Here is a 57,671-nt window from a genome sequence, read left to right as displayed (position 1 = left end):
AATAGGAATAAGTGCCAGACTTCAAGCTGACCCAGAGCGAATAAAAGTGCTGTAAGTCCAACCATTACTCCGCGTCCGGTATTCGTCATGACGATGACTTTTTTGGGGGATAACCGATCCACGAGTGCACCGGCGAACAGCCCAAACAGAATATTCGGTAAAAAGTTAACGGCTAGCAGTGTGCCCATCAGTACCTTCGAGCCGGTTAAAATGTACACCATCCAGCTATACGCAATCGAATCAATGGAATCTCCAAAGCGGGACACCATTTTACTCAATATGAATTGCATATATGGCCTGATTCGAATTAATTCTCCCAAGCCTTGTTTCCCCGCCACAGCACCCTCGTTCATCATTGTTCCACTCCTCAACGTTAAAATATTTTTCATGTTAATATTATTTTAACGAAGTTTATGCAAAAATCAATACAAACGTGAAAATATTTTTAACGTTGTTTCTTAATGATTTTTTTAACGGCAAATATTTATAAAAATATCAGGCCTGACTATCCATCCTGATTGCTCTAGCTTAACCACACAAAAAAGACTCTCATCGTCATCGATGGAGTCCTAATTCATCTCTAATTTTAAATTTTCAACCTAAGAGGTTGAGGTCTGGAGATCATTGCACTACAGCTTCAGCAGTTGTTTAAATCGGACTTCGATCCACAAGCACCCGCTGACGTTTGCGCGCAGACTCCAGACAGGCATCAATCACACGCATGTTCAAAATGGTGTTGTCCGGACCGAATGGCAACGCTTCTCCTTCAAGAGCTGCCATCGCAAACGTTTCCACCTGAAGCACATAGGAGTTGGATACCGAAACTCGTTCCTCCCTACTGACGGAATCCGTATGAATGATGATCTGAGGCGGAATATCACTATTCTCCCAGCCGAACACTTTAGGCAGCTCAATACGTCCTTCCGTTCCGAGAATCTCCATCTCAGCCCGTCCTGACGCCCACATACCGCAATCAAAGGTCAGTGCCACTGAGTTCGGAAACTCAATCAGCCCTGAAGCCATCATATCCACACCATCATGTTCCTCTGAAAATAAGGCATGAACCGTAACGGCTTCTGGCTCTTGTCCCAGATACATCCGTGCCGCAGAAATCGGATATACGCCGAGGTCAAAAATAGAACCGCCACCCATATGTTTTTTGAATCTCACATTGTCTTTGTCATCTGCGGTATTACATGTAAAATTACCATGAATCGCTCTGACCGTTCCAATCTCGCCACTCTCGATAATCTCCTGCACCCGTCTGTGCTTCGGATGATATCGATACATGATGGCTTCCGAGAATAACACCCTATGACGTTCACATGCCTCTATCATCTCTATGGATTCCTTTGCATTCAGAGCCGCTGGTTTTTCACAAAGCACATGTTTTCCCGCCTCGGCAGCTTTAATCGTCCACTCTCGATGTAAATGGTTTGGCAACGGGATATAAACGGCCTGGATATCCGGATCAGCAATAAGTTCCTCATAACTGCCATACGATCTGACAATGTCCATCTCTTCAGCCAGAGCTGCTGCCTTTTCCTTCGAGCGGCTGGCAATTGCCAGTACTTCACCGCGTTCAGACTGCTGAATTGCAGGAATAATTGCATTTTTGGCAATCGTTGAAGTACCCAGTACACCCCACTGCAGAGGTCTGTTCATGCTCATCTTCCTTTCATACCGTAATTATCCGCTTCTGCCTTGTGCAAAATGCCAAGACAACGATCCAGATCAGCTTTCACCTGTTTCTTGTATAACTCTGCTTTGGCCGCACCATCATCTGTGAAGTGATAAAGAACGATCTCCTGAAAATCAACTTTGGGATCGTTTCCCTTTAATTTTTTGGTTCGATAAAAGATACCCTGCTGCACCAGCTCATGTAATGCCCGATATACCTCACTTTGGGGAGGTACATATCCGTAATCTTTGAATTCCTGCTTCATCGCTTCCAACATCTCGTAACCATAACCCCTATGTTGCTCCACCATCGTGATAAGATAAACTTTGATAAATGCCCGCTGTGCAATCATAAAAGCCATGAGCTTTCCCTCCTGTCAGAACCTGTCTATCTCTCATTATAAAACATATGTTCTGATCCTGCCATCTTGATCCTGATTTCACTCTTGTAACGTGTTCTTATGGAGAGTAAGCAGGATAAAGAGATTAAATGTAGGAGGGCTGATGTAAGAAAGCACAGCTCTTATTATTATGAATTTTTCACATGATGAAACAATCACCTTTGGATCGAAGCAATCGTTTTATTGGCTTGAGTGTGCTTCGGTACAACGCCTACGATCCATTTTCCCCATTTAAAACGCGAGATCAGCCAGGTCAGCACACAAGATACGGTCAGTGCCACAATCCACGTTACAATCATGCGTATCGCGGGATTCCATCCCCACGCCACATACAACCATTCGTCTGGAATGTAACTGTAACGAAGCACCAGCATGTGCATCAAATATCCACCATAGGACATGCCGCCGATCCATCCCAGCCAGTAGAGAACGCGATGGTGATGAAGCTTACTAGCTAATTGATACATCACCATGATGGAGGCAATCAGGAACAGAATCATATCGGGCCTGATCAGGCTGACGGTATAAAATCGGATTTGAATTCCTTCGGGTGTCTGAAACTCCAGCATTAATAGATACATAAACCGTAGACCTAAGATCATAAACACCAGCCAGTAGACCCAGCGCAAACGTTCAATCCATTCTTTCCAGCGCTGTACCGAAAGTCCCGCCGCAGCGCCCAGTACAAAATAAAAAAAGAAATAGATGAAATTACGGTCTGCATAGGTTGTAAACGCATCTGTGAGAACGGGGATTTGCAGCCGCTCCATCCAGCCGGCAATGTTCCTTAATTGATCCGCCAAGATGAGAAATACGACACCCGAGATCAGTAAAGCGATCATTCTCCCCTTGGCTTGGTAACGGTGAACCACGTACCGGATTCCGCGCAAAAATAATGGGAAAAACACATAAAACTGAATGAGCATAATAATGTACCAGAAATGCGAAGCCGTTTTACCCGTCACCAGCTTCAGAGCGAGGTCAGGAATGTCCTGCCAGCCAAATGCTGCCCAGTTACGCGGGGCAAGTACAAAATAAATGAGTGACCAGACCACATAGGGCAAGATGACATCCATGACTCTTTTCCGCATAAACCGGCCGTAATGGAGCTTATCACCTGTGTTGTAGAACAGCACCATCCCGGTAATAAATATAAAAAGTGGCACAGCGAACTTCGCTAACATCAGTAACAAGGCCAGCACAACGCCATCCTGAAGTCCAACCTGAGGAACCAGCGAATAATGAGCAATCGAATGTTGCAGTACAACCGCTGCAAAGGCCAAGCCTCGTAGTGTTTCTATTTCAGTAATTCGTTCTTTGCGAGGCAAATCACTCAACCTACCTTTCTTGTTTATCCTTGCAAAATCAAAATAAAAAACGATGACCATCCATTGGAGGTATGTAAAACGAATGTCAGACAAATCATCCAGTATACCTGAATCCAAAACGGTTCAACAACATCTGGCGATTGCTTACCACCGTAAACGCACACAGATTAATGAGCAGACCTTCCAAGCTACTACCGGACTTATCACTTTTCTCAGTCTCCTGTTGCTTGTGATTGGCCTCGCGCTGGCGGTGCTTCTGTATGTATTGTTATTCCCTGTCTGACCATGTGAAAAACAATATTCGGATCTTATCATTACAAACCCAATGCAAACCTGAAACAGCCAACCCCCGTATGAGTACAAAAACCGGTCTCCTCAGCGGAGACCGGCTGCAGTCCTTGTTATCGTTCATAGGCATCATTCCTATTTCAAAGACTCGATTCAAATGAGCTAGCATGTGTTCTAGGGTGTTAATTTATCGTTTTTTTTACAAAAAGGTGTTGTTGCCGAAACGAGCGGCTTTGGTCTGCGCTTCCAGCCGACGTTCTTCCATATCGAGATCCGGACGGGCATCAGCAGTATTCACATCTTCACCATGCACAGGATCGATGTTGGAATGAGTCTGACGGTTAAGGTTAAACACATCGTATACCGCGCCGTCCCGATCCGATGAGTCAACGAGCAACAGAATTTTACCATGCTGCACATACTCCTCATATTGTCTCGCATCCTCTTCTGGAATTCCCAGTCCTACAAGTCCACCAACCAATCCGCCGGCTCCTGCACCTACAGCCGCACCTGTAAATGCTGCGGCAATAGGTCCTGCAGCCAGAATCGGGCCAATCCCGGGAATAGCCAATGCCCCAATGCCAGCAAGCAAACCTGCTACGCCTCCAAGTACACCACCTGTAGCCGCACCTGCTGCTACACCCTCCGGTGCTTTTGTACCTGTCTCTTCCCGAATAGCCTTCAGCTCATCTCTGTCCTGCGTCACGACAGATATTTCATCCGATGTAAATCCTTCGGCTTTCAAACTTTCAATCGCCTCAGATGCCTCACGCTCTGTATTAAACACACCTACGATTTTCTTCTTCATAGTGAATACCTCCTCATAAATTTGAGTGGTTCGCTATGTTATTACCCGTCATTCTTTCTTTCAAACGTTTCTGGGCCAATGATTATATGCATAAATACTAATTTAGGACAAAAGAACGAATGCCCGTGGGCAAAGAAAATGACGAGATCATCCAGAGAAAAAATTGGAAACAGCGATGCTGCGGAATGATCCTTCTCAGAATGAAATTTTGCGTCTGATGCATATGCTCCGTCTTGATTATCGGATCTCCGCCGACGAGAGAGGGCATACAAGACAAGGCGAGAATACAGCGTTCAGCAGGGTTATTCTGTCATCAGACTTAGGATAGACATTTTCAGTTTGACTAGTATTGATTATCAACAACCCGCTTATCAGGTTGTTCGCGGTTTCGCCCGGTTGGTTGCGATCGCTTCAAGCGGATTGTCAGGCCAGTAATGTTTCGGATATCGCCCTTTTAAATCTTTCTTAACCTCGAAATAGGTCTCACGCCAGAAATTGGCCAAATCTCTTGTGACCTGCACAGGACGTTGCGCTGGAGATAACAGATGCAACGTGACCGGCACGCGACCACCCCCGATGTGAGGGGTCTCTTGCTGTCCAAACATCTCTTGTAATCGAACAGCCAGGATTGGATCCTCCGGATTACTGTAATCCACGGGAATACGAGAACCACTTGGAACCTGGATATGAGTTGGAGCCTCTTCATCCAGCTGCTGCCGCTGCGTCCAGCTAAGTCCGCCCAAAAGTACATCATGCATGGACAATTTCTTCAGATCAGCGGCCGAGCGCATTCCTGCCAGATACGGTGCAAGCTGTTCCTCCAGCTCATCCGTTACATGATCTTCAATCAGATCAGGCCAGTCTGGCATGTGCAGATGCAGAAAACGCATGCGCTCCGCAAGTTGGCGCGATGTTTTACTCCAGGGCAGGATGTCCAATCCTTCCAGTCGTATCCCCGACAATAGTGCTTCCAGCACCTGATCTTCCGGTGGCTGTGCAATCGTGCTTTCTTTGATGATTATTGCTCCGATGCGCTGCCGCTTATGTGCCCGCACACTTCTGGTCGTGCGATCCCAAGCCACCAGCACCTCCTCGTGCAACAGATGCTGTGCTGCACGCAGCATCGCCTGCTCCTGCACCGGCGCAGCCAGCAGGATACGCGCATCTGCCCCCTGGTCGTCGGCCTCGGCTGCGACCAGATAGGCGGAACGGCTCAGCGACTCTGCCCCCGCGAGCCGCACCCCGCGGCCGCTGCTCAGCAGATAGCGGCCATCCTCGCGGCGCTGCCCGATCCGGTCCGGATACGCAAAGGACAGCAGCAGCCCGCAGCTGTCCTCATCCGGCCGCACCGGATCGGCCGCCGCGTTGCCGAGCGCCGAGCATAGCTGGCGGCTCTCCTGCAACATGCGCCGCACGGCAGCGCCGTCTGCGCCAGCCGCTGCCGTCGGCGCCCTCCCGCTGCTGCCTGCGGCCAGCAGCGCTTCTACGCGCGGGCGCAAATCCGTGCCCGCGCCGCCAGCACTTGCGCTGCTGCTGCGGAGGCCTGCCGGCTCCTGCAGCAGCGCCGCCAGCGTGCTGGCGTAGCTGGCCAGCCCAAGCTCCGCCGCGCGGAGCAACATGCTGGCCAGCCGCGGATGAACGCCAAGTGTGTTCATCCGCCGCCCAAAGGGCGTGAGGCGGCCTGCGTTGTCCAGGCCGCCCAGCTGGCGCAGCAGCGCCTGTGCCTGAGCGTAAGCCGCATCAGGCGGGATGTCCAGCCAGCTCAGCTCAGCTGGGGACTGGACACCCCACGCGGCAAGCTCCAGCGCCAGCGGCGCAAGATCCGCGGAGGTGATCTCCGGGCGTGCTGCTTCAGGCAGCGCGCCATGAGCCTCCTCGCTCCATAGCCGGTAACACACCCCCGGGGCAATACGCCCCGCACGTCCGCGCCTCTGATCAGCGGACGCCTTGGAGACCGGCTGTGTGACAAGCCGGCTCATGCCCGTCCTTGGCGAGAAAGCCGACGCCCGGCTGAGTCCGGCATCCACGACCACTTTTACTCCCGGAAGAGTCAGACTCGACTCCGCAATGGAAGTTGACAGCACAACCTTGCGCCAGCCACCCGCCGCAGGCCGGATGGCTTCATCCTGCTTCTCGGCTGACATACTGCCATACAGGGTATGCACAAGAACCTGCGGAGGAAGAGATGCTTGCAACAGTTCCCTTTCCGTACGATGAATCTCTCTTGCCCCGGGAAGAAAAACCAAAACATCCCCCTGTTCTTCACTCAATGCCCGAATAATGGTACGAGCCGTCCAGCTCTCCAGTTCAACAGCGGCAGGCTTCGCGACATATTTCGTTTCCACTGGAAACGTGCGTCCTTTACAATGCACAACCTGTGTATTTTCGCCTAGCATACGACAAACCGGTTCCGGGTCAAGCGTTGCCGACATGACCAGCAGCTTCAGATCAGGCCGCAACATGGCCCGCGATTCCAGCGCCAAAGCCAGCCCCAAATCCGCGTGCAGGTGTCGTTCATGAAACTCGTCAAAAATGATCATCGCCGTATCTTCGAGTTCCTGATCCTGCTGCAGCATACGCGTTAATACGCCCTCAGTGACCACTTCGATTCGAGTAGCCGGGCTTACCCGGGTATCCATTCGTACGCGGTATCCGACCGTTTCTCCTGCTTTTTCACCCAGCGTTGCTGCCATTCTCGATGCGGCTGAACGAGCAGCGAGTCTCCGCGGCTCCAGCATAATGATTTTTTTGCCATCCAGCCAAGGCTGCTCAAGCATCGCTAGTGGCACAACCGTTGTCTTCCCGGCTCCCGGTTCAGCAATCAAAACACCTGTGTCCTGGTCACGGAACAACTGCTGTACCTCCGGAATAATCGCTTGTATTGGTAAATCAGTGTACATATCATCGCTCCTAATGCATATCTTACCGTTTCAATATCATTCTATAAGTTCAGTATTCGAATGTTAGCATTATAACAAAAAAAGCCGTCCCGAAGGAACGACTATCCGACATCCATGACTTTTGACGATATCACTTAAACTCATCCAGTCACCTAAGTACTCAGCTACGAGCTAGGGCGTGTCTTGAAACCTACTGAAGTGCATCTTTTCCCCCTTTTCGCCCCCTGCTACGTCACTTTTCCTTGCTTGGAACGAAAATCAGCAAAATCTGCTTTCTCCGCGTTTTCAGACACGCCCTAATCATTTGGGTATAACCCGTTACGGTCTAATTTGATTAAGCCCCTATCTCTTACCAGATCAACTTAGCAGAGACTCCGCACCATCGATCACAATCTCTGCTCCAGTAATATGTTTGGATGCCCCGGAAGCGAGGAAGCTAACCAGATCCGCAACGTGCTCGGGCTGTCCGGGTCCATCCGCGAGCGGCTGCTGTCCTTCCGGGAATTCCATCGGGATGATAATATCCTGAAGGTCATCTGTCTTGATTGTACTTTGATCAATATTGGTAGCAATCGCGCCTGGACAGATCACGTTGACTCTGATCTTGAACTTCGCCAGCTCCAAAGCCGCCATTTTGGCAAAAGCCACCTGTCCTGCTTTTGACGTACTATACGCCGACATGCCGAAGCTGGAGAAACGCTGATTCCCATTGATCGAGCTCGTAATAATAATGCTGCCGCCGCCGCGTTTTTTCAGATGTGGGAGTGCATATTTAACGGTGAAAAATGTGCCGTCCAGGTTCGTCGTAATAATCTGCTTCCAGTCCTGCACCTGAATTTCCTCGATTGGAGCCGATACCCCGTTAATGCCCGCATTGGCAAAAACGATATCCAGCCCTCCAAACAATTCCACCGTTTCCAGTACAGCTTTTTCAACCCGCGCCGGATCGGAAATATCCACATCGAATGCTCGTGCAGCCCCTTCATGGTTCGCATTAATCTCGGCTTCTGTCTTCGAAATGCGATCATTCACCAAATCGAACAACGCCACATGCGCCCCTTCATTCGCCAGCTTGAGTGCCGTGGCCTTGCCGATTCCCGAGCCAGCTCCTGTAATGATAGCCACCTTACCTTGAAAAGGTAATCTGTTACTGTGTTGTGTCATCGCCCACCCACTCCTTCGTTTTGGAAATTATGTAAGAAGATTCAATCCGATTTTTAATTCAATCAATTCTTCACAAGATTACCCAAAACGAGCAGCTTTTAAATCAACACCCGTAAACTTTTTCATTTTTCAGGCAACTACATGCACTGACGATCTGTACCAGCAACTCCCCGGCTCATCTCAAAAAACGATCCTCGTTACAGGTCGCGTTCACCACTCCAGTTCGATAAAAGCGGCATCATCCTCAAGTCCACCCGTATGGGCGGCATCCAGCAACACTTGAATATGCTCATCTGGGATATATGTACCAATGGCATCGAGATCATTCAGTCCGTCTGTATACAGTTGAAGGCGAAATGATTCACTTCCTGAACCTTTCATTTCGAAAACATGGGGTCTTCCCCCTATGGAGCCTTCTCGTGTAGACCAACGTTCACTCGTCTTGCAGTGCTTCTGGAATGGTTCCGACTGCTCCTGTCCATTACGCCAGAGCCGGATTCTGGAATCTCCTTGCCATGCCAGCCAAACTCGGCTCTTCCGTCTTCCAGACGTGAGTTCAATGCGTCCGCATACATACATGGCCTGACTTCCTTGGCTTCGTTTTTCCATCAACACCTCCCGCAACAGAAGCGGCGAGGTATCCAAAGGCTGTAATTGTTCAAGCTGTTCGGATGCAGAACCCGTTAGACGTTGGAGAAACTGTTCGACCCCTTCAGTGGTTAATGATGACGTCGTTTCCAGCCATTCCAGCAGTGCACTACCGAGAAAACGCGCAGCAAAATCACCCAGATAACTCATGCCAACTCCATCACACAATACAAAATGACAGACATTACCTTGCATGCGAATCGCAACAAAGTCTTGCCCTGCGTCACCCTGGTTCACGGTTTCTGCTGCACGTCCATATCCGTATCTGCATTTCAGCTTGCCCTGGTAGCGAGTTAACGGCTGTTCTCCAGTCTGAATGCTTACATAGCGAAAATTGTCATGTTGTTGCTTCACATGACCTCCTCGATCACTGGCAGACAATGTTGCCATACGCATTACTCGCATGATTCCCCTCCTATCTTACAGGTGTTGCAGCAGACATCTGGAATCCGATGGATACCAGTTCTGCACAAGTACCAGGCAACATCATGAGTGCGCCTGGTGCCAGCAAATAATCTGCCTCCACCAACATTTCGCGATAGCTTTCAGGCAGCACGGATGACATATTACGCAACTTCTCCCCATGTTCGTCCTGCAGGTTCGTCTCTGGAGAGATTCCTTTCCAGCGTCTAGGCTCTGCAATCGGAGCTTCGAGCAGGCGATCACTTATAAATATATTCTCAACCAAAACATTACCATCCGGCACACTCATACCCATAATGCGCTTGGCAATAGGCTCCGGGTCTTCTCCAGTCGCAACTCCATCGGTCATATGACATACGAGTGGAGCCGGACAGTCCTGCATGTTGGGTATTTCTGCTTGCAAAATTTTCTCTGCTTGCAAAAATGCTTTTGCGGAGTCTGAGAAACGTCTAGGTGTCAAATCAGGCAACGAACCTACCGCCGCAATCTCATCGATTCCTTTAATTCCGTTTAATACGTCATATACATCATCACTGTAGGCCAAAATAGCAATTCGGTAACGTGGCGTCAGCCGATTTCCTTTGGTTGAACGAAATACCATTTGGCGAATCGCCAAAGATAAAGCATCATAAACGATGTCAATCCGGCGACGATTGTCCAGAACCATATTCATGGAGGCGCTAATATCAATTAAATAAATAATAAGGGCAGGTGTACGCTGTGATGCTTGAATTGTGTAGTTCATCTAGAGTGTGTCACCTCTATTATTCAATATAAATTTATAAATCTGGCAGTGAGTACTTGGAATTACTCAAAAGTTTGTTGATTGCACTCATCCGTGCGGCCACTTTTCCTACACCCTTAAAATACGAAGCGTCCGTATTATATAGGTTTTTGAAATCGCGAGCATACGAGAGAGCGCTCTCCGTTTTTCTTCCTATTTGTGCATTGTATGCTTTGTTATAGCTTGCAATCAGTGTCACGACGTTTTGAGCCCGTCTTTTCTTAAGAGCTTCTTTCTGCGCCAACTCTTGCTTACGCTTGGCTTCAGCAGCAGCCTTCTCTTTTGCAATTCTGGCGTCATTTTCTTTTTTCCACGCGATATAAGCTTCATACTTCGCTTGCTGGTCATATTTTGCTTGCAGTGCTTTACGTGCAGCTTCCTTTTTCTGTTGCTCCTGCTTCGCCAGATAAGCTTCATATTTAGCTTGTTTTTCGTATTTAGCCTGTAAGGCTTTGCGTTCTTCCTCTTGTTTCTTCTTTTCCTTTTCCTTTTGCTTAGCCTCAGCAAGCTTTTTCTTCGCATCAGCTTCCTGCTTTGCCGCTTCTACAGCTTTTTGCTTTTCTGCTTCTGCCTGTTTGAGCTTGGCGGCTTCGGCGGCTTCTGCCGCTTTTGCTTCGGCTAGACGAGCAGCTTCCTGCTGTTTAACCTCGGCCTGATCGGCAAGAATTTTAACTGTGGGTACGCCCCCAGCAAGCAGTACAATGAGCACTGCAGAGGAGATCATGAATTTTCTGGATCTGTAAAATGGAATCGCTACGGGCTCCGTGCTCTCCGCTTTCGAGTTGATTTTGGCATCCAGTTCCTTGATCGCAGCCTCTACTTCCAACTGCATCGCACTGTTATCCGGAATAAAGTGATACAGTGAACGATAAACCTCAAGCGCCGCCGCAGGTTTGTCTTCATCCTCCAGCGCTCTTGCTTGCAAAAACAGCCGGTTTACAACAGCCTCTTGGTCCGGAGATTGTTTTGAATTCGATGTGTTATCAGCTCCACCATCTTGCTTCACACTCGTTGATGTTTCAGCATCTTTTGGCGAAGCAACCACGTCCGTTTCTGAAGATCCTGTTACATCCTCTTGCGGCGCTTCCAGAGCAGCCAGAACGGCCTCAGCCTGCTGGGTGTCGACAGACGCAAGGGCAATGTACCATTCTCCAAACGTTGGACAACTGCTCAGATCATGACTTTCCCATGCGCGGATAAAGAGATCTGATAATTTGGAACCCCAGCGATTCTCAAGGGAACCACGCATCGCGAAATAACGCTCGCTCGTGGTCTGCATCTCGTGTTGATCAAAATAACTCTCTCCCCAAGCTTTCTCTACGATGGCGGGGTCAGACCAACATAACATCTCGGCGATAATCACAGCTCCGGCAAATCGATCTGCATAAGAACTCCACAAGCCGCTGTGTACCGTTCGGTGGGCCGCATAACCAGGCGAACCAGCAAGCAATGCATCTGGTCGATCCATCTTGGAGCCGTACATCTGCTCCACATCAACCAATTCAACTGCAGAAGTCAGGGCCGAGTTCTGCACTTCGGAAAAAAACGGAATCATTACATTGGGAGCCGACATATCACAATGTGCAAGTCCACGTTGCTCCATTGCAGAACCTGTGCCTGCAAGTGCTCTAGCCAGCTGCAGACTTTCCTCCGCTGTCAGTTGCTTTTGATCACTGATCACATCGAACCAGGTCAGACCCTGTACCCATGGCATCAGTACTGCATATAACAGATCGGGATGTTCTCCAATAAGCGCTCCGTTTCTTTCCGGAGTGAGCACTTCACGCTTGCATACCCGCAAGCCTGGCAGTTCACTATATGGCTCCATATGCTCGGACTGATAGACCATCGCCGGAATACGGAATTTTGGAAAAAACACTTTTAGTGCTTTGGCCCCATGAATGGTACCCGTGCGGGGAATCAATTGATAAACTATACCTTGCCTTCCCGCTTGGGCATAAGCAAGCCCCGGCGCAGCCGGATGCTGACCAATCGTATAGGCAATATCATTAATCACCACTTCATCGCCGGGATTCGGTTGAAAAGACATGCTCATCCCTCTCTCTGTTTTTTGTGTCATAGTTGCGGCAAAAACCGGGTGTAATCCACCCGGTTTTTGCCGTAATTGTGCAATCTTTAACTTGCTGCCCGCATATGGTCAGGACGATGCGAATTACCAAATCGTCTTGACCTATGTAAAAGCAGATTAACGAGATTGGTCTGCTGTGCGGAATTTAGTCGCGATTGCTGAAAGTTCAGCACTAATGCTATTCAACGTTTGAACGAAGGATTGCATTTGTTTGCTAGCTTCCTGGAACTCTTGGAAGAAACGTTGCTTCGTCATACCTTCCCATTGCCCTTCCATGCTTGTGATGGATTGAGTCAATGTTGATACGATTTGTTGACTTTGTTCTCCACTTTGTTTGAATTGGTTCGAAACCTGATCCAGTTGTTCTGGGGTAACTAAAATACGTCCTGCCATTGTTAAATTCCTCCTTGATGTGTGCAATTAAATTTGTTTGTTCAAATTGTACTATACAAGGATCATTCGGACAAAAGCCGAAGGACCTAATCCTATTTACCCCATTTTTAGCCTATGAAACTTCAACTAACAGACTATTTACAAATTATTTCACGTGCAGTTGTACTACATTTGTTAGACCGCTATGAAACTACAGGTTCAGTTCCTCTTCTTTCTCGAAAAGAGGGGTCTCTGAATCTCCATGCAACAGGCTCAGGCTGTGTAGCCTGAACAAGCGTGGCCGGAGAACCATCAGGTGGAGCACTATCCTGTATCCGATACACAGCCGCCATAGCGGAAAGCGGATCAGATACAACAGCTACATCAGCAGCATGCGCAGGCAAGATATCGCCACTGCGGCTACTCTGAAGAACATTCAGCATATTGACCGCATTGCCATAGGCCACATTGACATGACTCAGCACGGAACGATACTCCATGTCTGCTTGTTGGAATAACACTGCCTTGCGTCCAAGCTGTACACTTAAGTCCATCAAACGACGAAGGGCTTCCTCACCCAGCCGTTTACTACGATTCCATTCGCTCATCACCGCTGCACGGGACTCGATATCCCAATCCAGCGAATGTATCGCCTGATCCAACACTGTCATTTTTTGCTGTATTTGCTCCGCTGCATACTGAATCTGCCTGCTCAGTGCCCGAAGCACATCCGGTTCCACACGAATGCGCATTTACCATCACCTTTCCTCTTCCCCTGCAGGCTGTTTAAGCCAGTCCAGCAGCATTTCGTGAAACTGTTCTTTTGTTGTGAGCGCTGCAACGAGCCAGTCATCCGAAGCCGCCGTGCTCATTCGGAATAACCAGTTGGAGGCTGCACTCGCGGTAAATGCCGCCGATTGTGACTGCCAGCCCTCCTGTCCCCATACAAGTAATCTGAGCTCTCCGTCAGATTGCTTGCCTACCAGACAACGTGCTAATGCCAGGGAACCTTCAGGATCATTCGTTTCCTGTGAGAGCTCATCAGCCACGGTTTGTACCTCATAACCCTTCAACCCGTTCATGACATCATAAAACTTTTTCTTGGAACACATCAGTGCCGGTTTATCCACTGGAGAATGGCCGCTCCACTTCATCCGTTCAATCAGAACATCAATGGCTTCACGAACATTTCCCAGGTCGCTTAGACGGAACGAATCGGGGACATCCGTAGCGCGGGCTACTTCAACGACCCGTTCATCCGTGCAGTGTATATAACTTTCCTGCGACTTCCCGTCAATCGTATAGCGGAGCCAGCATGCTCTGTCGGATAATCCGGCAATGGCTACTCTGGAAAAAACGGTTGGTGTCATGATCAGCTCATTGCTATCTTGATCCTGAATCAAGTAGCCTTTGTCCAGCAAAGAGGTTTTGACACGCTCCCATTCCTTGGCAATATCTTCTGCCATATAACCTCGGAAAGGATCTTCCACGCCGAGCAATCGATCTGAACCGAGAATACCAGCTAGGAAAAATAGTTCCTTAATCTGCAACGTGACCACCTTTTGCTTAGAATCATGAACCGTCAACATTATGAGCCACCTCCCCTCAAACTACAACATGCCATCGGTCACGAATTTCTGAAATCCAATTATTCATTTTCCAGTTGTTATCGCATGGAACTGCACCTTTAACCCTGGAATATTTGCGTTTTATATAATAACCTTGACCTGGTGGCAGTACCTTCAGCCCACCTGCGGTACCCCCGGATTCCGAATAAGGTATACGGAAGAACGAGAGATCATTAGGGTCCAAAGTCCCGAACAGCAATCCACTTTGGGATGCTTTTACATCACTTACCCAATCTGAACCGAACGTTGGAAAGTCCGCCGGGACGCCTGAGAGAATAACATGAATGCCTCTGTCTCTACCCTGACGAACAATAACGCCGAGTTGATCTTTGATATTAAAATCGGTGAGCTGTTTGGATAAGGTGTCCGCGTCATCCACGACAAGCACGATTTCGGGTCCTCCGGTAATCTCACCACGTTTTAGAACTTCATCGTACAACTCCTGAATGACAGGCGCAAGCAATTCTTCCCTCGATACGTGTCCACGGACATGAGGCAAACTGCTGATTTCACCTAATCCACCTGACCCATACCTCATATCTACTGTGTATATTTGCACATCCTCAGGTGAAGCATGGTAGGCAAGTGATAACATCCACGTTTGCAAGAAAGTCGTTTTACCGCCTTCCATCGGACTGGTCACCATAAAGTGAGGCCCTTCACGCAAGTTAAGTTCAAACGGCTCCAAATCATCCGTGAGCAGACCCACAGGTACATTCACCGTTGAAGTTTCCCCTACTTTTCCGAAGGAACCTGTACGAACCAGCAGATCTTTAAGCTTGATTTCATCCGGTAATGGCGCAATTTGTGGCGTTTCCTCACCCGTCCAGCCTTGACGAATCTCCGTAATTGCCCTGCGCAAAGCGGCAGATCGTTCACCCTCGTCCGCTCCTGAAGATGGCAGCGCAGCCTGGAACATCAGCGGAGGGACTTGCCCCTTCACGAGACCTCGGCCAGGAGGAAGCTGGCTTGGCGCCTTGGAAGGCCGCCCCACAGCATAATAGTAATCACTTGGATCAGATAGCTCAAATGAAACAGCATTTTGTATGTTACTTCTGAATTTCTCAAAAATATCAGTGACCCGATTGGCGGTCAGCACAAAGGTAATACCTAAACTTCCTCCTTCTCGCAAAATGGTCTCCAGCGATTCATTTTCATCTGGGTAAGCATTACGGAAAGACATATATCCGTCAATAATGACAACAATCTGTGGAACTGTAGCATGAGCAGTACGACGATATGCCGAAATCGTTTTAACCCCTGCTTCCGAGATCATATCTTTGCGCTGCGCCGAGATTTTCAGAATATAACGGAACAAGCGCTTGATACGGTCTTCCTCTTCGGCCATCATCACTCCACCGATCTGCGGAAGTCCCGCAAAGTCTTTCATCATTCGGCCCATATCAATAATGTATCCGTTCCACGGCTCTGTACGTTCCGTACATGCAAGAGACATCAATAACGTCTGAACAAAAGTCGTTTTGCCGAGACCAGGCATGCCGTATACGACAAGATGACCCTGATCCATAGGCAAGGCCAGCGGCAGCTGACGCTGATTCGGAAGATCATCCAGCATACCAACCAAAGGTTTGAGACCATTAGCCCCATCAGCAAGCAGAGGCTCTCTTTTCTCCTTTTGCTTCCAGTCATGAAGACTATCCAGTTCTAGTATTTCTGGCAACGGAGGCAACCAAGGTCCAGGCAAACGCTCTATGCCGGCTTCTATAGCAGCTTTTGCCACATAATCAATAAACACTTGCAGCTGTTTCGGCACATCCTCTCCCTTGAGAACAGCTCTTCGCTCTCCGGTCAGCAGTGGTTCACGTTTGCCGTTGAGGCGAACTTCCATTACAGGCAGTACCGTTGTTGAATCCTCCTGCTGATTATAAGGTGCGCCGCTCCAGGCAAATTGCATTTCTTCAAAAACTTCGTCACTGCCGACCTGAAAATAACCTCGGCCAGGCTTCGTAATCCACGCAGCATTGGGGATTTTTATCATATCTCGACTATCTCCTTCGCTCTGAACACGAAGACAGATACGGAAACGAGAGTTACTCCAAATTTTATCATCCACAACTCCCGCAGGTTTTTGGGTTGCGAGAATTAAGTGAACACCAAGTGTCCGACCGATCGCCGCAATACTGATCAACTCATCCATAAATTCCGGCTGGTCACGTTTTAGTTGAGCAAACTCATCAATGATAATCACAAGATGCGGCAGTGGTTGTTCATGTCTGGAACGCAAAATTTTGTAGTACTCATCAATATGTTGCAGGTTGCCCGCATCATTTAAAATCTTCTGTCTTCTCACCAGTTCAGCGCGAAGAGAAACATTGGCACGTTCAATGAGATTGCCATCCAGATTCGTAATCGTACCTACAACATGTGGTAGATCGACAAAGGTGTTAGACATGCCTCCACCCTTATAGTCGATCAACATGAAAGCCAGATCATGCGGATGGAACTCGGCAGCCAGTGAAGCAACAATAGACTGAATAACCTCACTCTTACCCGAACCGGTTGTACCTGCAATCAAACCATGGGGACCATGCCCTTGCCGTTCAATTTTATCGTGCAGATTGATAGAAATTCTTTTACCACCAGCTCTTACCCCCATAGGTACAGGTAATGTATCTGGATATCTGGTTTGTCCCCAGCGGGAGACAACATCCAGATCCTCCACCCGTGAAGTGCTGAGCATATCGAATAGTGGCAACACTTGCGGTATCTCCGAAGCGGAGGAACGCTTCAGACGAATCGGTGACATATAACGGGATAACGCCTCTGCCGTCTCCTTGGAGATCACATCCGGTTTATATGTTTGCGAGATGACATCCGCATCTTCCGTCTTTTTGATATAAACTCCTTTGCCTTTGGAAGCCTCCATAATTAACTGACAGTGCATAGGAAGGGATTGTTTGCGGTTCGCCAGCACAATCGTGCATACATCGATCTCTTGCGCAGCCTCCAGCAACAATGGAAGTAAAGGTTCTTCTTCAATCAGTTGCGTATCCGACAGAACGACAACATAACAAGGAGTTTGCACGGCTTTTTTGTAACGGTCCTCCTTATTATTTCGGCGGCGGTTCAAAACGGAAAACAAGCTGTCCGCCAATTGATGCGCACTGCTGTGCCTGTCGGCCATATATCGCTGTCCCTGATCCTCATCCCAGATATGGGGCAACCAGCGGAGCCATTCCCACTCTCTGGTATCCTTTTCTTCATAAAAAGCAGCCAGTTTCAATTCATCTGGTGAGTGCCTTACCGTAAGCTGTGAGACGATAACCCGCAGCGAAGCCATGACTTCTTCCCTTTCACCCACAAGCCCCATCACCTTGGACTCAAAAAGAGGCAGCGTTATCGTGGCATCAGGCACGGTCTGGAATTCCGCAGCGAGTCCATGAGCGGCCTCAATTAACTCATCCTTCTCATATCCATCGATGCGCGGTACCTGAAGTTTGATACGAAACGGAATTTCACCTGTACCGATACGTACCTGTAAAAAATCGTCATCCTCTGGGGAACGTTCCCAGAGCGAGCTGTTTCGATTTTTTACAATTTGCAGACAGGTGGATGGGTCACCGTGTATTTCATGCAGGCTCTTCACTTGCTCCGCCTGTGCTTCCTTCAGTTCTTCACGATGTTTATCCAGCTGTGCAAGATACATCACTTTACGTTCCTCAATCTTTTTGCGATATGATTTTTTATTGCTGAGATATACAAAGAACGGGATGGTGTACGATGTAAGCATCATCATAACTGTCATCATTTGAAACATCATATAATTGCTGTTATTCATTTTGCCAGTCATATTAATGTAGACATAGAAACCGATGCTGACCATCGTCATCATCACGGGAACCACGATTGAAATCATGGAAAATGTAGGTTTGTTCGGCTCCGCAGGCGGCCTGAGAATTTCAAGGCTCTCTTCCTTCAAAACCGGTGTCATTCTCGGAGAACGCTGATATAACACATTCACGAAGAAAAGACCTCCTTTTAGTCGTTCAATTAATGAATGATACGCCGCAGAGCGTCATTCGTTGCTCTCCTGCTGAAATAACGAGCGTCTCCCGTAGATCGGGGCCTCTTCAGAAGTCGTTGAAAAAGCCCGCTGTACACGCACACAGCTTCCCTGACGCAGACCCGTCTCCATTAGTTGCTGGGCGTTCTGGGGGGTAAACCATAGTCCCTCAGGAAATTTAGCTTCCAAAATATACTGAATGCCATCTCCCGGTGCCTGTCCGAATATTCGTACACCGAGCAACGTCTTCAGGTGTTCAATGGTGCATTCATCCGGAACCTCAATGTCGAACCATTCGCCTTCCTCCCGGCCGGAATACACGGTTAGAATCATGTGAATCCCTCCCAAGGTCTCATATGTAAATTGTCCTAATGTCAGATTAAATCAAAAAATTGCGAGTGAAACGGTATTCCATCCTATTTTCTTATATAAAATCCTTGTTTGCAACGTATCCGCTGTAATTTTGTTACATATGACCCACGTTTATATTAAAATATCGTTCATTTGACTCAGAACTTTCGTGTCATAGTTACATAAAAAAATTGCAACGATGCGAAAACCTCGCCTGAATTACCATTTAATAGAAAAATAAAAGAATGAATTCGGGACTTTTATTCCTTCGTCCACAATTGAATTGTGAACACTTTTCAAACTTTATCCACCTTTATGTTTTCATAAGCTGATTTTAAGGTAATTTTAAGTATTGGTATTTAATATTACCTGTATGAAATAACTCTCGTGAGGTGATTTCAAGTGAGAACTCTAATAACATTTCAAAACAAATCAATCCCTGTATATTTTAATCAAGAAAACAAACAACCTGTGCAAAAAACATTAAGATTGCTTAGCAGTGCTCTTGAGCATAAGATCAGTAATGGTAAACGCGCTTTGCAAAAATGTCTGCACTCTTTGATTAGTATTGAAATTGTGGGCGGCGAAGCTATCCTTCACAGCCGCAGTGAAAACGACTCTCTTGCTCTATCCTTATATTGAAGAAGAGTCAGTGCACTATCATTGAAGAAGAATCTATTCTCCTTCGTTTATACGTTACCATGAAAAAGGAAGCTTCCCTATGAAGGACAAGCTTCCTTTTTGACATGGTTTTCGGCACATCCCCGCAAGGATGTTGAGACAAAACTCCAATTTCGGTCATCTTCTAATGCATTATTAGCGTCACTTCACTACTAGTAACACTTCTAGTATCATTACTAGAAACATTCCTTCCGCACCCTTTATTCCTTTTATTTCAGCTTTTCCAACACATAAGCCGCATCATGTTCTTCTGCACACTCAGCTTTTCGTATTCGAATGACAAACAATCTAACCAAATTTGCTCGTGTATGTTCTTCCTGACAGGTACTTATTTTCCTTAAAATAAAGCGGTCAATGGACATAAGCTCCAAGCCCCTTTGCCATGATATTTACGGAGCACTTTGGTCCGTGTATCCATAAATAACCAGATCAGAAGTTGCCCAAACAGCTTTTCCATTCAATTGAGAGCGGTATTTGCATCCGTTGTAAAATGATGCAAAAGCCCTTCCCAATACTGCTCAGACGGGCTTCATGCATCTCCTGTCGCTTCATCGCGAACCGACTCGTATACACCACGGACTGCCAATCTCTATTCATGCATATTCGACTTAGTTCACGCCCGGATACTCCCGAAATTGATGCTGTAGACTGATCCAGCGTGTACGTGTGAATTTATCAATCGCCCAGTCTCCGCCAAAACGACCTATGCCGGACGATTTCTCTCCGCCAAACATGACATGCGCTTCATCATTCACCGTTTGATCGTTCACATGTACCATACCCGATTCAATCTGCTCTGCCACTTGGTAGCCCCGCTCCAAGTTGCCCGTAAATACAGAGCCACTCAGACCATAAGGGGTATCATTAGCCAGCCTGATAGCATTCTGCTCATCTTTAGCTTTCATAATGATGGCTACTGGTCCGAACAGTTCCTGCTGTACAATTTCTTGTTCGGGTTTGACGTCTGCAAGCACCGTGGGCATAAGCACACTTTCCTGCTGTGTTCCTCCAAGCACTAATTGTGCACCTTCCTCTTTAGCCTGCTTTACGAGCTCTAGAAGCCGTTCCACTTCTTTCTTTCGGATCAGGGGGCCAACTAGTGTTTTCTCGTCAGCCGGGTCACCGGCATGTATGTTTTTCGTTTTATTAACAAAGGATTGAACAAACCGGTCGTAAATATCTTCGTGTACGATAATACGGTTTAGCGCCATGCAAATCTGACCCTGATGCAGGAACTTTCCGAACACTGCAGCCTGTGCCGCATGCTCAACATCCGCATCATCCAGAACGATCATGGCATTGTTGCCACCGAGTTCCAGTGCAGTTTCTTTGAGATGTTCACCGGCGAGTTTACCAATGCCCTTGCCCACTTCTGTAGAACCCGTAAATGAAATGACCTTGGGAATAGGATGTGTGACAAAATAATCCCCAATCTCGCTTCCGCTTCCGGCAACTACATTTAATACCCCCTCTGGCAGACCCGCTTGTTCAAACAGATCCGCAATCAGCCATCCTGCTGTAATCGGGGTATCCGAAGCGGGTTTAATCACCACACCGTTACCGAGTGCGATCGCGGGTGCGACGGAACGCAAACATAGATGTAGCGGAAAATTCCATGGTCCAATAACGCCGATAACCCCTTTGGGCTCACGGACTACCCGATTTTCTTTGCCCGGCGTATTGGACGGAAGCAGTTCGCCTTTCATTCGAAAAGAAAATGAAGCCGATTCATCCGCGATACGTCTCGCTGCGGCAAATTCTGCTTCAGCTTTGATGCGTGTGCTACCGGATTCCGTAATGAGTAGCTGTATAATCTCATCTTTTCGTTCTTCCATTAAAGAGGAGACTTTACGGAGTACCCCTTCCTTCATGGAAGGCAACGTTGCTTTCCATTCCACCGAACTTTTTTGCGCAGACTCATAAGCCTGATCTATATCTTCTTGACTGGAAGAACGCCAGGTTGCGATCACTTCACCCGTATACGGATTAATGTTCTCTATCGTTTTCTCGCCTGAGCCTTCCACCCATTTACCTGAAATGAACTGTTTAGTCCACGTTGCCGTTTTATGTTGGTTATCCACTAAAGTCATGATACATGCCTCCGATCTTCAGATTAGAATGTACATAAAAAACGATGTCCCATTCATTAACCTTGTTCGAAGTTAGGCAAACGGATAATGCAACCTGAAAGCGGATCGGGCTTTGTCACAACATGTTCAAAGCCACGTGGGCACTATGCCTCAAAAGAAGCTAGATCAGACCAGCCATACGCGATTTCCACCAAATCTTTGTCCCCGATACGAATCGACTGTGTATGAACAGGTATGCCGCCCATTTTTTCATAAAAGCTACACGCCGGGTTTCGCTCCAAAGCCCAAATAATCATATTACCAATCTGGCATGTCTGGAGATGCTGAACCACCCGCTCCACAAGTTGTCTGCCTATTCCAGACTGCTGATGAGACTGGAGCAGATAAATGGCGTACAGTTCGCCATCATAGGTTAATTGACCTTCGCGTTCCTTACCTCCACAGGCAAAACCGACAATTTTCCCCTCTTCATCCTCAGCGACGATCAAAATCTGATCATTTTCGTCAGAGCGTAACTGCTGTTCCCACTGAGCTAATCGGGATTCTGCAGTCAAAAAATCCAAAACATGATCTGGCACAATTCCTCGGTATGTCGTTTTCCAGCTCTCTGTATGTACGTATGCGATCCCCCACGCATCCCCTTCACGTGCTAGTCTAATTCGCATAGATTTCTCCCCCCTTCTCTCTTAAAATGAATTCTTCCACACTCAATGGACTATGAACATTCACCACGTTTACTATATCTATCACGTTTATCATATCCATCACGTTTACTAAAATAGAAGTAGAATCCGGCCTATGGCCGGATCGTAACTCGGGTTCCCACGGATACCTTCGAGGACAAATCCAGCACGTCTGAATTGTACATCCGAATGCAACCATGTGATACGGACTTGCCAATCGACGAAGGTTCATTCGTTCCATGAATACCATAATGTGGCTTAGAAAGACCCATCCAGAGCACACCAAAGGGCCCTCCAGGATTCTCTTGTTTGTTGACAATGGTGAACTCTCCGTTTGGAGTACTGGTAAGCATTTTACCTGTGGCTACCGGATAACCTTTCACGACTTGATCTCCATCCAGCAGATATAACATATGGTCGGACAAGTCCACGATGATTCTGTAACTCGGCATCACGACATCCCTCCTGCCTTATCCTATGCAAGACAACTACGGATGCCCCGCCTCATATCAGTCCTGTTCCCAATCTTTGGCCCGATGGGCATGCTTGGCCTTGCGCGTTTTTACCGGTTTGCTTGAAGCTGTCCGTTTGCGTGAAGCCATCTCCTCCTTGCGCCGCTGATACTGCATTTCTTTCTGCATCTTGAGAAAGTTATACAGCCTCTTCTCATCCAGTTCACCGTTTTCAACGGCCTCTTTAACTGCACAGCCCTCTTCCTTCGTATGACTGCAATCCATAAATCTGCACGCACCAGACAACTCATCAATCTCTCCAAATGCCTGTGAAAGGCCTTCTTCTCCTTCGTCCCAGAGATGGAGTTCACGCATGCCTGGCGTATCGATCAAGACAGCTCCCTGTGGTAATACAAACATCTCCCGGTGTGTCGTTGTATGTCTGCCTCGGCTGTCCCCTTCACGCACCGATTGCGTAATCTGAACATCTTTGCCCATCATCCAGTTAACGAGTGTGGACTTGCCACTTCCGGAGGAGCCTGTGAGCGCTACAGTTGCTCCTGGTTTCAGATAGGTTTCCAGCATTTCCTTCCCTTGTCCTTCTATTGCCGAGATCGCCAGTACCTCCACGCCTGGTGCAATACCCTCCACCTCACGGATTCGTTCCTGCACTTCATCACACAGATCACTTTTACTCAGGACGATAACCGGTCTAACTCCCCCGTTCCAAGCCATTAACACATATCTTTCAAGTCTTCTGAGGTTAAAATCATGATTAAGGGCCGCAACGATCAGAAGGGTGTCTACGTTTGCTGCAATCAGTTGTTCTTTCGTTACCGGGCCAGCGGCTTGCCTGGATACACGACTCTGACGTGGCAAAACATGATGAATAATCGCTTCCTCACCCTGTTCTCCTGCCACAGCTACCCAATCGCCAACAGCTGGTGCAAGTCCTGTCTCCAAGTTATCATGACGAAGTTTTCCTGACATTTTGCCCCAACATTCTCCGCCCGCTGTGATCAGACGCTGCATTTGTCCATGATCCGCAATAATTCGGGCAGGTCGTCTGCATTCCAAGACCAGCTGTTCCTCAGACCATCGTTTCTCCCATGCCGCAGACCAGCCATAATTTTCAATACCATTCTTTTCAATACGTTGATTTAAAATAAAAATTCCTCCCAGATTGTTTATGTTTCAGTTTAAGTGTGTTTAAATTCAATTTTTTTCACGACACCATCCTGCATCTCCGATTACAGATCCAAACAAAAAAACCACGAGGTTGTTCACACCCGCGGCAAATCATAGTTATCTGAATAAGGTTGTCCCCACAGCATATGGAATAACGGTTAGCCTATACCCACTCCGTTATTCTAGCCCTGGAACTCCCCCCTATCAGCACACAAAAAAGCCACGGGTACGTGCCCCGTGACTTTGTCTGAAGGTCTTATCATCGCTCGCCAAAGTTGGATATTTCTATCCAGCTATAGCAAAATCGATGTACCTTGATCCGTTCCGGAGACGCTGTTCCTATTCAACTCCACGTATACTGCCGTTAGATTTGTCATGAACATCGCCTCCCTTGTAGAATATGCCATCATGTTACACAGTCTGTTGTGCGTTTGTCAAGCCCTTTATTTTTTATTGCTATTCTCTCTTTATTTCACCTGATCCCATCTCGTCCACATTTCTCGCGGATTTAATTCATACACTCCGTCTTCGCGGTACATGAACTGATGCATGATAAATTCCCGGCGAAGGGTAGCAAAATCCTCATGATATTCCTGAATAAACGTGTTGATTTCTTTTTCGCTGTACTTGCGTCCAAACTCTAATTGCTCCACCAGATATTCAAGCACGACCAGCTTTTTCTTGTACTGTGCAGGAATTTGACGAAGCCGGCCATCCTTGGAAAAAAAGTTCCTCATGATGGACGCTTTCAGGGTTTCGTTCACATCTGTCATATCAGACTGCTCCTTTCTTTTGAAAATAAAATCAACTGAAGCCTGAGCATGTTCGCGAATAAACGCAGGGTTCAGTGTAAAATAAACCGTATTTTTCTCCCGCCGCTCTTGAATAAGCGCAGCTTCTCTCAGCTTGGCAGCATGATGAGTCACCGTCGGCTGAGACAAGTTAAGGCGCTCCGCGAGCGCTTGTCCATGCAGTTCTCCTTCGGAAAGAAGCAGGAGCATCCGCAGCCGTGTAGGATCAGCCAAGGCTTTGTGATAGGCCACAATTTTCTCAAGCTGCATCAATGTACACCTCACATTTAATTAGATAAGTATCTAATTTGATACTAATCTTTATTCATCTGGAAGTCAATTCAATTTATTATTTGATTTTTTATCACATTGTGACGCCTGGCAGAACTGGCATTGAAGTGTTATTTACGGTAGGATTATATTGCTTGTAATGAAGGAGGATTAAGAACATGGAAGATGTCATTATTATTGGCGGAGGCCCATGCGGTCTGTCCGCTGCCATTGAATGTGAGCGGGTAGGATTGTCCGCTGTCATTATTGAGAAACACAATATCGTACAATCCATCTATCTCTACCCGACTCACATGCAATTTTTTAGTACAGCCGAGTTGCTGGAGATCGGGAACGTGCCATTCAGTTCGGCCAATGACAAGCCGTTTCGTTATGAAGCACTTGCCTATTATCGCAAAGTAGCCGAACATTTCGGCCTGCGTATTCATAATTATGAGGAAGCCCGTAAGATCCAGCGTAAAGAAGACGGCACCTTCGAGGTACATACGGTTAATCGGCGTGGAGAAACCATCGTACATCAAGGGCGACATGTCGTCGTAGCTACCGGCTATTTCGATCACCCGAATTACCTCGGCATCCCTGGTGAAGACAAGGATAAAGTCACCCATTACTTCCGTGAAGCGCACCCATATACCAATACACGCGTGGCCATCGTTGGTGGAAGTAACTCAGCGGTTGACGCCGCCATGGAGCTTGTCCGGGTTGGCGCTCATATTGATATGGTATACCGCGGTACAGGTCTGTCCGAGCATATCAAGCCTTGGGTTCGCCCGTTATTCGAAAGTATGGTGCAGAAAAACCGCATTACGCTTCATCTCGGTTCACGTGTTAATGAAATCCTGGATGATTCCATTCGAATTGTGCACACAGATGGTTCGGAGAGCGAACTTGAGAATGACTTCGTGCTCGCCATGACCGGGTTCAGGCCTGATCGCCAATTGCTTGCCTCCATTGGAGCAGAGATGTCTGAGGATATGGATAAGCCATTATACGATCCCCAAACGATGGAAAGCAGTGTACCAGGCGTTTATGTGGGGGGTGTTATCGCTTCAGGGCGCAATGCCAATGAAGTATTCATCGAATCAGGCCGCTGGCATGGACGCTACATTGCTGAACATATTATTAGCAAAACAGAACATCGTGGCGGCAGTAATCATGCTCAATCTGAGGAGCAATGAAATCCATGGATATGACCTCCCTTCTGTTGCTTGTGTTCGCAGCGCTTGGCATCATTAGCAGTAACACACCTGTAACTGTAGCGATGGTATTCCTGTTACTGCTTCGTGTATTGAACGTCAATCAAGCCTTTCCCTGGCTTGAAAAATACGGACTCACACTGGGTATTATCATTCTGACGATTGGTGTCATGGCTCCTCTTGCCAGTGGTAAAATGAGCCTGCAGACCATCGGTGAATCATTTCTGCATTGGAAGTCACTGCTCGCCATCGGCGTTGGTTTGCTTGTGGCTTATCTGGGTGGTCGCGGCGCATCGCTGATGAGCACACAGCCAACAGTTGTGGCAGGCCTCTTGATCGGTACAGTTCTAGGCGTTGCCTTGTTCAAAGGTGTACCCGTCGGGCCATTGATTGCAGCAGGCATCCTGTCCCTGCTTTTAGGCAAATCCTGAAGCGTACGGAATGATACAGTTCGGTAAGCATGTATGCTTTTGCAAACTGGCTGTATTTCCCACCGCTCTGTGCTATACTTCTATTCATGCAAACAGATACTTCATCTGCAACAGGGAATGGGCAGCCTTCTCGCCTTGTCAGATGAACTCATTTAGCACTTCACGACGTTTATCGTCCTCAGGAGGATTCAGGAACCATGTCACGTCCCTTTGTTACCGAAGCCGTGATGGTGGCTATTTACGGTCAATTGCTTGCGCCGCCGGCGCCTGTGGAATATATCGTTCCTTACACCACCATCCTTGAACTATATGAATTTCAGAGCAGTGCTGACCCCATGATGGATAATCCCACAGATGACCAGCACGTCAAATCCAAAATCAACGAATTGATCTCCTATTTCGAGGAGCCCTTAAATAAGAAAAAGATTGAGCGCGCCCTAGCGGTTCCCTGGGCAAAAAGCCCTGCCATTCTGTTTGGTAATCAAGCTTCCATTACCATCGTTAACTCGATGGACACCGCCCAATATGGCGAATATTTTGATCCGATTGAGACAGAACTGATTCTCACATCTCAGCGTCTGGGCGTTCCAATCCTGACCGATCAAGTGGAGTTAATTGCCCGCATCATTGAGTCCGAGTCACCTGTGCAGGTGTTTGATATCGATGATTTCGATTTTGCAATGGATGATGCGCCACTGGATCAGGTATAATCCAAAGAACACAAAAAAATGCAAAAGACCTCAACTTCCACTGTATAGTGGCAGTCGAGGTCTTTTTTTGAGTTCATACACTACAGTTTCATCTTCAAATTCACTCTGCACATACTAAAGATCCACAATGTACACACTGAAGTTTATCCTGTTACCTTAAACGTTCGTGCTGCCTGCACATATTACTTTAAGCCAGACTGTTCCAGTAGCGTTTGGCTGATGCTGTTCATCGAAGGCAGTGCATTCGGATCAAAAAACTTCAATCCCGCATCGCTGTTTACCCGCGCTTCCACAAGATGATCATGAATAATTAGGGCCTTAAACAAAGCAATGACATAGTATTCCTCATCGCCGTTCGCATGCACTTGCCTCAACTCGGGGCCGGAGTATAACGCTTCAAAAATTACAGATTCCGTAGTCCACCCTGTCTCTTCCCAAAGTTCACGATGCGCCGCCTCTTCAATAGACTCACCAGGGCGCATCTCTCCGACAGGCAATCGCCAATGCCCCTGTTCCGCATGCTGGATGAGCAGCAGCTCACCTTGTTCATTCGCAGCCATAATGGCCGCTTTGACTACAATATTTGCACGTTTGGCAATATATTGCCCAATATCCCGCGCCGGCAGATCCACTCCTCATCCCTCCTTTTCAAAAAGACGGTGCTCCCCTTTCAGTTATTAGCTAGTGTTTACTGCACTTCAGTATACCGATATTCAATATCCCGGCCATCCTCTACAACATCTACATGCAACTGATGCCCTTTCAGATACCAGTAATCGTGATCTTCCATAAAAAATTGAATGCCGGAAACTTCCGTTTGATCCGCAGGATGTCTCGGTTTTTCAACGGCAATTCCCAAAGAAAATCCCGGATGAAGACCACCGCCAGAGCTGTAACGGGCAAAAAAGCGGATGCTGTCTCCTTCGTTCAAATTCAATTCTTCTTTGTACCAGCGAGCAGCTTGGTCGGATACGTGTATGGTACTCATGTGATGTCAGCTCCTTTTGTATATATATGTTACATCATATCGCTAGAGCGGCTTGAACACAAACCCTGTAAATCATATATAGGCATACGAGCTTGTGAAAAATGTTTGACAGATTGTAAAAACGGGTGGTAAGATGCAAACATACGAGGTCTACATTGCATTTATTTCCATTAACAAGAAAGGGTGATTACGGTGTTTAACACACATAAGTTGGTTCACATTCACACACAATTAAATACCGGAGTATCCCCGAAATCACTTTTCCGTTCATAAGACAGCACTTCAGGTGTCTCTTTTTATCAGATCCCTGTCAAGCTCGCTCACAATACCTTATGTACGGCGGCGGCTCTGCTCTCGGAGTCATGCTGCCGTATGAAGATAAAAGACATACCGCCTGCGTGCGGTGTGTCTTTTTTTGTGGGTTTTTTATTGAATCGAACTGCGCTTGAATGGACCTTAAGAAGCTTTAATGTCATTTTGAACGAAACTTTGCACTTCTTGGACAACGAAAGGAAGGGATAACACTTGTTCTCCGTACTTAAAAACCTGGCCTGGTTCTTCAGGCTGGAACGCAAAAGATACCTGATTGGTGTCATTTTGCTCATCCTTGTGGGCATTGCTGAGTTGCTGCCTCCGCGCCTTCTGGGGAACGCCATCGACGAGATCGTACGCGGCTCCATCACAAGCGCCTCATTAACGTTTTACATTGCACTTATTCTTGGGACGGTCATTATTATCTATCTGATTACGTACATATGGATGCACAAATTATTCGGCGGAGCCAATCTCGTAGAACGATTACTACGCTCTCGCTTCATGGATCATTTGTTGCGCATGACACCACCCTTTTTCGAAAAAAACAGGACCGGGGATCTGATGGCTCGCGCCACCAACGATCTTCGTTCGATTGCCACAACCGCAGGTTTCGGTATGCTCACGTTAACAGACTCCACAGCATTTCTCTTAACTGTACTGTTCGCCATGGGTTTCCTCGTTAGCTGGAAGCTGACCTTGGCTGCAATTCTGCCCCTGCCTTTTATCGCCATCGCGATGATGATCTATGGTAAAGCAGTGCATCAACGTTATACGTTGGCACAGGACGCCTTTGGTGATATGAACGATCAGGTGTTAGAGTCCATTGCAGGTATCCGTGTTGTACGCGCGTACGTTCAGGAACGTCTGGACGAGAAACGATTTGCTGATGTCACGGAAGATGTATACCGCAAAAATCTGGCTGTTGCCCGGATGGATGCTTTATTTGAACCAACCATTCGACTATTCGTAGGTCTAAGTTATGTCATTGCACTGGCCTACGGTATTTATCTTGTATTCCACAATGAAATCACCCTGGGAGACCTCGTATCGTTCAACATGTACCTAGGGATGATGATCTGGCCGATGTTTGCCATCGGTGAATTAATTAACCTCATGCAACGGGGGAGCGCTTCTCTGGATCGGGTGAACGAAACGTTATCCGTTCAGCCTGCTGTTCAGGACAAAGAACATCCTGTTCATATTACGCAACCGGATGAGATTGTTATGGAAGACGTGACTTTCCGGTATCCGACCTCTACCGTCGACAATCTCAGTCATATCAATGTCACCCTTCAGCGCGGGCAGACACTTGGCGTGGTAGGACGCACGGGAAGTGGAAAATCCACTCTGCTAAAACAGTTACTTCACGAATACCCTGCTGGATCAGGTACTCTCAGTATTTCAGGACATTCCATCGAGGATATTGCGAAGGATGACCTGCACAGCTGGATTGGATACGTGCCACAGGAACAAGTTTTGTTCTCCAAATCGGTTCGTCAGAACATTCAATTCGGTAAACCCGACGCGTCTGATGATGTCATTATGGAAGCGATTCGTACTGCCGCCTTTGACGGCGACCTCGGAACCTTGTCTGATGGTCTGGATACACTCGTTGGTGAAAAAGGCATCGCCTTGTCTGGTGGACAAAAACAACGGGTATCTCTCGCTCGGGCTTTTATCGCAGATCCGGATATTCTCATTCTTGACGATGCCCTGTCTGCTGTTGACGCTCGCACAGAAGCTAAAATCATTGAAAACATTCGCAGCAAACGTGCTGGCAAAACAACACTGATCTCGACACACCGCCTGTCCGCTATCGAACACGCAGATCGGATCATCGTGCTGGAGCACGGTAAAATTACGGAAGAAGGCACTCACCAGGAACTACTCGCCAAGAATGGCTGGTACCGTGAACAATATGAACGGCAACAGGTCGAGTCCAATCTGTCCACGTAGGAGGTCAATACTTTGAAGTCCAATACAGGTAAAAGGCTGCTGGACTATGCCTTGAAAGCCAAAGGTACATTCATCGCTGCCTTAATCATGCTGACGATTGGTGTTGCGGCTGAACTCGCCGGACCCTTTATCGCCAAATCCATGATTGATAATCACTTGCTCGCCATCGAGCAGCCATTCTATGAAACGGCCGCTTCACCAGAAGCTGCAATTTATCAAGGAAAAAGCTATAAACGTGAAGGTTTGTTTACACCGGGCGAAACCAAAGGAGCCGAGATACGCGTTCTGCAAGCTGGCAAAAGCTTTTACTTTGTCAGTGAACCGGTCAGTGCTCCCGATGGCGATCGTTCATACGCGAACGGAACTTTAACGGTGACTCGCGCGGGTGAAATTACTGGGCAATACGCGGCGGTGCCGCTATCTGCCGGTGAACTTTTTGCCTTTTACAAACCCGAGATGCCCAGCATCTATCAATTGATTGTGTATTATCTGATCTTTCTTGTGATCTCCGTTATTATGGAGTTCGGTAAAACCTTCTGGCTGCAATCCTCTGCCAACAAGGTCATTCAGCGGCTTCGCAACGATGTGTATGCACACATTCAGCGGCTGCCGGTAAACTTTTTTGATAACCTGCCCGCTGGAAAGGTTGTCTCCCGGGTCACCAACGATACAGAGGCCGTCAAAGATCTGTTCGTGGCGGTTCTGTCCAACTTTTTCTCAGGCATCATTACGATTACGGGAGTTTATGTTGCTCTCTTCTTGCTCGATGTACGTCTGGGTCTGATTTCATTGTTCGTTGTACCGATGCTCATTGCGTGGATTGTGCTCTATCGCAAGTTTGCTACCCGTTATAATACGATTATTCGCTCGCGGCTAAGTGAGATTAATGCCATCATCAATGAGTCCATTCAGGGCATGTCCATCATTCGTGTGTTCCGCCGCCAGAAGCAAACCCGGCAGGAATTCGAAGAGCTAAATGAAGACTATATGAAACATCAGAACAAAATGCTGAATCTGAATGCCTTTACCTCTCATAACCTGGTAAATGTACTGCGGAATATTGCCTTTGCCGTAGTTCTGTGGTACTTCGGAGCAGGTGCAATCACAGGCACAAGCATTATTTCACTCGGTGTATTGTATGCTTTTGTCGATGTTCTCGGTCGGTTGTTCCAGCCGATCATCGGTATGGTCAACCAGCTTGCGAACCTGGACTCTTCCCTTGTCTCCGCCGGCCGTGTATTTGAGCTGATGGATGAAAAAGGAGAACCGGTTACAGACGGATCGATGCCGAGATACAAAGGTAATGTCGTCTTCGACGATGTGTCGTTCGCCTATAAAAAGGATTATGTGCTGAATAACATTTCGTTCAAAGCTTCGCAAGGTCAGACCGTGGCACTCGTAGGTCACACCGGTTCTGGTAAAAGTTCGATCATCAATCTACTGTTCCGGTTCTATGATCCGCAAAAAGGCAAAATCACGATTGACGGACAGAACGTTAAGGAATTGCCTAAGCAGTGGATTCGTGAACATATGGGGATCGTACTGCAAGACCCATATCTCTTCACAGGCACGATTGCTTCCAATGTCAGTCTCGGTGATGAAAAAATTTCCCGGACACGCATTGAGCAGGCACTGCGTGATGTAGGTGCAGAGCGTATTCTGGCCCATCTGCCACAAGGTTTTGACGAGCCGGTGGTTGAGAAAGGCAGCACACTGTCTGCCGGACAGCGGCAGTTGATTTCTTTTGCACGCGCACTCGCCTTTGATCCCGCAATCCTGATTCTGGACGAAGCCACTGCCAACATTGATACGGAAACGGAAGCTTTAATCCAGAGCGCGCTGGAAGTCCTCAAAAAAGGACGTACTACTTTCATCATCGCCCACCGTCTGTCAACGATTCGCTCCGCAGATCAGATCCTCGTTCTGCATCGTGGAAAAATTGTAGAGCAAGGGGCGCATGATGAGCTGATGGAGCGGAAAGGACGCTATTATCAGATGTATCAGTTGCAGCAAGGGGCTCAAGGAGAAGCCATCGCTGATGGTTCGACTCGTTCAGCCGATACCTTAAGTACAGCTTCGGCGTCACTCGCTGGAGGACATGTTTAAGCTTCTTACCTTGCATATCACGGAACAGATTATGTTCGTTAGCAAAGACATACAACACGTCTTACAGCAACACATAAAACCCGTTCTGTACAGCAGCCTTCCGGTTACTGTCAGCGCGGGTTTTATTATTTATTAATTATAGGTTGGTTCTTCACCTTCAAGTTTGCCGCTTAAGTCCAACCCCTCAGTGTATATCCCATATACATGATTATTTCTCGGACAACTGGAGCCACCTGTAAAAATGAGGTTACGTACCGTGCCTACCTTATATAACCTTATCGCTTGTTCAATTCGTTCACGAAATACCGGCGAAGGGATTTGTCCTTGCACCGCTGCACCCAACACAATCGCTGCATCAGATGCTCTTGGTGAACTTTCATGCATCTAAGAGAGGATGCTTGCAGCTGTGATCCCTGCCCAGATGAGAACAAATAAGAACAGCAATGCCATCCCCATAACTACACTGCGTTTTGTAATACCTTTATAGCTGCGTTCTGCTTGAATGTTTGGCACTCATGACTCCTCATCTGGACCACGTTCCTGAAACCTCGCGGCATGCATTCGTTCCAAAGCAGCCCATGCTGCCGCAGACTCATCCTTTAATCCCAATGCTGCGATCCAGGCACTTATATATTGCTGGAGTATGAGCTCCAGTTCCTGTGCACGTTCTTTAAAATCATGCAATTCCTTAATCATACGTGTCCGACCTTCCGGACTGAAAGTTTCATGAATGCGCTCTTTGAAATAATGATGCACGATCCGATTTCGCTGTTGCCATAATTCATTCAGACTGCTTGTTTCTTCTTCGGAAAACGTAAAATGATGGCGTGCCTCATGAATAAGTTGCCCCAGTGAACTACTCATTTTCCGCTCGTACAGCTCCTCCAGTTCCTCCTCAGTTACTACCTTGCCTTGTGACATTTTAGTTAGCAAAATAAGATTAACCAGTTGCTGTTCCAGCGCCTGTCCATAATATACGGCCAAGCCGTAATAGGCAAACAATTCTTTGGAGTGTTCGCTGTCCAGCATGAAATCATCCTGGAAATTCGTGTTATGCATATGCGAGCGCTCCTTTCCATCCGTGCACCTTGGCTGTTTATTATGTCTCTATCGTAACCAAACTGCAAACAACATTCAAGTTGCCGGAAAAGCCAGCGCCTAACTTCGGATTCCCTCCTGTTTTCGTAATCTGAACTTAGATCACATCCGCTCGGGAGCCCGTACGCCCAATAAAGACAAGTTGTAAGCCAGACGTTTGGCGGTGTGCTCGGCCAATTTCACCCGAAAAGCTTTGACACCTGACGGCGCATCCGCAATCCGTTCAGCATGATAAAACCGGTTAAAGGCTTGGGCAACGTCTATCGTGTATTTAGCAATCACCGATGGTTCGTTGCGAAGCACTGCTTTTTCCAGATAAGACGGATAGTCACTAAGCAATTTCAGCAACGCCCAAGAAGTATCGCCGATAATAGCCACCGGAAGGTTATTCATCCGATCCTTCTCCAAGTGTGTTTCTCCAACCTCAGCACTCGCTTCTGTGCTCTCCGCAATAGAGCCATTCGTGTCCAAATCCATTTCCTGTTCATCATGTGACACATTAGCGGCTTTGGCAAGCACGCTTTGAATACGGGCATGAGTATATTGCACATAAGGGCCAGTCTCCCCTTCAAAACTTACCGCGTCCTCCAGCGAAAAATCAATGTCGTTCATGCGGTTGTTGCGCAGATCACCAAAAATAATCGCCCCTACACCAACGGCTTCGGCTACCTGCTCAGCCTGCTCCAGATTCGGATTTTTTTCCTGAATAATTTGCAAGGCACGAGCGACGGCTTCATCCAGTACTTCCTGTAAAAAAACCACCTTTCCCCGGCGTGTGGACATCTTCCGTCCCTCGAAACGCATCAGACCAAACGGAATGTGCTCACAATGGTCTGCCCAGTCATACCCCATCTTGGACAATACCGTAAACACTTGACGGAAGTGAAGCTTTTGCTCCCCACCCACAACGTACAACAACTTATCTGCCTGCATCACATCATGACGATAGATTGCCGTTGCCAAATCCCGGGTTGGGTAGATCGTGGTTCCATCTTTTTTAATAATCAGACATGGTGGCATGTTCTCTTCATCTAGCCGTACAACGAGCGCACCGTCACTTTCCTCCAGCAGTCCTTTGGCTCGAAGTTCCTCCACAACTGCACCCATCTTGTCATTATAAAAGCTCTCACCCAGCGTATGGTCAAAATCCACATTCAAGCGTTCATACATCCGGTTGAACTCCTGCATACTCACGTTTACGAAGAAGGTCCATAAACGTTGCGCTTCTTCATCCCCCTGCTCCAGCTTACGAAACCATTCCCGTGCTTCGGTTTCTAGAGAAGGATCTTTCTCTGCTTCATCATGAAAACGAACATATAGTTCGAGAGAATTACGAATCGGATCCGCTTGTAGTGTCTCTTCATTTCCCCACCGCTTATATGCCGTGATTTGCTTGCCAAACTGGGTTCCCCAGTCCCCTAGGTGATTCACACTTACTGAGGTATAACCCGCTTCGTTATATAAACGATACAATGCTGCACCAATAACCGTCGAACGCAAATGCCCAATGCCAAACGGTTTCGCAATGTTAGGCGAGGACATATCAATGACAACACGCGCTCCTTGCCCGAGCTGCAGTTTACCAAATGTCTCACTACCCAATTCCTCGAGCAATTGGGGCGCCAGAACATTCCGGTCAAAACGAATGTTCACATAAGGACCCGCAGCTGTAGCATCCATACCCTCAGTCTGTAATGCAACGGCAATTTCTCCAGCAATAACGACCGGTGCCTTTCGTAGCGACTTGGCTAGCGTAAAGCACGGAAATGCAACATCTCCCATTTCCTCTTGCGGTGGAACTTCCAATAATCTCAATACTTCTTCTGGTGTAAGCCCGGTTAACGGGGCAATCTGAGTTGCAGCCTGTTTCAATAACACATCCAACACTCCTTCTCTGCATGAAATATGCCTAAAATAAACGCAAAAAAGCTCTCGTCTCTTCAAATAAGAGACGAGAGCTGTGTTTACAGTTCCCGCGGTACCACTCTAAGTGAACAGTCACCTGCATTACAGCAAGCTGCAAGTCAAGTAAAACCGATCCGCTCGGTGCAAATAACGGTTGCATGCCGGATTACCCTCAAATTCATATACAACGAACTCCAAATGGCGCCTATATATGACTTCGGATAACCATCTCACGGGTGCGCTTCACACAGTTCATCACATACCGGCTTACACCTGTCCCGGCTCGCTGCCATGGTTGAATCTGAGCTACTCTCCCGATCACGGATATTGCTGTTTCGATCATTTCAAATCATTATACATATCCTGGTATGGATTAGCAACCCCGTTATTTGAAAGTGATACTAAAGATCATTTAGCAACCGCAGCCATTAAACGGCAAGCCTCAGCACATCTACGGCAAGCTTCAGCGCAGGCCTGACAATGATCATGTTCATGTTTCCCGCATTCTGCTGCGCAGGCTTCACATGCTTTGACACACAGTTCACAGATTTCACCGATGAAATCACTTCCACGTGTCATCGCTTGCGCTGCAAATGCACATATATCAGCACATTCCCGGTTCAGACGGATACAGTCACGAAGCATCGCCAAATCGTATTCTTTCAAACTCGATATGTAACATACATTGCAAGCATTCATGCACTCCAGGCAAGCATCGATACATTGTTGGTATTGTTGTTGTGTCATTTAAAGTTACCTCCCAGGCAAAGTTTGCTATGCTTCTTAATACCCACCCGGGAGGAACTTTGAACCATTAACCTAGTCTTGTTTTACCGCTTCCAATTCCAGCAATTGTTCGCGGATGGCAGTCTGATCAAAATGCTCACCGATAAACACAGCTACATTCGGCACATCTCCTTGAGGTGTGATCTTCATGTAATCCGACTCACGATAAGCATACTGAAACCAGAACCGGCTTGCAGTATCGCTAAATGAAAGGATTCCCTTTGCCCGATATACGTCACGCGGCAAGTTAATCACAAACTGTTCGAATGCTTCGCTGTTCACAGGTTGACTGAAATAATGTGTATATACCATGACATGTTCATGTGATGTATGTGACTTGACAGAATGCTCGTCGTGGTTGCTTGAATGGTTGCTGTCACGTTGATCCGTGTGATCATGTCCATGATTGCATCCATGAGCACGGCATGCTTCTGTATGCACATGAGTCTCTCCTGCATTTTTCGACCCATCGCCTGCTATATGGGATTGGTGAATGTGGACGTCGGCACCACTATGTAGCAATAGTTCCATAGACACTTCACATTTGACCGTTGGAATAACGGGGGCAAAGCCATTCCATCTATTCAGAAGCTTTTCCAAGTCCTGCAATTGTTGCGCTTGAACCCGATCGGTTTTATTCAAAAGTAACACCGAAGCGCAACGAATCTGTTCTTGCATCAATTTGAAGGTTTTTCCTTTTTGCTCCTGGTACAGACCTGACAGATGAGCTGCATCCACTACGGTGATCAAACTTTTCAGCTCCAAACGCATATAGAGAGAAGTTTCCGTCACCGCATCCAAAATTTCCATCGGATTCGCTGCACCCGTTGCTTCGATTACGATAACATCGGGTGACTCTTCTTGAATGAGGTCTGCCAGCTGAAGTCCAAGATCTCCTCGTACAGTGCAGCAGATACATCCGCCCAACATTTCTGCCATGGGTACTTCCTCATCTACGATCTGACCATCCAGATTCACTTCACCCAGTTCATTCATCACCACGGCTGGACGCAGACCCTGCTGTTTCCAGTGTTCTATGAGCTTTACAAGCAATGTTGTTTTACCGCTTCCCAAAAAACCGGACAAAATATATACAGGAATACTTGGTTTTTGTTCATTCGTGATACTCATCATTTACACACCTCTCTGCCCATACCTACCCTTAGTCTGACTCTATTAAGCGAGTGTACACCATCCTTCAAATGTTGTGCAATACGCCTGTTCTGTTAACAAAAACTTCATTGCCGGATTTACATGAATGTTCTATGCTATGAGGACATGTTTATTTGAGGAGGATTTCAATGACCAATTCAGTTGAACAGCACCGTCAGGAAGCTCCACAAACGGTCGCCTGCATGGTTGTTACCGTTTCGGACACACGTACCAAAGAAACCGATACGAGCGGTCAACTTATGCATGAGTTGTTGCACCAGTCTGGCTATCAGGTTGTGGAGTATATCATTACACCTGACGAGACAGAACAGATTCAGACGATTCTTCAAGATGCCGTTGTAAGGGATGATATCGAAGCCGTACTGTTAAGCGGAGGTACCGGTATTGCTCCAAGGGATACTACATATGAAGCTGTCTCTTCCCTTCTGGACAAAGAGCTGCCAGGCTTTGGTGAAATATTCCGTTACCTAAGTTATACCGAAGATATTGGTTCAGCAGCTATTCTCAGCCGTGCGGTTGCCGGAACCATCGGACGTACAGCTGTATTTTCAATGCCAGGCTCTCGCGGGGCCGTTAAACTTGCCATGGAACGCATTATTTTGCCTGAACTGCGCCATGTGATGCGCGAAATATATAAACCCGTCTGAATCATCAGACGGGTTGTTTTTTCCACTTGAACAGCATGTATGTCACTGCTCTTTTATTTGTTGCAACACCTGTTCAAATACTTGCAGGACGTCCCGTGCATACACATCTTTCTCTCCACCTGAAGCCGTATAAACCAATGATACATGACCTTTGCTGCGGATCGTCGTTCTGCCCATTACATTCTCCAGAACCGCATTCTCTTTAGGTTCTCCATACATTTCTTCCATTTGTGCTGCACGAATCTTCGCATCACGGTAAATGTGTACTTTTACGATATGTCTTGCACTACCGTTTAATAAATACATATATGACATACCACCATCACCATCCTCCTCAAACATATTGTTCATCAGCTTAATATGTTTGGCTGCAAAGCGAGTTGCCATTTCTTTCGCCAAAGCACCATTTAACCCGTGACCTTGTTGCTTGGCTCTGAAATTCCCTTCCGTTGTTGCTTCCCCTGTATAGAGCTTACGTTCCTGTTCAATAGATGAAGATGTGCAAGCTACTAGGGATACGACACTCAGGAATACCACGCCACTTAACATTAAAAAGCGTTTTACATTTTGCCCTATAAGTTTCGTTTTTTTCTCCTTTAACAACATGCCTATCCTTCCTTTCCATGAGCCACGGTAACAGTGACTCTTTCAGGTAAAATTAGCATGTCTAGGAAATACACATTTTATTCCAAGTAATTCTTATTCAGAGGAGACACGTACAACGGTACGCCCAACTGCACCGCCCTGCAGTATGTTCCCTAATGTATGCGGCAATTGCTCCAGTGTAATCTCCTGAACCCCCAGCGCAAGTGCACGGTCTGGCTTCCATTCACCGCCCAGCTTGTTCCAGATTCGTTCTCGGCGTTCCATAGGACAATACACTGAATCAATACCAATCAACTGGATACCTCGTAAAATAAACGGGAACACGGTTGAGTCAAATTGATTTCCTCCAGTTAGACCGGAGACAGCAACAGCCCCGCCATACTGAACTTGCTTCAATCGCTCCGCCAGTGCTGGACCCGCGGTTGGATCAACTATGCCTGCCCATTGCTGTTTGCCCATGGCTCCTTTGATTGGGGCATCCGCTTCTTCACGTGAAATGACTTCGGAAGCTCCCAAATTGCGAAGCAGTTCCTCTTCTTGCTGCTTTTTACCTGTGCTTGCCGTTACTTCAAAACCAAGCTTTGCAAGGATAGCTATCGCCATGCTGCCAACACCTCCCGTGGCGCCAGTAACTAGCACTTTGCCCATTAATGGCGTTACCCCCGCTTGTAACAAGGCGTCTACCGAAAGTCCAGCGGTGAAACCTGCCGTTCCGATAGCCATCGCTTCTTTTTCACTCAGCCCTTGCGGGAGAGGCACTAACCACTCACTGCGAAGACGAGCATACTCACTATATCCCCCGTAATGGGAGACTCCGGGTTCAAATCCCGTACTAATGACCCGATCCCCAGGTGCAAAACGTCCACTCACGGATTCATCTACCGTTCCGGCCATATCGATTCCAGGTACCATGGGATAATTCCGTATGACGCCTCCTTTTTCAAGAGAGGCTAATCCGTCCTTATAATTCACACTGGAATAGTGTACCTGTACGGTCACATCCCCGTTAGGAAGGTCCTCTTTTTTCAACTGCTCAATATTTGCTGTGACTCCCTTCTGATCATCCTTACGTACCACATAAGCCTGAAATTGTTCTTTCATCTGTCTCATCTCCTTATTTTCGTTCCGTGATCAGATATAATAATGGCCCTGCAAGCGGCAGTAACCCTACCCACGCCCAGCTTCTTGTTCGTCCGTTCACTCTGGCATCCCGAAAGATAGCATACGCAGATAGTAACGTCAGTACTACGAAATCAATCGTCATGATATGTACAAACGAGGATTGATAAAATGCATCCATGAAACGATCGGGATTGCCTTCGGTCAACGCATAAAGTGCTGATCCTATTGTTAGAAACAACAGGATTAGATGGGTCAGCTTATGCGATACCACTCGCGAAACACCTCGTTTCGACTGTTTAACAGATTGTGCTGGATCATGCATGCCTGTTCGGGATGGTGAAATCAGCGCAAAATAGGGCAATAACGCAAATGCTCCAAGTCCAAAAGAAAACAAGACAAACGGCCAGGCTGGTATCCGCTGCCCCTTCGATGCTACCTTTGATTTCCGAAGTAAAATACATGCAAAAACAGCTGGAAAAATGCCCAGCCATGAAAACACTGTCAGTAGCCATGGCTCCCTGCTCTGCAATGTAAGTAATTCTTTGAATATCGGATCATTCGCGGGAGAGTTCCCCGGCGCCATAAACAGCGCATAAGCTATAAATGCAACCCATAGCAGTCCAAGCATATATGTCATCAGCCAGCCCTCCTCTACCTTTCATCCCCTGCTGACATCAGTTTGAAACAGTGTTGATTTTCATTCCTGGTCAACTGTTCTTCTAAAGGGTTCCCCCTCCTGACGAAGTAAATTTCGAAATGTGGCGGCATTTGGCGTTTCCTGCGCTTTCCCGAGAAATAATTGATTTGATCTTACTTCGGAGAACGCTTGGAATAGGTAATGCAATGGATGGGATGCTATGCAAAAGTCGCTTCATAATTATTGCTTATTCAGAGAGTATACATCTTCCTCCAGCATACTTCTATGAAACTGCACACATGTTAATTGAAAATCGTCATCGTTTCAATCATATCAAAAAGGCATAAGCCAGTAATTCCTACCGGTTATGCCTTCCTGATTCTCACATACAGCTATGATATTACTCTTCCGTTGATTTCACATGCTCAGCAATCAGCTTTTGCTTCATATTCCATGCGGCCGGGCTGATGTTCACACGGTAAATTTCCGGGTTCAGCTTCCGTTGGTACTCCGGCCAGAAAAGGTTTAACTGCTCCTTATGATACGCACGTATTTCATCGAGCGTAGGCAGCTCATACACTTTACGTCCATGCACAAATATCGGCTCCAGCATGTTAACTGCTTCATAACGGGTTACCGTTTTTTTCAGATAAGGATGTAGCGGGTTGAACAGCTTGAGCGGTCCTCCCTGGAGCGGCTGCTCCTCATCCGGATAGCAGATATAATCCGCAATAGCTTTGCCATGCTTCGGATCAATGATGCGGAAGACTTCTTTTTTACCCGGTGTAGACACCTTCTCGGGATTTGCCGATATTTTAAGCGTTGGCAACATTTCTCCGTTCACTTCACGCTCTACCAGCTTGTAGACGCCTCCCAAAGAAGGCTGATCCGATGCTGTAATCAACTGTGTACCGACACCCCATGTGTCGATCCGCGCACCTTGAGCTTTCAAGTTAAAGATCGTATTTTCATCGAGATCATTCGAAGCTACGATTTTCACATAGTCCAGTCCGGCTTCATCCAACATCTGACGGGCCTGAATCGAAAGATAGGCAAGGTCTCCGCTATCCAGACGAATAGCATTCATCTTTTTGCCTTGACTCTCCAGCCACTTGGCTGTTTTGATCGCATGAGGCACGCCGCTATTCAGCGTATCAAACGTATCCACGAGTAGCGTCACCTGATCCGGCAGCACTCTTGCATACGCATCAAACGCCTCCTGCTCCGTCATAAAACTCTGCACCCAGGAATGTGCGTGTGTGCCTGCTGTCGGAATGCCAAACTGTTCACCAGCCAGCATATTGGATGTCGCATGAAAACCGGCAACATATGAAGCACGTGCACCCCAAATCGCAGCATCCGCTTCTTGTGCACGGCGTGTTCCGAATTCAAGCAATGTATCTTGCTGCGCCACCTGTTTAATGCGAGAAGCTTTCGTTGCAATCAGCGTCTGATAATTCATGAAGTTAAGTATCGCTGTTTCCACCAATTGCGTTTCCATAATCGTTCCTTCAACCCGAATGAGCGGTTCGTCAGGAAAAACAATTGCACCTTCCTTCATGGAATGAATCGTTCCCTGGAAAGAGAACTGAAGCAATTCCTCCAGAAAGACCGGGTCATAGTTCTCTGGTTGTTTGGATAAAAACTTGATGTCCTCCATCGTGAAGCGTAGCTGGCTGATATAATTCACAATACGCTCCAATCCGGCAAATACGGCATATCCGTTGCCAAAAGGAAGCTTACGGAAGTAGGCTTCAAATACCGCCTTCCGTTTGTGTGTACCATTCACCCAGTGCGCATACATCATGTTGATCTGATATTTATCCGTATGTAAAGCCAGGCTTGTTGTCTGCATTTGTCTCATCCTCTCTGACTTCCGCTCGCTTCTCAGATCATTCCTGAAAATACGGGCTTAAAGCTGATTACACCGCAATCTTCGGTGGCGAATCAGGCCAAAATCGTTTCACTTGCCTTAACCACTTGTGCCCCCATGCTCGAACGAAAGTGTCCAAGCGCCCATTCATGACCTGCAGGGTTAAAACTGGCTACAGCATCCTCATAGATCGTAATATGGAATCCTTTGTTATAGGCATCCACAGCGGTATGTAATACACATATATCTGTACATACCCCGATTAGCGCAATATCCGTTATGCCTCGTTCGCGCAGCTTCAGCTCCAGGTCTGTTCCGCAGAACGCGCTATATCTCGTTTTATCCATCCACCGAATTTCACTCACGTGCTTCTCCATTACCTCGGCAAGACGGCCGTATAGCTGTCTTCCCTCTGTGTCACGGATGTTATGAGGCGGGAAAAGCACCGTTTCCGGATGATAAGGATCATTTTTTTCATGCAGATCTACTGCCATGATCACTTCATCTTTATTATTGAGGTACGCCTCGGTAATCTCCGCTACCGTTTCCTCAATCTCTACGGCCGGTTGACCCACTGGCAATGCTCCCGTCACAAAATCTCGTGTAAAATCGATCACAATCAATGCTTTCATCGTCCACACTCCCTTGGTTTGAATATGGTTGAATGCATCATGCAAAACTCATCTTACCTAGCTGACCAAAAGCGTTCATTCCAAACTGGCTTCATACGTAACATGCTTGGGATACATCGAGACCCTTTTTTACGTATAGATGGATAAACGCGGCACTAGTTCAGTAAATCGATACAACTGTGCTGGACGTTGGGAGTACTGATTGGAGCTGACCAGATTGCCCTCATCGTCACGTACCTCCTCGACAATCCCTTTACGGCTGCGTGTAGATGTTATTTTACGAATAAAATTAGGCTCTTCGAAATCGGGTACAACACTCTGGATGACCTGATATAATTCACTTAACGTAAAATCACGCGGCAAAAACTGTCTCGCAATCGTTGTCTCCAGCATCTGTTGCTGGATTCGTCTGTATGCATCTTCGATGATCGTTCTGTGATCAAAGGCGAGTTCCAGCTCTTCCAGTGCCTCCTGGATCGTAAACAACCCGACATCTTCCGCATCATCCGCTGCCTGCCTGTGTTCAAGCATCCATTCCTCTACAAGTGCAAAGAAGGCATGAGAGATAATCCAACCTCTGGGGTCACGCCCAGGCTGACTGTAAACGTTCAGATATTCGAGATGCCCGCCGTCTACACCGGTCTCCTCCATCAGTTCGCGCTTCGCCGCACCGTAAATGGACTCATTCTCTTGGCAAAATCCACCAGGCAATGCCCACCTTCCGGCAAACGGCCAGCCCTTGCGTTTAATTAACATAACCTTCAACTCCCGAATCGGGAGGGTTTTCGTTACTGTTTTGCGCTCCCGCTTCGTCAAGGTGAACATGACGATATCTGCAGGAACCCCGTCTGGGGTACGATATTTTTTGGAACTATAATTACGTGCTTCCAGTTCATCGTTTGCTGATTCAGTGTTAACGTGTTTGTTGTTTTCGCTCATGGGCACCACCGACTATATTCATTTTGATAATCTCATTATGACATAATAATAACTTTTGTCAACAGTGGACTCCGTTTTCCGTCTTCAGGCTCTCGATTTGGCCACACGGAACGTCGCTGTAGCCATACATCCCAGCGTTCCTGAGGCATCGCGAACCTCAGATTGGGTCGTGATGCTACGCCCAGCTTGGTGCAACACGGTTGACGTTACGATTAACTCGCCCTGACTCATTGGAGCCAGAAAATGTACATTGAGGTTTGTGGTGACACAACTATCGACCTCCATAGCAGCTGTTGCGACCATGCCCATCGCCTGATCCATCAATGAGGTCAACACACCACCATGAATTATGCCCATCGAGTTGGTATGATGCTCTCCTGCTGTCAGCGCAATCTGGACTTCTTGTTTGTTGCCCTTGATATATCGGCACCCAAGAAATCCCCAGAATCGGCCATCGCCGTCTTCCACCATTTTGTCCAAAATACTCATGTTTCATTTCTCCTTCTATTCCACACGTTGTTTAACTCACTCTAGATGTCTTTTTCGTTGCTTCATTCGGGGTTCATTGATCTCCATGATGTCAAAAAAGGCGCGGACTGCGTCCGCACCCTTCCGTTCATTTAACCGCAGCTGGTCGGAGGTGAATCCGTTCCAGCTTCGACATTGACTTTTTCCGATACTGTATCCCGAATCACCGAAATAACTAGTTGAAGCAGATAATTGATGTCACTTTGACTCTGCTGGAATTCTGTTACTAGCGGAATGCTGTCCAGTTCGTTTTGCAAGTCATCAATTTCCTGTTCAATTTTGCTAACCATGGCACTGTTGTTGAAACTTTCGAAAGCAACGATTTCTTTTTGTTTTTTCTTAATCGTTGCGATCAATTGCTGAATGCGCTCATGATCTCGGATTTTGGCTTCTGCCTGTTGAAACTGTCTTACTTCTTCGCTCGTTCCGAGCATATCTGCCAGTTCTTTGGCCTTTCCCATAATGTCGTCGCGTATGATCAGATTGCGCGTATCGTAGGTTGGCATTCCATAATGGTTGTACTGCACTTCTTCCTGCGCCACTGTAATCGCTCCATTCGTATGAGATGATATAAGGATGAGACTGCGGTTAAACATTGTTTGGACTAAGGCTTGGGTAGCCGCTACGGGTTCGGATCGTTCTTTCGATCGCTGTTATCTCCGGATTTTTTTCGATCCCCTTCTCAAAGGGGAAAATCCAGCCATAAAGGCGAGCACTTCGTTTCTACAGAATCGATTCCGTCCCCTCCGCTATGTCTCGTCGCACACTTGACCTAAGTTCAAAAAAACATTCATCTTAATTAAGAGATGTTGGTATTGAGACCGAAAATCTCATGAGATTTTACTGATTCGCTGCTACCGGCTCCGTAAGCAAGTTGCCGCGAATATAAAACGTCATCGGATCGGTAATTTCAACTTGTACAAACGTGCCGATCAGTTCCTTAGGCCCTTCAAAATGAACCAGCTTGTTGCTGCGTGTACGTCCAGCCAGAACATTCGAATTACGTTTGCTCTCGCCTTCGACAAGTACTTCAACAATCTTGCCACGTTGCTGCTCGTTGCTGCGCTGGCTGTACTCGTTCACCGTTTCGTTCAAACGTTTCAGACGTTCTTTTTTCACTTCCATCGGTACATTATCTTCCATCACCGCTGCAGGCGTACCCTCACGTGGAGAGTAGATGTACGTATAGGCAAAATCATAACCGACTTCACGAACCAGAGAGAGCGTATCCTCAAACTGCTCGTCCGTTTCGCCAGGGAATCCCACAATGAAATCCGTTGTCAAAACGACGTTTGGAATGGCCGCTTTGATCTTCGCCGCTAGATTCAAATAGTGTTCCCGCGTATATTTACGACTCATACGTTTGAGCACTTCCGTGCTGCCTGATTGCACTGGCAGATGGATGTGCTCCACCAGATTGCCACCTTTGGCAAGCACCTCGATCAAATGATCATCGAAGTCACGCGGATGGCTCGTTGTAAAACGCACGCGTGGAATATCTATTTTACGAATATCGTCCATCAAGTCACCAAAGGTGTATTTCAGATCCGTAAAATCCTTGCCGTACGCATTCACATTCTGACCTAGCAGTGTAATTTCCTTAAATCCCTGTCTAGCCAGTTCCCTTACTTCTGCAATAACGTCCTCTGGACGACGGCTACGTTCTTTCCCCCGAGTAAACGGTACAATGCAATATGTACAGAACTTGTCGCAACCATACATAATGTTTACCCAGCCGCGCATGCCTTCCCGTTTCTTCGGCAGGTTCTCAATGATGTCGCCTTCCTTAGACCACACTTCGACAACCATCTCTTTACTAAAGAGCGCTTCCTGAATCAGGTGCGGTAGACGGTGTACATTGTGGGTACCAAAGATCATGTCAACAAAACCATGCTTCTGCATGATCCGGTTAACGACACCTTCTTCTTGAGACATACACCCGCATACGCCAAGCAATAAGCCTGGGTTTTCCAGCTTAAGCGTCTTTAGATGGCCCAGTTCACCAAATACTTTGTCTTCCGCGTTTTCACGAATCGCACACGTGTTAAGTAAAATGAGATCCGCCGCTTTGCGATCTTCCGTAGCTTGATACCCCATCGTCTCCAGCAGACCTTTGATCGTCTCGGAGTCGTGTTCATTCATCTGACATCCATAAGTGTATACGATATAATGCTTGCCCTTTCCGATCGTTTTCAGCTCTTCGGGAACAGCCGTCTCATACAGCACCTGAATGTCTTCCTTGCCCCTTTGTTTCTCCTGACGATGGTTCGGTTCCGCTTTGATATTAATCTCGCGGCCACGAATTCTAATCTTTTTGCTGAATTCATCTTGCGAAATTACTTTGGCATCGGAGAAATCAAAATATTGGGAGTAATCCTTTTTTGAGTCTTTAGCCATTTCCTTCGGTCACTCCTTACAGCCTCTATTCATAAAAAGCGTTCTTTTCATCACAAAATTCAACCATTTGGTTCCTCATGCTTCAAAAGAGCATTACAGCAAATTATAACATGAATTGGGCTGTAGTTCCACAAGCAAACACGGCGCTACCAACTCCATTTTACCGTCCTATCAGCCTTATACAAAAAAACCTGAGCACGTTGACGCACAGTTCAAGATGAACTGCCTCTGCCAGTGTACTCAGGTCATTGTCACTTATATCCAGCCTCCATGTTGCACTGCAACGCTATAGGCCGTGTAGAATCATTAGTCAATGATTTCAGCAGTGTCGCCATTGCGAGCGCCTGCTGCATTTGCTTCGTCTGTATCGATGTGCATATCCAGTGCAAAGGAATCGGATACACGAGCCAGTACATTTTCCAATACCAGACCACGATCCCCACCCAAACGAACTTTTAACATTTGTTTGTCTTCAATGCCCCATTTTGCTGCATCGGACGTGTGGAAGTGGATGTGACGAGCGGCCACAATGACACCTTTGTCTATCGTTACTTCGCCAGCTGGGCCTTTGATTGTGATGCCTGGTGTGCCCTCAATGCTTCCAGATTCACGCACAGGTGCCTTTACACCGATCGCAAAAGAATCTGTCATGGAGATTTCCAATTGTGTTTCCGGACGAACAGGTCCGAGGATACGCACTTTATCAAACTGTCCTTTGGAACCAATGACCGCTACCGTTTCGTTCGCAGCATATTGTCCGGGTTGGGACAGAGGTTTAAATTCAGTCAGTTCATAACCTTTGCCGAACAAAATGTCAACGTGCTCTTGGGATACATGAATGTGACGGGCGGATACGCCCACAGGTACTGTTTTACTCATCGTAAATTCACTCCTTGTTTATCTATGGCCTGTAGACAGGCTCTTAACAATCCAAGTGGTATTATACTCCTTTTTACTGTGAAATGAAAACAAACTAATGAAAATTCATGAAATACACTTATTTTCGCTGAATCATTTCCATTTCGAGGCACTTATTTTGAAAAAAGTGAGATTTATTACATTCTGCTTCCTGCTTTATTCCTTTTCATCCTGTCCTTTATGAATTGAATTTACCCGTGTTTACCCTCTGGCAAGTGTTCCCCGAGATAGCGCATCGCATTCCCCCATAACCAACCATGTACCAGTGCTTCGTCATAATGCTTCAGCAATATTTCTGTCAACTTCGGATAACATCCCGCGTGCTCCAGACCCTGAATTTTGGTTGATATCCCGTCAAAATCTGATCCCATCATCAGATGATGAGCCCCGCCAAGCGAACAGATCTGCTCAATATGCGGCAGCAAATCCTGTATACGCACCTCATCCGCTTCTTTGACAAACCAGGGTACGAACGTCAAGCCAATACGTCCATCTCTTGCAACTATGGCCTGAACCTGGTCATCCTTCAAGTTACGCACATGCGGACATACGCTATAGCTGTTTGAATGCGAGGCTATGAAAGGACGTTCGCTCAGATCGGCCAGTTCCCAGAACCCCTTTTCCGATAAATGAGACACATCCAGGAGCATTCCCATCTGATTGCAGAGACGCACCAGTTCCTTGCCTTTCTCTGTCAGACCCGCCCCCCGCTTTTCCATAATTCCGTCTGCTGCCCAATTGGCATGATTCCATGTAAGACCAACGACGCGTACCCCCATCTGAAAACACAATTGCAGATAAAACAGGTTTCCCTCCAGCCCATCGACCCCCTCCAATGTCATTAAGCCCCATGGAGCGGTTTCCGCCTCCGTATGCAAGTTTGCTACCTGTTCGCGCCAAAGCAGTGTCTTGACCCCGCCGGAGCGCTGTGCGCTATGCTCGACCTTTTTACGATACAGCTCCAATTGTCCCATGACATGTTCAAACTTGCCTCGGCCCAGCACTTCCGGCAAATAAATCGCAAACGCCTGCAGATGTACACCACCTTCTTGCATGCGTTCCACATTGACATCCAGTTCGGAAGCTTTCACAAAAGAAAGTTCAGGTTTCATCAGCAGTTTGCTTAGTGCATCACAATGAAAATCAGCGATACGCTGGCCTATTCTCGACATAGCCCACCCTCCTAATAACGTATAATTACCCTTTTCGCTCGATTATTTTGTAAAATAACGCAAAAAAACCTGTCTACTTTATTCGTAAACAGGCTCATGCGTACGTTCAACTCATGTATTATCTGGGCTCCACAATCAGCTTAATGGCCGTTCGGTCCTCACCGTCAATCACAATGTCTGTAAAAGCTGGAATACAAATCAGGTCAACTCCGCTTGGTGCTACAAATCCCCGGGCAATCGCTACCGCTTTAATAGCTTGGTTCAGTGCTCCCGCTCCAATTGCCTGCAGTTCAGCATTTCCACGTTCACGAAGAACTCCTGCAAGAGCGCCGGCTACAGAGTTAGGATTGGACTTTGCTGAAACTTTTAATACATCCATGGTAAGTACCTCCCTGGGAATGTTGAAAGTTTGTTTCCACTTACTAGATGTTATTCGCGGGAGGAAAAAAAATTCCTTCTTTTTAGCAGGGTTTCCCGGCAAAATGGGACAATGCCCCTATTCCATGCGCCACTCGTCTTCCATTAATCGAATTTTTTCAATTCGCGTAGCCGCACCGGTTGCTTCATCAATATCCACGACCACGCCATGAAAATGCCATTTGCCGTCGTCAACCACAAACCTTACCGGAAGCTGGGTATAAAATTTGCGCAGCACCGCTTCACGCTCCATGCCCAGAATACCATCACGCGGTCCAACCATACCCGCATCGGTCAAATATGCTGTGCCCCCAGGCAAAATGCGTTCGTCGTTGCTTTGCACATGGGTATGCGTACCTACAACGAAGGATGCACGTCCATCGAGATGCCAGCCCATCGCGATCTTCTCAGACGTTGCTTCCGCGTGCATATCCACAAGAATACAGTTATAGTCTCTCCGTAGCTTGTCCACAATTTCATCCGCTGCGCGAAACGGACAGTCAATCGCAGGCAAGAAGGTTCTGCCTTGCAGATTCACGATCGCAAGTTCTTTCCCTTCGCCCTTAACTACGGTATACCCGCGTCCAGGTGTTCCTGGGGGGAAATTGGCAGGTCTGATCATCCGCGGTTCATCATCTATAAAATCAAAAATATCCTTATTGTCCCAAGTATGGTTGCCAAGCGTAATGCCATGCACACCCCAGTTAAAAAATTCATTTGCAATCGCGCCTGTAATCCCGCGTCCTGCTGCAGCATTCTCACCATTTACTATGATCACATGGGGTTTATATTTCGATTTCAGATATGGCAAATTCTCTTTAAGCGCTTTACGCCCTACGTTTCCTACGATGTCCCCAATAAACAAAACTTTCATGATTTGTTGCCTCCTCAATTCCTGCATGGCTTATCAACAGGAAAAGTGGCCCACTGTAGCGGCCACTTTTCCAAAATGCTCTATTTTGCGTATTCAACCGCCCGGGTTTCCCGGATCACGGTGACTTTGATATGACCTGGATAATCAAGTTCATTCTCAATCATCTTCGTGATGTCACGTGCGAGGCGGAAAGCTTCAGCATCATCAATCTTCTCAGGCTGCACCATGACGCGAACTTCACGTCCAGCCTGGATAGCGTACGATTTCTCGACGCCTTCGAAAGATTCCGAAATTTCTTCCAGCTTCTCAAGTCGTTTGATGTATGTCTCCAATGTTTCGCGGCGTGCACCCGGACGAGCTGCAGACAGCGCATCAGCTGCACCCACCAGCATCGCAATAACCGAAGTTGCTTCGCAATCCCCGTGATGGGAAGCGATACTGTTAATAACCACTGGGTGTTCCTTGTATTTCTTCGCCAGCTCCACGCCAATTTCGACGTGTGATCCTTCCACTTCGTGATCCAGCGCTTTACCGATGTCATGCAACAAACCTGCACGTCTTGCCAAAGTCACGTCTTCTCCAAGTTCTCCAGCCATTAGTCCTGCCAAATAAGCAACTTCCATCGAATGTTTCAGGACGTTCTGACCGTAACTTGTGCGGAACTTCAGGCGGCCCAGAATTTTGATGAGATCCGGGTGCAGACCATGCACGCCCACTTCAAAGGTAGCTTGTTCACCGTATTCACGGATGCGCTCATCCACTTCTTTACGTGATTTTTCCACCATCTCTTCGATACGCGCCGGGTGAATCCGTCCATCCGCCACCAGTTTCTCCAGTGCAGTGCGGGCAATCTCACGGCGAATCGGGTCAAAGCCCGACAGAATAACAGCTTCTGGCGTATCATCGATAATGAGGTCAATCCCGGTAAGGGTTTCAAGCGCACGGATGTTACGTCCTTCACGACCGATAATCCGGCCTTTCATTTCTTCATTAGGCAGCGTTACAACGGATACCGTTGTCTCGGCTACATGGTCAGCCGCACAGCGCTGGATGGCGAGTGTAATGATCTCGCGGGACTTTTTGTCCGCTTCTTCCTTCGCTTGCTGTTCAATGTCCTTGATCATTTGAGCCGTCTCATGACGGACTTCCTGTTCTACGTTGGACAGTATGATACTGCGTGCGTCTTCCATCGTGAGATTGGAGATTCGTTCAAGCTCCGTCACCTGGTTTTTGTAGATCATTTCGATCTGCTGCTGTGTTTCATCGATACGTTTCTCTTTGTTAGCCACTTGCTCTTCTTTACGTTCGAGTGATTCCAATTTTTTATCCAGCGACTCTTCTTTTTGCAACAATCGTCTCTCTTGTCGTTGAATTTCGTTCCGACGTTCACGAGTGTCCTTTTCAGCTTCGGCGCGAATGCGATGAATCTCATCCTTCGCTTCCAGCACCGTTTCTTTCTTCAGTGCCTCTGCCTCTTTTTTCGCGTTCTCCACGATTTGTACGGCAGCTTGTTCCGCACTAGAGATTTTAGCCTCTGCAAGAGATTTGCGAATAAAATATCCGACTCCGAACCCAATAACGAGCGCGGCCACAACGAGAATGATCGTGATAGCGATTTCGCCCATACTGTTCACCTCCTCGTTGGTTCCTCCAAGGCACTCCTTGGGTCAACTTTTCTGTTTTCATGCCTTACATATGTTTGGGAATAACGAATACTCACGGCGATCCCCCGCCGATTTTCATTTCACATGTACATGAATACATGTACTATTCACCGTATCCAGTGAACCCATAATTAAGAATGGTATAAATCTGTAGAAACCGAAACCGCTTTTTTGGAAGGAAAAAGGGTTGTCCTTTTCTTAACAGACTCATGTCCATTTTAGTATTTGACGAAAGAAATTGTCAAGAGAATGCAGTATTGTTAGTCTTCTCGTCTAGTCCCATAACAATGCTTCATCATCTTCGGCATCTTCTGCTCCATCCTCTTCCATTAAACGATTCATGACCCGGCGCACCAGATCCGTGCTAAAACCGCGTCGCATCAAGTACGGGAACGTTTTACGTTTCTTCTCCTGCACATCTCCACGAACCTGTTTCCACTTCTTACGACCAGCTATTAATGCGGTGTCGTATTCCGCATCCTCACTCACGTCATCTAGTACCTCAGCAATGAGTTCACTTGCAATGCCTTTTTGACGCAATTCTTGCCTTATCCACAGTTTCCCCTTCCGCTGCCCCTCCATACGCTGTCTTGTCCATTCCTTAGCAAATAGATCATCATCAACGAGTTTCTCTTGTACCAGCCGATCCAAAACCTCGTCAATGATTGTCACAGCGAACTCTTTTTGCTTTAGTTTCTCCTTTAATTCATGACGCGTCCGTTGCTTAAACTCCAAGAAACGTAACGATTGCACATACGTTCGCTGGCGTTCATCCGCAATGATGATTTCCTCCAGATCTTTCTTCATGAAAATGTTGCCGCGTGTCATCCTGTATTTAATCATCACATCTTCCAGAACCGTAAGTGAGTAGTTGCCAAATGAAATCAGGTAGCGAGCCTCTCTGCTCTTGGTGCGTTCTACCCGGGTAATGATAAGTTCTTCATCATCTGGAAATTGGGAGATGCCATTTAATTTTGCTGATTCTTGCAATTCTTCTTCATCATCTTGTTTGTCATATTCTTGTTCCTTTTGGCGATGTTTCACTACAATCTTCACGCTCCCCTTTGTTTATATTTCGGGTTAAAAATGAGAATCCCCTTCGGTCGCTCTTACGATCTCGATTCAGCTCAGGTTACAGATGGCATAGATGCTAACAGCCTCTGTCCGGAATGGACAGAGGCTGTTAGCATCGCGAAAAACCAATCCTATTTAGCTAGCTAAAGCATTAGCAATCGCTCAATACAAAGTTTACTGTGAAAGAAGATCAAAGCCTTCCCGCACAGAAGAATTACTCATTAATTTCGAATAATTCCTGTTCTTCAGCTGCTTCTTTTTCTTGCTCTTCACTCGTAGGAGCAGGAACAGCCGTTGTCAGATTGCTGGCTTCACGAATTTTCTGCTCAATCACATCAGCAATTTCTTTATGTTCTTTCATAAACTGCTTTGCGTTTTCGCGGCCTTGACCTAAACGTTCGCCTTCGTATGAATACCATGCACCACTTTTGTTCACGATATCCAGCTCTGTACCGATATCGATGATACTTCCCTCTTTGGAAATACCTTCACCATACATAATGTCAACTTCCGCTTGTTTGAACGGAGGCGCCACTTTGTTTTTAACAACTTTAATACGAGTACGGTTACCCGTAATGTCATTGCCCGATTTGATACTCTCGATACGGCGTACATCTAGACGAACCGTGGAATAGAACTTTAATGCACGGCCACCTGGTGTCGTTTCCGGGTTACCAAACATAACACCAACTTTCTCACGAAGCTGGTTGATGAAGATGGCAATCGTTTTAGATTTACTGATTGCACCGGACAATTTACGGAGTGCCTGAGACATCAAACGAGCCTGCAGACCAACGTGGGAATCCCCCATCTCTCCTTCAATCTCCGCTTTTGGTACAAGTGCTGCTACCGAGTCAATAACAATGATATCTACTGCACCACTGCGTACAAGAGCCTCGGCGATTTCCAATCCTTGCTCACCTGTATCCGGTTGAGACAAGAGCAATTCATCAATGTTAACACCCAGTTTGCTTGCATAATTCGGATCAAGCGCGTGCTCAGCATCGATAAACGCAGCTTGTCCACCTGCACGTTGAACTTCAGCAATAGCATGTAATGCCACAGTTGTTTTACCTGAAGATTCAGGTCCATATATTTCAACAATACGGCCTTTCGGCAAGCCGCCTGTTCCTAATGCAATATCCAAAGCCAAAGATCCGCTGGGAATAACTTCCACATTCATGTGAGTTGACTCACCCAATTTCATGATGGAACCTTTACCAAATTGCTTCTCTATTTGACGGAGCGCCATATCAAGCGCGGCACGACGGTCTGACAATAAACTCACACCCTTTACTGTTTATAATATAATGATACCTTGTTTTAACTCGTTTGCCAAGCTTTTTTTCGAACATACATTCGTTTTTTTGTTCAGGCCGAGGCGCCTCTTCCTCATGGAAATCGATGAAAAAACAGAAAAAGAACCGTAAACAAGGCTGTAAAGCCACATTTTACGGTTCTTCCGTCTACAATCATTATACTTCCTCAATTATGCAAATGCAATCTGCCTGCGTAATCATCAATCAATAGCGACTAACTTTTGCCATAACCGATACAGAATCGCTTTTGCCGAGCGAATGCGAACCGTTTCCCGGTTACCGTTAATCCGGAGTTCATGAATCTCCGTATCCTTCCCACGCTCAGCCAGAGCGATAAACACGAGGCCTGGTGGTTTACGTTCCGAATATCCCGGGCCGGCTACTCCGGTAATCGCCAAACCAAAATCAGCATCCCCGATCATGCGGATCTGCTCTGCAAGCACTTTTGCCACCTCTGGGCTAACAGCACCTGGTGCATCTTCACCCTCCAGGTAACTGTGAGGCACATTTAACAGCTTTTCTTTGATCTCATTAGAGTAACATACAATGCCACCTTTTAACATTGATGCACTTCCAGGCACCGAAGTTAAACTCTGCATCACAAGCCCTCCTGTGCAGCTTTCGGCCGCGCTCAGAGTCAGCCCCATATCAGACATCATTGTAACAATCGTGTACTCTATAGGCACATCCTCGTTAGCGTAGAGATGTTCAGATAAACGCTCACGGATCTGCACTTCCATCGCATCCAGCTTTAGCTTGGCTTCTCCTTCGCTCGGAGCCTTGGTAGACACACGTACGGTCACTTCTCCCTCACTCGCGTAAGGAGCAATCGTAGGGTCTGTCTGTCCGTCGATCAAGTCAAGCAACCGATCCTCCAAAGCAGATTCTCCGATGCCTGCGAATTTCAACATTCGTGAATAAATCGGCATTTCTTCTGTAAGAGCATGCTGGAGCAACCAAGGTTTGGCTTCCTGCTCGAACATTGGAATCAATTCTTTAGGTGGCCCAGGCATAACAACATAATATTTATCGTTATCCGCAATCGCGTTTCCTGCAGCAAGTCCAGTTTCATTCGCCAGAGGGGTTCCACCCTCTAGAACAATGGCTTGGCGCCGATTATTTTCTGTCATTTCCACATTCCGATCGCGGAAGAAACCTTCAATTTTATCCATAGCCATACGGTCAATATGCAACTTCCGATTTAGCACTGCAGCCAGCGCGTCTTTTGTCAAATCATCCTGCGTTGGCCCGATGCCCCCGGAAAATAGAATAATGTCTGCACGCCCCTGCGCGATGCGTATCGCTTCACTAAGCCGATTCTGATTATCTCCAACTACCGTTTGAAAATATACGTCAATCCCCATTGCAGCAAGTTCCCGGGAAAGGTATCTGGCATTGGTATTTACGATCTGTCCCAGCAGTAACTCTGTCCCAACTGCAATAATCTCTGCCTTCATTTTGGCTTCCTCCTGTACATATGTGGAGTAGTCAAAGGGCAATAGGATGAGTTCCTATTGCCCTTTGACCCAATGAGTCTTTCATCATTACCCGTTTCAGCTTAAATCATTACGCTTTAGATAAATGAAGCAAGTTTTTGTTTTTGATAAAGTAGTCGATTCCAGACCAGATGGTGATCAGAGCCGCTACATATACCGCAATTTCATCGACATGAATACCCGTGTATGAGAAGGGGAAATTGTTCAGCAGTAGCAAAACAATGGCTACAATCTGCACTACTGTTTTCAGTTTGCCCCATGCACTCGCCGCTACAACCGAACCGTCCAACAAAGCAATCTGACGTAGACCGGTCACGGCAAATTCACGGCTGATAATAACGACTGCAATCCACGAATCCAGCTTGCCCATTTGAACCAATGAAATCAAAACAGCGGTGACCAGAAGCTTGTCTGCCAGAGGATCAAGCAGCTTGCCCAGATTGGTGACCATATTGTTTTTCCTTGCAAGATAGCCGTCTATTCCATCCGTGCTTGCAGCAACGATAAAAATAAAAGCAGCAATTAACTGGTTATACGGAAGCGTAAAGCTCCCAAAATGTAACGGCTCTGGATAAAACGGAAAATCCACAAGCAGGAACACCATCAAAAAAGGGATTAAGCAAATTCGTGCAAGCGTAATCCGGTTGGGTAAATTCACAAGACGCCCTCCCTTTGTATCCTCCATTACTTCAAACAATCATCTTAATTCCGTATTCATCATCTGAAGCAAGAAATGAACGATTGAAACGTCGACTTATATTTACATAAAAGCCTATGTAGAAACGCAAAAAATAAAGTCTACCGCTCAAACGCAAAACTGCTTTTAAACGCTCCGGCGACTTCCAGAAGTGTACTGCTTTTCACAAAGTCAGCTAACGATGAAGACTGGGCTTGATGCATGACTGCCAGCAATGCACATTCAGTATAATATACGTACCAATACAGTGTCAAAAAGACATTTCTGTACAAGAACTTTTATTTAAAATTGGTATATTGCAGATCCAGTGGCAAGTTAGCTCCATTAAGAAGTTGCATAACGGCTTGCAGATCATTTTTGCTTTTACCTGTCACCCGAAGCTGGTCTCCCTGAATCTGACTCTTCACCTTCAGTTTGGAATCACGAATGAGGATATTAATTTTTTTAGCCACATCCTGATCAATGCCCTGTTTAAAATTCAAACGCTGGCGAACAGTACCAGAGGAAGCTGGCTCCACTTTCCCGTAATCCATATTTTTCAGCGGCAGCCCACGCTTTGCCATTTTCGATTGTAAAACTTCAATAACCGCTTTTAATTTTGTCTCATCATCAGACACAATCGTAAGAGCATCTTTATCCAGTTTCAAGCTGCTTTTACTGCCCTTGAAATCATAACGAGCACCAATTTCTTTTTCCGTTTGCGTAACGGCATTGGTCAATTCTTGCAAGTCCATTTTGGACACAATATCAAATGAATTTTCTGAACTCAAACCGAGTCACCCTTTCAATTAATCATATGTTCTGTAACATTATAGAGTAAACTTCAAGCAAAAGTCTAATTTTAGTCATGTTTACTAGAGTAAAAGGCTGGGCAAAACCCGGCCTCTCCTCATCAAACCGTACGTGAGGTTTTCCCTCATACGGCTTTCCG

General features: G+C 47.0%; 56 protein-coding genes, 1 pseudogene and 1 other annotated feature (1 of these 58 running past the window's edge). Of the genes and pseudogenes, 9 read left to right on the top strand and 48 right to left on the bottom strand.

Features of this window, described 5'->3' with window-relative positions:
- The 4 genes from EC604_RS27160 to EC604_RS27145 all read right to left on the bottom strand — a co-directional run.
- On the bottom strand, window positions 1-356 hold the beginning of the coding sequence (locus EC604_RS27160) for an MFS transporter (protein ID WP_205127958.1). The gene continues 904 nt to the left of window position 1, outside the view; 356 of the gene's 1,260 nt are visible here — the first part of the coding sequence; it begins with the start codon at window positions 354-356; the stop codon falls past the left edge of the window.
- Window positions 357-648: 292 nt separating this feature from the next.
- Window positions 649-1,665 (bottom strand): Gfo/Idh/MocA family protein, encoded by a 1,017-nt coding sequence (locus EC604_RS27155; RefSeq protein WP_123067125.1) that lies wholly within the window; start codon window positions 1,663-1,665, stop codon window positions 649-651.
- A 2-nt stretch (window positions 1,666-1,667) separates the two neighbouring features.
- The gene (locus EC604_RS27150; protein ID WP_123067124.1) at window positions 1,668-2,042 is read right to left on the bottom strand and encodes a helix-turn-helix transcriptional regulator; all 375 of its coding nucleotides are present in this window, start codon (window positions 2,040-2,042) and stop codon (window positions 1,668-1,670) included.
- 194 nt (window positions 2,043-2,236) lie between these two features.
- Window positions 2,237-3,418, bottom strand: coding sequence for an acyltransferase (locus EC604_RS27145; RefSeq protein ID WP_161557066.1), 1,182 nt, complete (start codon window positions 3,416-3,418; stop codon window positions 2,237-2,239).
- A gap of 73 nt (window positions 3,419-3,491) precedes the next feature.
- On the opposite strand from EC604_RS27145, the gene EC604_RS27140 reads away from it, so the two are divergent.
- A complete protein-coding gene (locus EC604_RS27140) occupies window positions 3,492-3,692 on the top strand; it encodes a hypothetical protein (RefSeq protein WP_123067122.1) in 201 nt (66 codons plus the stop codon).
- A 204-nt stretch (window positions 3,693-3,896) separates the two neighbouring features.
- Here the strand turns inward: EC604_RS27140 and EC604_RS27135 are convergent, their stop codons facing one another.
- A complete protein-coding gene (locus EC604_RS27135; protein WP_123067121.1) occupies window positions 3,897-4,505 on the bottom strand; it encodes a general stress protein in 609 nt (202 codons plus the stop codon).
- 163 nt (window positions 4,506-4,668) lie between these two features.
- Between EC604_RS27135 and EC604_RS30045 the strand changes: the two genes are divergently transcribed.
- Window positions 4,669-4,833: a hypothetical protein gene (locus EC604_RS30045; protein ID WP_161557065.1), complete on the top strand. Its 165-nt coding sequence runs from the start codon at window positions 4,669-4,671 to the stop codon at window positions 4,831-4,833.
- 43 nt (window positions 4,834-4,876) lie between these two features.
- Here the strand turns inward: EC604_RS30045 and hrpB are convergent, their stop codons facing one another.
- The 10 genes from hrpB to EC604_RS27085 all read right to left on the bottom strand — a co-directional run bounded on the left by hrpB (window position 4,877) and on the right by EC604_RS27085 (window position 18,870).
- On the bottom strand, window positions 4,877-7,405 hold the full coding sequence (hrpB, locus tag EC604_RS27130) for an ATP-dependent helicase HrpB (RefSeq protein WP_123067120.1): 2,529 nt from the start codon (window positions 7,403-7,405) through the stop codon (window positions 4,877-4,879).
- Between the two features lie 357 nt (window positions 7,406-7,762).
- Window positions 7,763-8,569 carry an SDR family oxidoreductase gene (locus tag EC604_RS27125; RefSeq protein WP_123067119.1) on the bottom strand — a complete coding sequence of 269 codons (807 nt, stop codon included), beginning with the start codon at window positions 8,567-8,569 and terminating at the stop codon, window positions 7,763-7,765.
- A gap of 210 nt (window positions 8,570-8,779) precedes the next feature.
- Window positions 8,780-9,622: a protein phosphatase 2C domain-containing protein gene (locus EC604_RS27120; protein WP_123067118.1), complete on the bottom strand. Its 843-nt coding sequence runs from the start codon at window positions 9,620-9,622 to the stop codon at window positions 8,780-8,782.
- Window positions 9,623-9,632: 10 nt separating this feature from the next.
- Window positions 9,633-10,385 (bottom strand): vWA domain-containing protein, encoded by a 753-nt coding sequence (locus EC604_RS27115; RefSeq protein WP_123067117.1) that lies wholly within the window; start codon window positions 10,383-10,385, stop codon window positions 9,633-9,635.
- Window positions 10,386-10,419: 34 nt separating this feature from the next.
- Window positions 10,420-12,474 (bottom strand): hypothetical protein, encoded by a 2,055-nt coding sequence (locus EC604_RS27110; RefSeq protein ID WP_123067116.1) that lies wholly within the window; start codon window positions 12,472-12,474, stop codon window positions 10,420-10,422.
- A 156-nt stretch (window positions 12,475-12,630) separates the two neighbouring features.
- A complete protein-coding gene (locus EC604_RS27105) occupies window positions 12,631-12,906 on the bottom strand; it encodes a WXG100 family type VII secretion target (RefSeq protein ID WP_123067115.1) in 276 nt (91 codons plus the stop codon).
- 182 nt (window positions 12,907-13,088) lie between these two features.
- Entirely contained in the window at window positions 13,089-13,637 is a 549-nt protein-coding gene (locus EC604_RS27100) for a WXG100 family type VII secretion target (protein ID WP_123067114.1), read from the bottom strand.
- Between the two features lie 6 nt (window positions 13,638-13,643).
- Window positions 13,644-14,474, bottom strand: coding sequence for a hypothetical protein (locus EC604_RS27095; RefSeq protein WP_123067113.1), 831 nt, complete (start codon window positions 14,472-14,474; stop codon window positions 13,644-13,646).
- A gap of 16 nt (window positions 14,475-14,490) precedes the next feature.
- Window positions 14,491-18,495, bottom strand: a complete 4,005-nt coding sequence (gene essC, locus EC604_RS27090) for a type VII secretion protein EssC (RefSeq protein ID WP_123067112.1) — start codon at window positions 18,493-18,495, stop codon at window positions 14,491-14,493.
- A 54-nt stretch (window positions 18,496-18,549) separates the two neighbouring features.
- A complete protein-coding gene (locus tag EC604_RS27085; RefSeq protein WP_090921061.1) occupies window positions 18,550-18,870 on the bottom strand; it encodes a hypothetical protein in 321 nt (106 codons plus the stop codon).
- 420 nt (window positions 18,871-19,290) lie between these two features.
- Here EC604_RS27085 and EC604_RS27080 point away from each other — a divergent pair, with 420 nt between their 5' ends.
- A complete protein-coding gene (locus EC604_RS27080; protein ID WP_110892980.1) occupies window positions 19,291-19,530 on the top strand; it encodes a hypothetical protein in 240 nt (79 codons plus the stop codon).
- A 647-nt stretch (window positions 19,531-20,177) separates the two neighbouring features.
- On the opposite strand, the gene EC604_RS27075 is transcribed toward EC604_RS27080, so the two are convergent.
- The 5 genes from EC604_RS27075 to EC604_RS27055 all read right to left on the bottom strand — a co-directional run bounded on the left by EC604_RS27075 (window position 20,178) and on the right by EC604_RS27055 (window position 25,043).
- Window positions 20,178-21,659, bottom strand: a complete 1,482-nt coding sequence (locus EC604_RS27075) for an aldehyde dehydrogenase family protein (protein WP_123067111.1) — start codon at window positions 21,657-21,659, stop codon at window positions 20,178-20,180.
- Window positions 21,660-21,802: 143 nt separating this feature from the next.
- Window positions 21,803-22,324, bottom strand: coding sequence for a GNAT family N-acetyltransferase (locus EC604_RS27070; RefSeq protein WP_123067110.1), 522 nt, complete (start codon window positions 22,322-22,324; stop codon window positions 21,803-21,805).
- Window positions 22,325-22,455: 131 nt separating this feature from the next.
- Window positions 22,456-22,794, bottom strand: a complete 339-nt coding sequence (locus EC604_RS27065) for a L,D-transpeptidase (RefSeq protein WP_123067109.1) — start codon at window positions 22,792-22,794, stop codon at window positions 22,456-22,458.
- 57 nt (window positions 22,795-22,851) lie between these two features.
- Window positions 22,852-23,871: a ribosome small subunit-dependent GTPase A gene (gene rsgA / locus EC604_RS27060; RefSeq protein WP_240037246.1), complete on the bottom strand. Its 1,020-nt coding sequence runs from the start codon at window positions 23,869-23,871 to the stop codon at window positions 22,852-22,854.
- A 578-nt stretch (window positions 23,872-24,449) separates the two neighbouring features.
- On the bottom strand, window positions 24,450-25,043 hold the full coding sequence (locus EC604_RS27055; protein WP_123067108.1) for a metalloregulator ArsR/SmtB family transcription factor: 594 nt from the start codon (window positions 25,041-25,043) through the stop codon (window positions 24,450-24,452).
- A gap of 179 nt (window positions 25,044-25,222) precedes the next feature.
- Here EC604_RS27055 and EC604_RS27050 point away from each other — a divergent pair, with 179 nt between their 5' ends.
- The 3 genes from EC604_RS27050 to EC604_RS27040 all read left to right on the top strand — a co-directional run bounded on the left by EC604_RS27050 (window position 25,223) and on the right by EC604_RS27040 (window position 27,401).
- Window positions 25,223-26,242, top strand: coding sequence for a YpdA family putative bacillithiol disulfide reductase (locus tag EC604_RS27050; RefSeq protein ID WP_123067107.1), 1,020 nt, complete (start codon window positions 25,223-25,225; stop codon window positions 26,240-26,242).
- Between the two features lie 5 nt (window positions 26,243-26,247).
- Window positions 26,248-26,691 carry a DUF441 domain-containing protein gene (locus EC604_RS27045; RefSeq protein ID WP_090921075.1) on the top strand — a complete coding sequence of 148 codons (444 nt, stop codon included), beginning with the start codon at window positions 26,248-26,250 and terminating at the stop codon, window positions 26,689-26,691.
- Window positions 26,692-26,888: 197 nt separating this feature from the next.
- Window positions 26,889-27,401 carry an ADP-heptose synthase gene (locus EC604_RS27040; RefSeq protein WP_123067106.1) on the top strand — a complete coding sequence of 171 codons (513 nt, stop codon included), beginning with the start codon at window positions 26,889-26,891 and terminating at the stop codon, window positions 27,399-27,401.
- 182 nt (window positions 27,402-27,583) lie between these two features.
- Here EC604_RS27040 and EC604_RS27035 read toward each other — a convergent pair whose 3' ends face one another.
- Together EC604_RS27035 and EC604_RS27030 are read right to left on the bottom strand one after the other, a co-directional pair.
- Complete coding sequence (locus tag EC604_RS27035) at window positions 27,584-28,033, bottom strand: NUDIX domain-containing protein (RefSeq protein WP_123067105.1); 450 nt, start codon at window positions 28,031-28,033, stop codon at window positions 27,584-27,586.
- 56 nt (window positions 28,034-28,089) lie between these two features.
- Window positions 28,090-28,389 carry a HesB/YadR/YfhF family protein gene (locus EC604_RS27030; protein WP_123067104.1) on the bottom strand — a complete coding sequence of 100 codons (300 nt, stop codon included), beginning with the start codon at window positions 28,387-28,389 and terminating at the stop codon, window positions 28,090-28,092.
- Between the two features lie 525 nt (window positions 28,390-28,914).
- Between EC604_RS27030 and EC604_RS27025 the strand changes: the two genes are divergently transcribed.
- Window positions 28,915-30,660 carry an ABC transporter ATP-binding protein gene (locus tag EC604_RS27025; protein WP_123067103.1) on the top strand — a complete coding sequence of 582 codons (1,746 nt, stop codon included), beginning with the start codon at window positions 28,915-28,917 and terminating at the stop codon, window positions 30,658-30,660.
- Window positions 30,661-30,672: 12 nt separating this feature from the next.
- Window positions 30,673-32,766: an ABC transporter ATP-binding protein gene (locus tag EC604_RS27020; RefSeq protein ID WP_123067102.1), complete on the top strand. Its 2,094-nt coding sequence runs from the start codon at window positions 30,673-30,675 to the stop codon at window positions 32,764-32,766.
- A 225-nt stretch (window positions 32,767-32,991) separates the two neighbouring features.
- On the opposite strand, the pseudogene EC604_RS31125 reads toward EC604_RS27020, so the two are convergent.
- From EC604_RS31125 to EC604_RS26995, 6 genes and pseudogenes are all read right to left on the bottom strand, one after another.
- Window positions 32,992-33,126: pseudogene (locus EC604_RS31125) on the bottom strand (ElyC/SanA/YdcF family protein); the annotation flags it as partial.
- Between the two features lie 24 nt (window positions 33,127-33,150).
- Window positions 33,151-33,279: a hypothetical protein gene (locus EC604_RS30875; RefSeq protein WP_275670056.1), complete on the bottom strand. Its 129-nt coding sequence runs from the start codon at window positions 33,277-33,279 to the stop codon at window positions 33,151-33,153.
- Window positions 33,280-33,825: a hypothetical protein gene (locus tag EC604_RS27010; protein WP_123067100.1), complete on the bottom strand. Its 546-nt coding sequence runs from the start codon at window positions 33,823-33,825 to the stop codon at window positions 33,280-33,282.
- A 141-nt stretch (window positions 33,826-33,966) separates the two neighbouring features.
- Window positions 33,967-35,742, bottom strand: a complete 1,776-nt coding sequence (gene argS / locus EC604_RS27005) for an arginine--tRNA ligase (protein WP_123067099.1) — start codon at window positions 35,740-35,742, stop codon at window positions 33,967-33,969.
- Between the two features lie 66 nt (window positions 35,743-35,808).
- Window positions 35,809-36,100, bottom strand: a binding site (T-box leader).
- A 77-nt stretch (window positions 36,101-36,177) separates the two neighbouring features.
- Window positions 36,178-36,516: a four-helix bundle copper-binding protein gene (locus EC604_RS27000; RefSeq protein WP_123067098.1), complete on the bottom strand. Its 339-nt coding sequence runs from the start codon at window positions 36,514-36,516 to the stop codon at window positions 36,178-36,180.
- A gap of 72 nt (window positions 36,517-36,588) precedes the next feature.
- Window positions 36,589-37,686, bottom strand: a complete 1,098-nt coding sequence (locus EC604_RS26995) for a CobW family GTP-binding protein (RefSeq protein WP_123067137.1) — start codon at window positions 37,684-37,686, stop codon at window positions 36,589-36,591.
- 170 nt (window positions 37,687-37,856) lie between these two features.
- Between EC604_RS26995 and EC604_RS26990 the strand changes: the two genes are divergently transcribed.
- Window positions 37,857-38,375, top strand: coding sequence for a MogA/MoaB family molybdenum cofactor biosynthesis protein (locus EC604_RS26990; protein ID WP_429350522.1), 519 nt, complete (start codon window positions 37,857-37,859; stop codon window positions 38,373-38,375).
- A gap of 42 nt (window positions 38,376-38,417) precedes the next feature.
- Here EC604_RS26990 and EC604_RS26985 read toward each other — a convergent pair whose 3' ends face one another.
- The 20 genes from EC604_RS26985 to EC604_RS26895 form a co-directional block, all read right to left on the bottom strand.
- The gene (locus EC604_RS26985; protein ID WP_123067097.1) at window positions 38,418-38,981 is read right to left on the bottom strand and encodes a hypothetical protein; all 564 of its coding nucleotides are present in this window, start codon (window positions 38,979-38,981) and stop codon (window positions 38,418-38,420) included.
- A gap of 93 nt (window positions 38,982-39,074) precedes the next feature.
- Window positions 39,075-40,082 (bottom strand): oxidoreductase, encoded by a 1,008-nt coding sequence (locus EC604_RS26980; RefSeq protein ID WP_123067096.1) that lies wholly within the window; start codon window positions 40,080-40,082, stop codon window positions 39,075-39,077.
- Between the two features lie 13 nt (window positions 40,083-40,095).
- Window positions 40,096-40,740 (bottom strand): hypothetical protein, encoded by a 645-nt coding sequence (locus tag EC604_RS26975; protein WP_123067095.1) that lies wholly within the window; start codon window positions 40,738-40,740, stop codon window positions 40,096-40,098.
- A gap of 400 nt (window positions 40,741-41,140) precedes the next feature.
- Window positions 41,141-42,595, bottom strand: a complete 1,455-nt coding sequence (locus EC604_RS26970) for a nicotinate phosphoribosyltransferase (protein WP_123067094.1) — start codon at window positions 42,593-42,595, stop codon at window positions 41,141-41,143.
- Window positions 42,596-42,687: 92 nt separating this feature from the next.
- On the bottom strand, window positions 42,688-43,245 hold the full coding sequence (locus EC604_RS26965; protein ID WP_123067093.1) for a cysteine hydrolase family protein: 558 nt from the start codon (window positions 43,243-43,245) through the stop codon (window positions 42,688-42,690).
- A 129-nt stretch (window positions 43,246-43,374) separates the two neighbouring features.
- Complete coding sequence (locus tag EC604_RS26960) at window positions 43,375-44,184, bottom strand: NUDIX hydrolase (RefSeq protein WP_090921102.1); 810 nt, start codon at window positions 44,182-44,184, stop codon at window positions 43,375-43,377.
- Between the two features lie 84 nt (window positions 44,185-44,268).
- Complete coding sequence (locus EC604_RS26955) at window positions 44,269-44,673, bottom strand: PaaI family thioesterase (RefSeq protein WP_123067092.1); 405 nt, start codon at window positions 44,671-44,673, stop codon at window positions 44,269-44,271.
- 131 nt (window positions 44,674-44,804) lie between these two features.
- On the bottom strand, window positions 44,805-45,218 hold the full coding sequence (locus EC604_RS26950; RefSeq protein WP_090921137.1) for a RicAFT regulatory complex protein RicA family protein: 414 nt from the start codon (window positions 45,216-45,218) through the stop codon (window positions 44,805-44,807).
- Window positions 45,219-45,552: 334 nt separating this feature from the next.
- A complete protein-coding gene (gene miaB / locus EC604_RS26945) occupies window positions 45,553-47,109 on the bottom strand; it encodes a tRNA (N6-isopentenyl adenosine(37)-C2)-methylthiotransferase MiaB (protein ID WP_123067090.1) in 1,557 nt (518 codons plus the stop codon).
- Between the two features lie 306 nt (window positions 47,110-47,415).
- Entirely contained in the window at window positions 47,416-47,988 is a 573-nt protein-coding gene (gene pduL, locus EC604_RS26940; RefSeq protein ID WP_090923805.1) for a phosphate propanoyltransferase, read from the bottom strand.
- 230 nt (window positions 47,989-48,218) lie between these two features.
- Window positions 48,219-49,199: a dipeptidase gene (locus EC604_RS26935; RefSeq protein WP_123067089.1), complete on the bottom strand. Its 981-nt coding sequence runs from the start codon at window positions 49,197-49,199 to the stop codon at window positions 48,219-48,221.
- Window positions 49,200-49,317: 118 nt separating this feature from the next.
- The gene (locus tag EC604_RS26930; protein ID WP_007430104.1) at window positions 49,318-49,578 is read right to left on the bottom strand and encodes a stage V sporulation protein S; all 261 of its coding nucleotides are present in this window, start codon (window positions 49,576-49,578) and stop codon (window positions 49,318-49,320) included.
- Window positions 49,579-49,695: 117 nt separating this feature from the next.
- Window positions 49,696-50,490 (bottom strand): TIGR00282 family metallophosphoesterase, encoded by a 795-nt coding sequence (locus EC604_RS26925; protein ID WP_123067088.1) that lies wholly within the window; start codon window positions 50,488-50,490, stop codon window positions 49,696-49,698.
- An 80-nt stretch (window positions 50,491-50,570) separates the two neighbouring features.
- Complete coding sequence (gene rny, locus EC604_RS26920) at window positions 50,571-52,115, bottom strand: ribonuclease Y (protein WP_123067087.1); 1,545 nt, start codon at window positions 52,113-52,115, stop codon at window positions 50,571-50,573.
- A gap of 312 nt (window positions 52,116-52,427) precedes the next feature.
- The gene (locus EC604_RS26915; RefSeq protein ID WP_429350527.1) at window positions 52,428-53,198 is read right to left on the bottom strand and encodes a regulatory protein RecX; all 771 of its coding nucleotides are present in this window, start codon (window positions 53,196-53,198) and stop codon (window positions 52,428-52,430) included.
- Window positions 53,199-53,442: 244 nt separating this feature from the next.
- On the bottom strand, window positions 53,443-54,507 hold the full coding sequence (recA, locus tag EC604_RS26910; protein ID WP_123067086.1) for a recombinase RecA: 1,065 nt from the start codon (window positions 54,505-54,507) through the stop codon (window positions 53,443-53,445).
- Window positions 54,508-54,747: 240 nt separating this feature from the next.
- Window positions 54,748-56,004, bottom strand: a complete 1,257-nt coding sequence (locus EC604_RS26905) for a competence/damage-inducible protein A (protein WP_123067085.1) — start codon at window positions 56,002-56,004, stop codon at window positions 54,748-54,750.
- Window positions 56,005-56,113: 109 nt separating this feature from the next.
- Entirely contained in the window at window positions 56,114-56,701 is a 588-nt protein-coding gene (gene pgsA, locus EC604_RS26900) for a CDP-diacylglycerol--glycerol-3-phosphate 3-phosphatidyltransferase (protein ID WP_123067084.1), read from the bottom strand.
- Between the two features lie 140 nt (window positions 56,702-56,841).
- On the bottom strand, window positions 56,842-56,994 hold the full coding sequence (locus EC604_RS30040) for a hypothetical protein (protein ID WP_161557064.1): 153 nt from the start codon (window positions 56,992-56,994) through the stop codon (window positions 56,842-56,844).
- A gap of 24 nt (window positions 56,995-57,018) precedes the next feature.
- Window positions 57,019-57,510, bottom strand: coding sequence for a YajQ family cyclic di-GMP-binding protein (locus EC604_RS26895; protein ID WP_090923812.1), 492 nt, complete (start codon window positions 57,508-57,510; stop codon window positions 57,019-57,021).
- Between the last annotated feature and the right edge of the window lie 161 nt (window positions 57,511-57,671).

The sequence above is a fragment of the Paenibacillus amylolyticus genome, assembly GCF_003719335.1.
Taxonomy (GTDB): domain Bacteria; phylum Bacillota; class Bacilli; order Paenibacillales; family Paenibacillaceae; genus Paenibacillus; species Paenibacillus amylolyticus_D.
This window is presented reverse-complemented; position numbering and strand designations above follow the sequence as displayed.

Bases quoted from the DNA above. Each gene is read 5' to 3' on its own strand.
- EC604_RS27155 (WP_123067125.1), bottom strand. From the start codon at position 1,665: ATGAACAGACCTCTGCAGTGGGGTGTACTGGGTACTTCAACGATTGCC.
- EC604_RS27150 (WP_123067124.1), bottom strand. From the start codon at position 2,042: ATGGCTTTTATGATTGCACAGCGGGCATTTATCAAAGTTTATCTTATC.
- EC604_RS27140 (WP_123067122.1), top strand. From the start codon at position 3,492: ATGTCAGACAAATCATCCAGTATACCTGAATCCAAAACGGTTCAACAA.
- EC604_RS27135 (WP_123067121.1), bottom strand. From the start codon at position 4,505: ATGAAGAAGAAAATCGTAGGTGTGTTTAATACAGAGCGTGAGGCATCT.
- hrpB (WP_123067120.1), bottom strand. From the start codon at position 7,405: ATGTACACTGATTTACCAATACAAGCGATTATTCCGGAGGTACAGCAG.
- EC604_RS27125 (WP_123067119.1), bottom strand. From the start codon at position 8,569: ATGACACAACACAGTAACAGATTACCTTTTCAAGGTAAGGTGGCTATC.
- EC604_RS27120 (WP_123067118.1), bottom strand. From the start codon at position 9,622: ATGCGAGTAATGCGTATGGCAACATTGTCTGCCAGTGATCGAGGAGGT.
- EC604_RS27115 (WP_123067117.1), bottom strand. From the start codon at position 10,385: ATGAACTACACAATTCAAGCATCACAGCGTACACCTGCCCTTATTATT.
- EC604_RS27110 (WP_123067116.1), bottom strand. From the start codon at position 12,474: ATGTCTTTTCAACCGAATCCCGGCGATGAAGTGGTGATTAATGATATT.
- EC604_RS27105 (WP_123067115.1), bottom strand. From the start codon at position 12,906: ATGGCAGGACGTATTTTAGTTACCCCAGAACAACTGGATCAGGTTTCG.
- EC604_RS27100 (WP_123067114.1), bottom strand. From the start codon at position 13,637: ATGCGCATTCGTGTGGAACCGGATGTGCTTCGGGCACTGAGCAGGCAG.
- EC604_RS27095 (WP_123067113.1), bottom strand. From the start codon at position 14,474: ATGTTGACGGTTCATGATTCTAAGCAAAAGGTGGTCACGTTGCAGATT.
- EC604_RS27085 (WP_090921061.1), bottom strand. From the start codon at position 18,870: ATGATTCTAACCGTGTATTCCGGCCGGGAGGAAGGCGAATGGTTCGAC.
- EC604_RS27075 (WP_123067111.1), bottom strand. From the start codon at position 21,659: ATGACTTTAGTGGATAACCAACATAAAACGGCAACGTGGACTAAACAG.
- EC604_RS27070 (WP_123067110.1), bottom strand. From the start codon at position 22,324: ATGCGAATTAGACTAGCACGTGAAGGGGATGCGTGGGGGATCGCATAC.
- EC604_RS27065 (WP_123067109.1), bottom strand. From the start codon at position 22,794: ATGCCGAGTTACAGAATCATCGTGGACTTGTCCGACCATATGTTATAT.
- EC604_RS27055 (WP_123067108.1), bottom strand. From the start codon at position 25,043: ATGCAGCTTGAGAAAATTGTGGCCTATCACAAAGCCTTGGCTGATCCT.
- EC604_RS27050 (WP_123067107.1), top strand. From the start codon at position 25,223: ATGGAAGATGTCATTATTATTGGCGGAGGCCCATGCGGTCTGTCCGCT.
- EC604_RS27045 (WP_090921075.1), top strand. From the start codon at position 26,248: ATGGATATGACCTCCCTTCTGTTGCTTGTGTTCGCAGCGCTTGGCATC.
- EC604_RS27040 (WP_123067106.1), top strand. From the start codon at position 26,889: ATGTCACGTCCCTTTGTTACCGAAGCCGTGATGGTGGCTATTTACGGT.
- EC604_RS27030 (WP_123067104.1), bottom strand. From the start codon at position 28,389: ATGAGTACCATACACGTATCCGACCAAGCTGCTCGCTGGTACAAAGAA.
- EC604_RS27010 (WP_123067100.1), bottom strand. From the start codon at position 33,825: ATGCATAACACGAATTTCCAGGATGATTTCATGCTGGACAGCGAACAC.
- EC604_RS27000 (WP_123067098.1), bottom strand. From the start codon at position 36,516: ATGACACAACAACAATACCAACAATGTATCGATGCTTGCCTGGAGTGC.
- EC604_RS26995 (WP_123067137.1), bottom strand. From the start codon at position 37,686: ATGAGTATCACGAATGAACAAAAACCAAGTATTCCTGTATATATTTTG.
- EC604_RS26990 (WP_429350522.1), top strand. From the start codon at position 37,857: ATGACCAATTCAGTTGAACAGCACCGTCAGGAAGCTCCACAAACGGTC.
- EC604_RS26985 (WP_123067097.1), bottom strand. From the start codon at position 38,981: ATGTTGTTAAAGGAGAAAAAAACGAAACTTATAGGGCAAAATGTAAAA.
- EC604_RS26980 (WP_123067096.1), bottom strand. From the start codon at position 40,082: ATGAAAGAACAATTTCAGGCTTATGTGGTACGTAAGGATGATCAGAAG.
- EC604_RS26975 (WP_123067095.1), bottom strand. From the start codon at position 40,740: ATGACATATATGCTTGGACTGCTATGGGTTGCATTTATAGCTTATGCG.
- EC604_RS26970 (WP_123067094.1), bottom strand. From the start codon at position 42,595: ATGCAGACAACAAGCCTGGCTTTACATACGGATAAATATCAGATCAAC.
- EC604_RS26965 (WP_123067093.1), bottom strand. From the start codon at position 43,245: ATGAAAGCATTGATTGTGATCGATTTTACACGAGATTTTGTGACGGGA.
- EC604_RS26960 (WP_090921102.1), bottom strand. From the start codon at position 44,184: ATGAGCGAAAACAACAAACACGTTAACACTGAATCAGCAAACGATGAA.
- EC604_RS26955 (WP_123067092.1), bottom strand. From the start codon at position 44,673: ATGAGTATTTTGGACAAAATGGTGGAAGACGGCGATGGCCGATTCTGG.
- EC604_RS26950 (WP_090921137.1), bottom strand. From the start codon at position 45,218: ATGCCAACCTACGATACGCGCAATCTGATCATACGCGACGACATTATG.
- miaB (WP_123067090.1), bottom strand. From the start codon at position 47,109: ATGGCTAAAGACTCAAAAAAGGATTACTCCCAATATTTTGATTTCTCC.
- pduL (WP_090923805.1), bottom strand. From the start codon at position 47,988: ATGAGTAAAACAGTACCTGTGGGCGTATCCGCCCGTCACATTCATGTA.
- EC604_RS26935 (WP_123067089.1), bottom strand. From the start codon at position 49,199: ATGTCGAGAATAGGCCAGCGTATCGCTGATTTTCATTGTGATGCACTA.
- EC604_RS26930 (WP_007430104.1), bottom strand. From the start codon at position 49,578: ATGGATGTATTAAAAGTTTCAGCAAAGTCCAATCCTAACTCTGTAGCC.
- EC604_RS26925 (WP_123067088.1), bottom strand. From the start codon at position 50,490: ATGAAAGTTTTGTTTATTGGGGACATCGTAGGAAACGTAGGGCGTAAA.
- rny (WP_123067087.1), bottom strand. From the start codon at position 52,115: ATGGGCGAAATCGCTATCACGATCATTCTCGTTGTGGCCGCGCTCGTT.
- EC604_RS26905 (WP_123067085.1), bottom strand. From the start codon at position 56,004: ATGAAGGCAGAGATTATTGCAGTTGGGACAGAGTTACTGCTGGGACAG.